Source organism: Fibrobacter sp. UWH6, assembly GCF_900142465.1.
Classification (GTDB): Bacteria; Fibrobacterota; Fibrobacteria; order Fibrobacterales; family Fibrobacteraceae; genus Fibrobacter.
This window is the reverse complement of the sequence record NZ_FRAX01000019.1, coordinates 1-57,671: the sequence shown is the minus strand read 5'-3', so window position 1 is coordinate 57,671 and position 57,671 is coordinate 1. Positions and strand designations below refer to the sequence as shown.

Below are 57,671 nucleotides of genomic sequence, written 5' to 3'. Positions count from 1 at the left end.
TCTTGGAAAGTGTACCAAATGTTGTCGTTTCAAAGATCATCCACGCCGGAGGAGCAATTGAGGAGTCATACTCGCTTTCGTAATGCGTTTTGAAAACCTCACGAGAACGGCTCCAATGTTTTCGGAGTTCTACCAGGTTATCATTAAAAATTTTCTGATTATGACACAGCGATACATCTTCGTACCAACGTGGACCATGAGCAATGGAGAGTTGGTATTCCATCTGACAGCGCACAGCGATTTCAATAAAGCCGAGCGCTTCTACGATGAGATTTCGAAGAGCGGAGTCAAACAGGTAATCATTCTTAATGCTGGACCAACTTGCCGTGGGAAGAAATTCCGAATTAGACGAGGTGTTATCCTGATACGGATAAGTATATCCTCGTAAACGGTAATAGCTAATCCTTGAAAGGACTTCTACGAGTTCATCCTTAGAAACATCTTTAAGCCCTCGGCTAATCAGTAATTGGGCCTGCTGATCCAAAGTCTGGGGAGGTTTACTATAGATTCTAAGAGACATCAAATTCCCCCTAAATAAAAAAAGAACCTCGCTGGGTGCGCATTGTGAAGAGGCGTGCAAGGTTTTCTTGCACATAATATACAATTACACAAACCAAATGTCAAGGCCTCCCTCGTTTCCATTTTACTACCCCCCGAATTTCAGGCTGACCAGTTGCTTGTTGATTTCCTCTTCCAGCTTGTGGCTTTCTTCGAACATTTTCTGGAGTTCGGTGGCGTCGGCTGCCATCTGGGCGTTGAATTCCTCTTCGGAAATATCCACGTAGTCAATCTTGATGTCGAAATACTGGCCTGCGCTTAGGCTGTAGCCCTTTTCCTTGACTTCGCTGTAACTGACTACCACGCTAAAGTCTTCGACGGCCTCGGCGTTGCGGAAGGTATTAACAATCTTTTCGATTTCGTCATCTTCCAGGCGGACTTTCTTAAGGCCGTTGGCATCCTTGTATTCCTGGCCAAGCTTACTTGCATCTACAAGGGTAATCTTGTCGTTGTCAGACTTTGCGCCGGTCTTGTCAAAGAACAGTAAGCGGCTCCAAGATGACAGTGAAACTGTCCGACACTTTTGCTGGCGTTGGCTACATTACCTTTACCCTGAAGGACAATGCCGGCGATACCTATTCCCGCAAGATCGGCGTTACCCAGAAATTGGCTGCAGTATCCGCACAGGATCCGGAACCCGGCGTAGCCACCATTGCTAAGTGTGGCGCAGGAAGTTCCAAGCAAACTGTAGAAAAAGGTGCCGCCATTGTCGACTTTTGCTACACCTGGGAAAATGCGAAAACCGTTGAAGTGACTGGACTTCCCGAAGGATTACTTGTTGACACAGACAACATAAACAAGAAAGTTTCGATTAGCGGCACAGTAAATGACGAGCCTGGTGAGTACGCATTCTTAGTCACTTCTATTGGTGGCGTAGGAGAAGCCTATGTCAAGAGTGGAATCATTACCGTGGTAGGAGAAGAACCCGATGAGGATGGCGATGTCACATCCGTTGCCGCATTGAAACAAAAAGCATTCCATGTCGCCGTCCAGAACAACATCGTCCATCTTTACGGATTGCCCCGCAATGTTTCTATCAGCGTGACGGATTTGAGCGGCAAACACCTAATGACTTCCAAGTCCATCGTTTCCGTAAACGGCTCCGCCATTGTGAACCTGAATGACTATAGCAGAGGCTCCTACCTGTTGAATATCCGTGGCCTTTCCAGTAATGGCTCCCGGGTCAATAGAAGCATGCAAGTGCAGGTGAGATAGAAGAGTACAGCGAAAATAAGTTTATTGTGTTCCTTCGATGCGAACTTGTGCAATTTTTGCACAGGTTGAAGGCTCGTCAAGTTCCTCGGTTTGGTAAATATTTCGAATATGACGCAATATGGATGTTCTATCAGTCACGAACAAGTCTGCCATTTGAGCTTGAGTCAACCAAACGGTTTCATTCTTTTCACCATTATTGGCAGAAACTGCGTTACTCATTCAAGGCGGAACGCGCAATTTTTTTCTTTGCAAAAAATTCCTTCCACCAGTTCCTTGTCAATAAAAGGAAGCTTAGCCACCACGTGGTTTAACCCGCCAATGGTTTCTTGATTTTCAGTTTTTCAAAGACTTGTGCAGTTAAACCATTAGTTCACTCTAGAAAACACTTCATCCAATTTTTTTTGCAAGGTTCCTTCCTTTGCAAAAGGTAACGCATCAAGCTGTCTGAAATTATGCTTCAAATCATCTGTATTATCTGCAAAACCCAAAATGAAGCTAGTTGCGATTTTATAGATGATTTCTGTGGGAGCTAAACCATAGACTTGCTTTTCAAATATATGCCTTAGACGTTCCTTGTCATCTGGGAACAGCATCTTCATTTTCTGACTCTGGTACAGCCTTTTGACAATTTCAGTAATGTAAAGTCCAGATTTCATGTAGAGATCGACAAAAGTTTTGTTCTGATCGTCAAAGCAACCTGGATTTTCCTCCTCCAGCATATCAACCATTCTTTTAACAACATCTTTGGGTGTGAAAATTTGATTGGTCTTCTGAGGCGGAATATAATCGAAAATATCTTCAACACTCTTTTCGTCAAAGTAGTCTGCAAGTTTTTTCTTTAAAGCAAGAAATTCCTTCACAGAATCATTAAAGACCACGGAGTCAAAGAGCTGTCCCTTAAATTCTTTTTTTTCTCCAGTTTTAGAGTCTATATACGCTCCCCCATCTCTCAAGAAGCGGAACTGGTCCAAAGTAATGCTAGTAACCTCAGTAAAGACATTATCAGGAATATTTTGATCAAAAGTCGCCAAAGTGACAGTTTCATCACCATAGGCCATAAGGAACGAAGGAATCGTACGGGAGAATCCTCTTAAATGGTCTCTAACACCATCTTGAATAGAGTCTCGTTCGCGCTCCTTGATTTTGGTTTCCACGGTCTTGACTGTTTCTTTAATGGAATCCTGAGTAAATTCATTGATTGCTGAATCCATTTCGTTTTTGAACTTGGCAAAAGCATCTTCCTGCTTTTTCTTGAATTCAGTTTCAATTTCAGCCGTTGTTTTTCCCGTCACGTTACGCTGTTGCATAGCAACAACGCGTTCTTGCTCAATAACATTTGATTCTATTTTAAATTGTCCAACAGTTTTGTCAATAATGGTATCTACTTTTGAATTAAGAGTATTTTCCACCTGTCGAGCGACTGATTTCGGCATATCCGTATCGCCATAGCTTCCCTTGGCCGTTTGAACCACATTTTGCACAACAGTATTTTTAACCAATTCCTTCAGTTTATCATTTAACGAATCAGTTTTTTCAGATTCCTTAACTTCTGTAATCGCCTCATCAACTCGCTCTTTAACATCGTAAAGTTTGGGTCCAAAAATATCAGAGGCTACTCCAATAACATAATCATCAGTCAAGTTGACTTCACCATTTTCATCTAAGGACAAATCCTTCTTGACCTCATTAGACAATACAACGGGTGTTTTTGACTTTGGTTCTTCAACCGCTTCAAACTGATTGATTAAATCAACAACTTCCTTTGGTGCGGAAAAAATATTGCCGATGTTTTGGAACAAGAAATTGCTCATGAATCCACGACGAACAACTTCAACAGACTTAATCTTACGAGGAATGGTAAGAACTTTTTCTGCATCCAGTTCAATCAGTTCTCCATTTTCATCTTCTCCAATAACCGGGAAGAAATTCAGCAGTTCCCGAACATTATTCTTTCTTGATTCAATATCGCCCTTTCCCGAAGAAGTGTTCGGAGAAAGATCGTTTGCAAATTCTTCGAAAATAATCAGAGTTCGTGCAGGATCGAAGTCAAATACATAGGCATTTTCTTTACGCTTGTATTCGGAGCCTACATGGAAAAGACAAGGATTTTGAGCTCTAAACGCGGCCTGCATGTAAAGAGACGGAGATTTCACATTACTAAGCATTAGCACTGCTGTCCACTCAGGAATGGTAATGCCAGTAGTCAACTGACCAACAGACAAAGTGATAGTCTTTTCATGTTCAGCAATCGCCTTCTTGACCTTATCGAAAGATTTCTTATTTTCTTCGGCATCGTCAACACGTCCATCACCAGCTGCAAGGACAATTTCATAATCCTTGAATACAGGATGTTCATGAAGTTTTTTAGCCATGAGTTTTGCGCTTTCCACTCTATCCAAAAGCCAGAAAGTATGCTTAAGTTCATTGCGCAATTCTTCTGTAGAAAACGGAAATTTGGTTTGCTTGGTAAGAGCGTCTAAAAACTTATCAACCGACGAATTATGAACGAATTTTCCATTTTCAACCTTGAAAAATTCATTAAGATCAAAGGCGTATTCTTCCGTTTCACCATTTATCTCTATTCCCTGAGAAAGTTCATCACGAACAATTTCGGACATTTGGTAAGTGTAAAGATTTAAGGTCGGAAGCGTTGCATAGGGATTTTCCGTTTCAGAAGCATCATCCCAGCCATGTTTACTTTTCTGCTCATCAGCATAAGTATAGTTGAAGATTGCATCATCGGCAAACTTGTTATTTGCTAGAGCTTTAAAGGGAGTACCAGAAAGATGAAGTGTAAAATCACGTTTTATTTGATCAAATGCCACATCAGTTTTGTATGTGTCAACGCCTTCGTGAGCTTCATCTATTACAAGTAAGTCCCAGGAAGTCTTCTTGAGTTCTTCTAGTTTGTTGAATTTACCACCGAAGTAGATTGAGCCTTTCAAATCTTGCAAAGAGGCAAAATAAATAAGCCCCATCGCCTTTTTATTCTTAAGTACACGGGATTTTTTATCAAGAGCGTATTCCTTGTAAGGAATCACCAGGTTTTTATTCTTGATTCCGTCCACATCACTTACAAAGAAATAACCGGATTGGCGTCCAATAAACTTTGCATAATCTGCATACCAGCTATTTGCAATTGCAGGTCTATTCGTTACGATAAGGACATTCATCGCGCCCATACGCTTCATCAAATCATATACAGCGAGAGTCTTGCCGAATCGCGGCTTCGCATTCCAAAGGAATTCCGCCTTGTTATGAGCATTCCTGTAAGCCAAGGCCATAGAAACAGCAGACTCCTGCTCTGCACGAAGATTGTAGGGAACAATATCTTCCGTTAAATCTACGATACCTCGACTTGAACGAAATTCGTAGAACATTGAGCGGGAATCATTGGGTGAAATGAAAAACCATTCGTTTCGATCATCTTTGCTAAAGTATTCATTCCCCAAGTCCATGGGTTGTTTGACATCTTTTTTGCGCAAGTAGGCGTGGAACAGTTTGTCATTAAAAATCACTCCAGAACCATCGTCAAAAATGGCGTTACCTTGCCACTCCACCTGGGCTTTGACTCCTGCAGTATGTGTTTGCTGATAGACACGCTCTTCAACTGTTTGTTCTGTATAGCCAATCTTGATATAGCCATCATGATAGGAAATACCCGGAGTGGTATAGGCGTAAATCATCGGAACAACAGGTTTTGTTGTCTTAATGTTCGGATTTTGCATAGCCATATTATTCCATCTCCTTTACATGGGTTTCAATAAAGGTTCTTTCTTCAGGAGATAATTCGTACTTGTCGTAAAGTTGCTGATCGATGTCTGCAATAGATTTTGACCAGTCAATATCGGAATTAGAAGAGAAATCTTGGAGAGGGATTTTTTCCCATGTTGGTTTTGCATAATTTTGAGTAACCTTTAAGGCTCCCAACATAGTACGTAAAAATTTCGTTTTAATATACTTTTCTACAGCCTTTGCCTCGGCTTCACTCTCAAAAGATCCAATAGCAATATAGGTTTCTGTGGACGCAACTTCTGGCGAGACCACAAAAGGTTTTCCGCATATTCTTGCGGGGATGGGGTTTCCTAATTGTCCCGCAGCTCCATCTGCTTTTGAAATAAACACTTTATATTTGTCAAGATTTTCTACCTTTTTCACATAGTCTTTACGAAACCAACGAACAACTTTGTCTCGTCCATAAATTTTGACATATTGCAAATTATCATTGGGTTTTGTTTCAGTAAAGTAATCTGGTAAGTTTTCAAATGACTTTGGAGCAATTCTAGGATCCGCCGTAAGCTTTGTCAAATTAGGGATTTTATCATAAGCTAAATCAGAGTAACGATACAAACCCCTATTGTAGATGATATCGGCAAAACTCTGTTTTGACTTCTTTTCAACCTTTTGAACAATAGTATTTACATCATCAAAAGGAGAGAAAAAATTTATTGAACCATATATTTCTTTTTCATCCCTGTAAACAATAGTCACCCCTCCCGTAATGCTCGTGCCAGAAAATACGTTACTCGATTTAGGTTCATACATCTTAACTTTTAGATGTTCATCTTCAAGCATCTTTTTATTCCATTCTACAGGAGTATCCCCCGCATTAAATAGAAACCGAGCGGGCGTTATCAGCTCTACCTTTTCCGCAACAGAGAATGCGGACTCGTAAAAATGATGATATACAGAAGGATCATTTGGATTTGCACCAACGCCGCTTTCCTGATACGGAGGATTTCCAATTGCAAAATCAAACTTCATTTTTACGACCTCCCTTTATGCTTCTATAGGTCAAAGATTTCTGCCTTGTCCAATCAAAAATTCGGCATTCTATTTCTTCGGATTTTTTTGCGTTTTCTCCGACAGCAAAATCAAACATGCCGGTCTGTTCATTTTCTTTTGTATGGTTCCCATACGGTACTGTTCCTGTGATGCCATCCATCTGCCAAAAATTCCAGACGATGATATTGGCTACTTTTCTAAGCTCAGCATCCGTCGGTTCGCGATTCCATCGATTTTTCATATAGTCCACAAAGGTCACCAGTAGGTTAATGCGTGCTATAAGCAAGTTGTCGCCTTGATATTCGTATCCATAAACGCTTTGGAATGCCCTATAAGTCCATTTGAGCCAATCTTCTTCATTGTCCGTATTTTCGTTGACGACTCGCAATTTGCGATCGAGAATTCCTATACGCTTTTTAATGGGAATAATCTCCGCAGTTGTGGAGTCGTATCTGGAAACTATGTAAGGTGCTTCGCCGCAAGTAATTTCAATGCGCTTTGAATCCACATATTTTTGCCAATCGCCTTCATTTGCAAATTTCACTTTTGTCGTTGTAGGCTTCCAAGATTGGTCATCTTCTACATTGAACACATTCTCACGACCAAACCACTCTGCATCACAATGGTTGTTCATCTTGTTGCAAATCCAGGACGGAGTGAACACTTCCGCTTTTCCGCGAGTTCGTTCCGCCTGTGCTTCTTGTGACTTTGCAACTCTGGGCTGAATCAGATTTGGTCCTAAATTCCGCAACATGGCTTCGGTAATTTGTTCAGCCTTGCCATATACAATTCCACTCTTTGTAGTGATTGTTGAAGCGAATACGATATTTCTTCCCGTTGTCTTATCTTTGACAAGGGACTTTAGCACGACAGAAACGGGATAGTTATTTATATCAATAAGCTTCTTCATTTGACTCCGCATCACCCCGTTTACGGAGATTTGAAGAAGTCAAAGAATTCAGCTAACAAAAAAAGGCGTGGAGTCGCTGAAGCTATTACTGCTTTCTGGGGCTCGCCAAAGCCTTTGTAACCAATAACAGCAAACGACCCACGCCCCAATTGGGACGTGAGCAGTTCACTCTATTCTCGTTACAATGGAAATTTGGCGATTTCAGAAAGGAGACTAGAGCAAATAACTCAATAAAACGGGCGCTCAACCCACGCACCGCAGGCTCAAGGGCCCTTGGTCGCAGAAGGAGCTATGTATAGAGGAATATAGGTATTTTTTGAAAAAACGAAGCGAGATTTTTAAGCGTACTAGGCCATTTTTTTGCAAATTATTTCTCTGTTCACAGTTCCTGTTTCCGTTCGAATTCTTCACGAACCTGCTTTACCTCCGCAATCAACCGCTCCTTACTCGGCATGTAAAGTTTGAATTCGCTGGCAAGGATTGTCTCGTTGTCTTCGGGGAGCGTCATCTTTACGACGGTATCGTTCTTTTCGGCACAAAGAAGAATGCCGATAGTCTTGCGTTCGTCGGGCAATTTTTCCACACGGTCAAAATAATTCACGTACATCTGCAACTGTCCCAAATCCTGGTGCGTCACTTTTTCGGTCTTGATTTCAACAACCACAAAGCAGCGCAACAAACGATTATAAAGAACCAGATCTACAAAGAACTCGTCGTCTTCAAGAAGGATCCTTCTTTGCCTTGCGATAAAGGCAAAGCCGTTGCCAAGCTCCAGCAAAAAGCGCTGCAAATGATTGATAATCGCGGTTTCAAGATCGCGTTCGTAATATTCGGGATTACGTTCCAAGCCCAAGAATTCCAAGACCATCGGGTCCTTAATGACCTCCTGGGGAGTCTCGGGAATCCTTTGCTTGCGGGCTACCGCCAGAACCTTTTCCTTGTCGGAGCTCATAAGAAGGCGCTCATAAAGCTGGGAATGAATTTGACGTTCAAGTTCGCGACTAGTCCATGCGTTATTCACTGTTTCCAATTCGTAATATTCACGCTTGTCGGGATCATCAATAGCAATCAAGTCCCTATATTGAGTCCAATTCAATTGTGAACGCACTGCGTTCACAATTGGGTAAAGCGTGTAAAATTTACGGCAGAACGCCAATTGTCGATAAGAAAAACCGCTTCCGTACTCCGGTTCCAGTTCCTTGGAAAGATTTTTCAAGAGAAACGAGCCGTAATCAGCCCGTTTTTTACCTTTCTGCTCTTCTACCTGAATACGCCGCCCGATATTCCAGTACATCTGTACACGGCAAAAATCAACACTGCGCACCGCATTCCGGCGGGACTGTTCAATAATTCCGCGAATATCAGTTACAAAATTTTTGTTGAGTGATTCTATTTCTTTTTTAGCCATACAGCCTCCTTCGTTCATTTCTTGTTACCAGAGGCGTCTTTGAATACGGCAAGCAGAATCCGCAAAGCCATATAACAAAAAGACGCACTTCTCCATTCGATAGAGAAGCGCGTCGGGCAGTAATGTAGGTGATTTTTAGAAAGTTGGCAAGGTGCTTGCGAAAATTTTACAAACTACAGAGCAAACTTTCTTCAGGCTTCCGCATGGTTACATTTCCCCCTCTTTTATCTAATTCTTCATCATGGATTCCGGCAGGAACCCCTGCTGATACAGCGTATAGATCAGGCTCACCATCAGCGGGCTTCCTGCGAATTTCAGGTAGTATTTTCGGGCACCCTCGGATACGGGGGCAATAAGGCCTGCATCCAGCATGGCGCGGATGTTTCTGGACCTCGCAAAAGTATTTGCCCACACGCCAGCTAAGTCTGAAGCCTGGAAGATTGGTTTTTCGAGGGCAACTTGCAGCGCTAAAAGCGTATCCTTGTCGATGATTCCCTTGCGCGATGCATCCCGAAGAACAGGCTCCAGAATATTTTGCCTAACGTAGTTTACGTCTGTCAGTTTTTCGGTTTTTTGCAATTCGTCTAGCAGCCCCTGCAGCACAAACTGGCACCACTGTACCTGCGCCTCGTTGTTCTTGGAGTCTGCCACCTTCAACATTTCGTAGTACTTGTTGTGATTGGAGCAGAACACCGCCGTAGGGTTAAACAGCCTAGACTGTCGAACATCAAAAAGTCGCACAATCATGGCGTAGGTCAAGAGCCTTGCCGTTCTTCCGTTGCCATTGCGGAACGGATGAATCCAGACAAACTGATGATGGACCACAGAAACCTTCAGCAGATCATATTGCTGTTCGCAATCCCTATTGATGAACTTTACAAGTTCGCGCATCAGCGTCGGAACATCGTCGGCATCGGGAGGCTCATGACTCGAACCCGCAATGGAAATGGAAACGTCGCGGTAGCTGCCTGCGTTAGGGTCGCCTTCGTGAACCAGCCCCTCTACGGCCATTTTTTGCAAAAAGATTAACAAACATTTGTACTAAAACAAGTCTTACAATTGCGAGATTCAATAAATTTTATCAAATTTCGCCAATTTTTTTATTTTCTTCAACAAGTTCATTAAGTTTTTGAATACTCAATTGAAGGTTTAAATGTGTTCCATCACTATTTTCGCCTTTGATGGTTTGGTAAAGGGTACAAAGACTGATGGACGTTTTGTTGTTGATTAAGCCCGAATTCGCAAATAAGATTTTTGACTTTGCTATTCAGGTCGGAAGCGTTAAGCGATTCAAGAAGGCGAAAACATTGCAGGACTACAACATAAAATTTGCGCCGCAATCTTACGTCTATATTGAGAATTAAGATATTGGTGCACCTTTAGGCTCCAGCGAAGAAATCGAAAAGTTTTGGAGCTAAATTCCAGACGATGAGGTTTTCTCTACAGAATTCCACTCTCATAACAAAAATTTTTTCTAAATCAACGCAAATAAGGTATTTTACCATTTGTTATGGGATTGGATTATGGCAGCAAGTAAAGTAGTTGAGCATCTTCTTGAATACGATGATTACCGCAAATTTCTTCAGGATTACTTCGAAGAACAGAAGATTTTAAGTGCGGCATTTTCTCATCGTTTCTTTGCAGCAAAAGCGGGTTTCAAGACATCTTCCTATTGCTTGAATGTCATTCGCGGCAGATTCAAGCTGACCCAAAAATCTGCAGAAAAGATTGCAGCTGCCATTGGCCTCACCGCCCTTCGTGAAGCTTACTTTCTGACCCTTGTGGAATTTAATCAGGCGGAACAAATCAACAAGAGGGACGCCGCCTGGGATCAAATCGTTCAAATCAGGCGACAGGCAGAATTTAAGCACCTGACAAATCGGGAACAGTCCTATTTTTCCAAATGGTACAACCCCATTATTCGCGAACTTGCCGTAAGTTCCGAATGGGAGGGCGATTACAAAGCATTAGCCAAAATGGTGGTGCCGCCTATAACAGCCAGCGAAGCCCGCGACGCCGTAAAGAACCTGACCGAGCTTGGACTCATCCAGAAAATTGGCGACCATTACGAGGAAACCTCCCTGATGGTAGACGCATCCGATGTATCGCCCATTGCGCTGAAGCAAATCCGTCGGGATTATATCCAGCATGCCTTGCGTGCGGTGGAATGCATTCCCCGAGATGAGCAATACGCCGCATTTACAACGCTTGCCATGAGCGAAAGTTCCTTCAACTATGTGGTTGAAGTCATGAGGGACGCCCGAAAAAAAATCATGGCCAAGATTGCCAATGACGAGAACGTTGAACGGGTTTACGAGATGATGTTCATGACATTCCCCATGAGCACAAAGATTTCGGGGGAAAAATGAGAAAATTCTACTCAACATTCGGAATTGCGATTTCCCTATCCGCCTCCATTCTCGTTTGTGCCTGCTCCGATAAAAAGAACGATGTGGCCGGCGGTATAACTGACATTGACCATTCCATGGCCTATACGGGAAAGATCCTGGACGCAAACGGCAAGGGAGTTGCTTCTGCCAGAGTGGTGGCCTATATCGACAATTCCATTTCCGTTGAAGACTCTGTAGAAACAACTTCTGACAGTACTGGAAATTACGAGCTGATTTTTGACCGAAATACCGACGCAGACACCGTTATTCTCTATGCAGAATATAACGCTCTTTGCGCCTTGATAAATGCCGCAGGTCTTGAAAATAACGATCTGCAGATTTCTGAAAGAAAAATGCTGACAGGTCGCATCGACGGCGCAAATGATGGATTCGTCCGAATCAAGGGAACCTCCATCAAGGCTGAAATTTCCGAAGATGGAACGTTCTCCATCAACAACGCGCCTGTAGGAGAAATCCTCTTGCAATATGTGGAGAATAAAGCCCCCGTGGCAGTATTCCCCGTGTCTACCGCAGGAACATCTGACACAATTGCCCTCCCTCCATTGACAGAAAAGTACCTCCCTATGGAAGGGGCCGAAACCGTTTTCGATAACGATTCCACCTTGGCAACAAGTGTCAATTATGTGGATGGAATTTCTGGAAAGGCCATCCAGCTGGAGCCGGGACAGTTTATTGAAATTGACTCCCTGGACCCTACCGACGGTGACTTCACCATTTCCCTCTGGACAAAGTGGGATGGACCCAATGGCAACCACCAGATTCTTGTAGCGCAGCGCAGTTACTGGAGCGACAGCACGTCAAAATTCCAATGGCACTTTGAAAATACTGAAGGCAAATTCTCCGTCATGAAAAGCGCCCCTGTAAGCCCTGAAGAAATCTCCTTTGGAGATTCTTCCATTGTACCTGTGGGTAAATGGACATTCCTGACGCTGGTTTCCAAGGATCATCAGGTTTCCATGTTCGTTAACGGGGAACAAGTTGGCAAAACCAATACATTCGTTCCCAATACCCTAAATCAGGCTGTTCCATTCCGTGTTGGTGGTAACGAAATCAGTACAGAAACCTGGAACGGTCTCATCGATGAAGTGCGTATAGAAAGTGTGGCTCGCAGCAAGGAATGGATTCTTAACACATTTCAAACACACTTTAACACACTGGAATAATCCAAATTATTGCATAAATAATGCAGGCATAATATCTTTAATATGGGAGTGAGCCGCTTTTGCGGTTCCCTAAGTATGGGATTTGGATTATGAAAAAAATAGTACTGGGTGCAATGCTTGTGGCAAGCACCGCCTCTTTCGCCGCAAATGGCGACGCATACACATGGCCGACATATCGTTCGGATTTGGATTACGACACAAAATCCAACCTTGGCGAAATTGCACCGCCTACTGAGTTCAACAACAATTGCTCTGGTGTTACCGGGAAAAAAGCTGGTAAATGGTGGGCAATCTACTGGGGCAAAGATCGTGATTCCAGAATCACCGACGTGACCATCGATAGCATCCTGAAGAAATACGATACGGATTTCACCTATCTTTACGACACCTTGGGATGGGCACCCGACGCTCAAGCACAGGAAGGCAAATACAGCGCTATTTACTATTACGGTTCCGGCACATGCGCTGGCGGCACAAAGGAAGACACCACCGGCGGCTGGCAAACATACGTGGCGGGCTATACGGCAGTAGCCGCCTCCTTCTACCCTCTTTACAGTTTCAACACAAGCTGCCCCTATCGCGATCGCGTTTCCCAGATGGACGCCATGATTCATGAAGGCATTCACTCCATGACCAACGGCTACCCTGGCGCAAAACAGGCCCACTGGTTCCAGGAAGCAGGCAATACCTGGATTCAGCAGGACATGTTCTCCCATCGCGAAGGCGTTTACAGCGGTATGGGATTTTTGAATGCGGCAACCGTCATTGCGCCCTTCATGCCCATTGAATGCTACTCCGGCTGGCTTGTAGACGGCACCTTCGGAGGTCCCGGCGCACAGGGCGTTACCGGCAAGAATCAGCGTTACCTTCTGGGCGGTTCCCAGTACAGTAACATTTTCCCAACCTTTATGGGAACTTGGCTTGGCACAGGTTCTGTCCGCTGGATTTACGGAAATGCTTACGGCAAAACCACCTACCTACTTGAAACCTACGCATTGGAAAAAGGCCTTGGTCCCGATGCCACTCGCAGGCTCATTACTGAATTCCGCGCAAGGATGGCCTTGCTGGATATGAAGAAATGGTCCAACGAAATCAAGAACCTGCTGAACAACAACTTTGGCGGAACCAGTTACGAAGAGCAGTATTACTGGGATAACGGTCAGTACAGAAACACCTGGAAAATGACTCCCTACCAGACCATGACAGCAAGCGGAGAATATCTCGTTCCCGACGAGGCAACAACTCCGGGCTGGTCCGGCTCCAACGTCATTCCTCTGAAGGTTTCCTCCGGCGCAAAGCAAGTGACCGTATCCTTCTACAATGTTGGCGACAAATCCAACAACACCAACATGAATTATCTGCTTTGCTACCGCGCCACCGATGGAACCCCCGTCTATAGCGAACCCATTACTGGCGAAGGTGCAGTGACACTCCGCTTGGATAAGCCCCCCTCTTCTACCAACGGCACGCAAATGGTTTTCGCAGTTGTTGTCAACACGGATTACCAATACACGGGCAATGAAAACATCCGCACCAACCATTACAATTACAAGATTAAACTTGAAGAAGGCTTGAGTGGCGCAGGTGACGCCAACACGAAATACTACAACAATTTCGTACTGGACTACGAGTGGCCTGAAATCGGTGAAAACACCTTTAGCAGTTCAAGCGAAGCAGTGTCAGGCAGTTCCTCTAGCAGTTCCTCCAACATCATCGCAGCAGACACTGTTGAATTCGAAATTTCAGCAACGGTCCAGATTAGCGAAGATTACGGAACTACAAGCGTTGAATTTGATTCTCAGAAGCTGGCAACCACATTGGGAATTTCTGCAAATGAACTTGCAAGCGCCACATTCTTCGCCATCGATGGAAACACATTCAACACCACTTCGACCGCAAAGGCTCCGGGACACTGGTTTGACAAAAACGGACTTGTCACTGAATGGGGCGAAAACGCATACGTCTTTGCCGAATGGAATTTAACTGACGGGAAAATCGCCATTGGGCATTACCCCAATAGAGTTTCTGCAGGGGAAACCTACAAGTTTGCCCAAGGTTTTAAAACCGGAAACAAGATCGTCATCTATAGATTTACCATAAAAATCGCAAACGATTCCGAACCCGGAGAGCCTTCAGAAGGAACGACCTCCATCGCCTTCAAGAATCAAGGTCCCGCAAAGTACACATCATTAAAGAATCATCACGGAGTTCTTGAGATTCATTACACCATCAACAGACAAGACAACGTGAAGATTAGCCTTTACTCTGCCTATGGCAAACTTCTATATCAAAATATTTCTGGAGTTAAACCTGCCGGACAATACCGAGAAAAAGTTGACCTCGTTAAATCGGGTTTACCGCAAGGAACCTACATCGTGAAAGTGTCCACAGGCTCCTACCGCGAAATTCAATCCATCAACATGATTCAGTAAAGAAAAGGCCCGCGAGAAAAAAAACGCGGGTCTTTTTGTCATTGGAGTGTGGTTATGAAGTTTTATTCAGCCTGCTTCTGCCGCTTACTTTCTGCCTTACAGCCATTTTTCAGATGGCGGTACACAGCAGGGTGACCCGAAATGCTGTGAATAGAAAGCAGGTTAGAGGATTCAGAAACTGCCACGCCGGAAGTTTCCGTTTGTGCGGTAAAGAGAGAATTGATGTAACCCATGATATTCCTCGTTGTAGCTTACACTTTTAAATTTTTTAGATGTTCCGTCAGTTCCATGTTGGCGGCATAATCCACCGGGCATTCGATAATGCTGGGCACGTCCTGTTCAAAGGCTTCACGAAGGGTGGGGATAAGATCCTCCGTCCGTTCAATGCGATAGCCCTTCAGGTGCATGGATTCTGCATACTTCACGAAATCCGGATTGGTAAAGCTGATGGCGTAGCTGTCGCCATAACGTTCTTCCTGCTTCCACTTGATCAAACCATAATTGCCATCAGTAAACACAAGGGTCACAAACGGAATATGTTCGCGGTAAGCCGTTTCCAGTTCCTGGCTGTTCATCATGAAGCCGCCGTCACCTGTAACCGCAAGCACCTTCTTTTCGGGATTCAGGAGCTTTGCCGCAATGGCTCCCGGCACCGCAATTCCCATAGTGGCAAAGCCGTTGGAAATAATGCAGGTGTTAGGATGGTAGCAGTGGTACTGTCGGGCGATCCACATCTTGTGCGCACCCACGTCCGAAAGGAGAATGTCGTCTTCGCCCATGACCAGGCGGATATCGTGAAGCACCTTCTGGGGCTTGGGCGGGAAGCTCTTATCCAAGTCATAGCGGGCATGGTCTGCAGCCATCTTCTCGCGGATGTACAGAGCCCATTCCGGATCCTTGGTGCTGGGGCAAAGACAGCGAAGCGCTTCCAGAGAAGCAGAAATATTTCCAATAACTTCTACTTCGGGCTGATAGAATTTATTGATGTGGTTGGGCGTTTCATCAATATGGATAATTCGCTTATCGCCCTTAGTGTTCCACTTGGCGGGAGCATATTCCACAACATCGTAACCGATGGCGATTACCAAGTCAGACTGTTCCAGAATATAGTTCTGGTAATCCTTCTGAGGAATACCGATACACCACATGGAATATGTATTGTCGCAAGGGATAACACCCTTAGCCATCATGGTGCTCACCACCGGAATCTTCGCAGCCGAAGCAAAAGCCGTCAATGCATCAGATGCGTTATTTCGCACTGCAGAATGCCCCGCCAAAATTACGGGACGCTTGGCGCTTGCAATGGCAGCAGCGGCCGCCTTGATTGCAGTGTCGCTGGCGTACTCGATATTTTCACGATGGTGTTTCAGCGGAGTCTGAGCCACTTCTCCCGCCACTTCCATAGCAGCAATATTGCAAGGCAAGTCAATGTGGCAGGCACCCGGCTTTTCCATCTCGGCGTACTTAAAAGCAATGCGGACAATTTCATTCACCGTATCCGGACGAACCACCTGTTTACTGCGCTTGGTAATAGGCGTAAACATGTTCACCAAATCCAAATACTGGTGGCTAGTCAAATGCATACGTTCCGTACCCACCTGACCCGTAATGGCAATGAGCGGAGCACCATCGGAATTGGCATCGGCCACACCGGTCACCAAGTTGGTAGCCCCCGGTCCCAGAGTCGAAAGACAAACGCCAGCCTTCCCCGTAAGGCGACCATAAACATCCGCCATAAAGGCCGCACCCTGTTCGTGACGAACCGTAATAAAACGAATGGAAGAATTCTTGATGGCCTCCATCAATTCCAAGGTTTCTTCACCGGGAATTCCAAAAATATACTTGACGCCCTCACTTTCCAAGGACTTGATCAAAACTTCTGCGGTATTCATAAGGGAGTGGTTAGTGGTTAGTGATTAGTGGTTAGGGACGCAGAAGATGTACTTCTGTTGCGATTCCAAACCACCTCCATAGTTTTCTGTTGGGACATTTGCAAAAAGCGTGCCATAGCGGATAAAAAAACGTCAAATTTATTCGAACCGGCCGTCTTTTACAAGAAATGAAATAAAAATGTAAATTCTAGGACTTCTTAAACGAAGAAACCATACTTGCCCAGCAACTTTTACAAACAATTTCTGTAATACATTCAAAAAATGTATCTACGAAATTGTTACACGAAAATTATCTAAAACTGCACTCTAGATTCTTTCCTTCGCAATGTTTTAAAATTCTTTAATTCACTGGGTTAGAATGGCAAACCTGTCCTGTAATTAAAACTTTGGCACGGCTTTTGCACTTGATAGGGCGAAACCAACAAGGAGACCCCTATGAATATCGCACGCAAGTTCCTATCCACTATTGCAGCTAGCGCTGTAGTCCTGGGCGCATTTGGCCTCATGGGTTGCAACGAAGAAAAGGCTGCAGAATCCGCAACCGTAAAGGTGGGCTTGCTTCACTCTCTGACCGGCCCTATGGCCATCAGCGAAAAGTCCGTCCGCGACGCAGAAGTCCTGGCTATCGAACAAATTAACAAGGCCGGTGGCGTTCTCGGAAAGCAGATTGTTTTTGTAGAAGAAGATGGCGCATCTGAACCTTCCACTTTTGCAACCAAGGCAGAAAAGCTGATTGACATTGAAAAGGTGGCAACCGTATTTGGATGCTGGACCTCATCTTCTCGCAAGGCTGTAAAGCCCATCTTTGAAGAATACAAGTCCCTGCTCTGGTATCCAGTACAGTACGAAGGTATGGAAATGTCTCCGAACATTGTCTACACCGGTGCCGCTCCTAACCAGCAGATCGTTCCGGCTATTGAATACTTGATTTCCAAGGGCTACAAGAAGTTGTTCCTGCTGGGTTCCGACTATGTGTTCCCCCGCACCGCCAACATGATCATCAACGCACAGGCTAAGGCTGCAGGCATTTCTGTAGTCGGCGAAGAATACGCAGACATGGATCAGACAGACTTCGCAGCAATCATCGCAAAGATCGAAGCCGCAAAGCCCGATGTTATCGTGAACACCTTGAACGGCACCGGCAACGTTTCCTTCTTCAAGCAGATGTCCGAAAAGAACTACTCCAGCAAGGAATACATGACCATGTCCTTCTCCATTGCTGAAGAAGAAGTAGCTACCATCGGCCCCGCCATCTTGAAGGGTCATCTGGTTTCCTGGAACTACTACCAGACCACCTCCACTCCTGAAAACACTGCATTCGTTGCTGCTTACAAGGAAAAGTTCGGTGCAAACCGCGTAACCTCCGACCCGGCAGAAGCTGCTTATGACGCAGTTTATCTGTGGGCAGAAGCTGTGAAGGCAGCAAAGAGCTTTGAAGTGGATGCAGTTCTTGCAGCAATCAAGTCCGGTTCCATTTCTTACAAGGCTCCGGAAGGCGTTGTGGCTATCGACGGCAAGAGCCAGCACCTTGCAAAGCCTGTCCGCGTGGGTGAAGTTTCCGAAGATGGTCTCATCAAGGAAGTTTACGCCACCGCAGCTCCTGTTGCACCGGATCCCTACCTGACTACCTACGATTGGGCAGTGAAGGCAGGCCTCCAGCCGCTGAACTAAAATATACCCATCCTCATAAAGACCGCAGGCTTTTCGCTTGCATTCTATAAAGGGAAGCGGGTCTCTGGGCCCGCCACCTTTTATTTCAACACTTCTTTTAACAATCAAAAAACAAACGCAAACGGACCGAGGACACCTTGGAACAGACCATCAACATCCTTTTTAACGGCTTGAGCCTCAGCTCCATTATTTTGCTGACTTCGCTTGGCCTAGCCATTACCTTTGGCGTCATGCGCGTAATCAATATGGCCCATGGTGAATTCGTCATGATCGGCGCTTACATGACTTTTGTGGTCCAGCAGCTTTTCGCCAAGTTCCTGCCAGAATCTATTGGCGGACTCTATTACTTCGTAGCCATCATCGCCGCATTTGGCGTCGCATTCGGGCTAGGAAGCCTTCTTGAAAAATTCGTGATTTCAAGACTGTACGGTCGTGAAATCGACAGCCTTTTAGCAACATGGGGCATCAGCTTGATTTTACAGCAAGGTGCACGCTCCATTTTTGGATCCCAGGGTGTAAACGTTACGGCTCCTTCCTTTTTAAGTGGCGGCATCACTCTCGGAGAATGCACTTTCTCCTATAACAGAATTTTCATCATCTTGCTGGTAGCTCTTTGCATGGGTGCCGTTTGGCTTGTGATGTACAAGTCCAATTTCGGTCGCCAGATGCGAGCCGTCATGCAGAACCGTCCCATGGCACAGTGCATGGGCATCAACTCCCGCAAGGTGGACAACTTGACTTTCGCAATGGGCTCTGGATTTGCAGGTATCGCAGGATGCTCCGTAGCACTTCTCGGTTCCATTGACTCTACTGTCGGGCAAAGCTATATCGTCAACTCCTTCATGGCAGTCGTACTTGGAGGCGTCGGAAACCTGATTGGAACAGTCATCGGCTCCGGCATCATCGGCATCAGCTCCATCTTTACCGAAAACTACACCTCCTCCACCATCGCCAAGGCAGTGGTATTGCTGATTGTGATTGTATTCCTGCAAAAGAGACCTCAGGGACTGTTCGTTATCAAGAGCAGAAATTTGGATTAAGGTTTAACGAATAAGGATTACTGGTACAAATATGAAAGCATTAAGACTTTTCGAAAGACACGGATCCAACATCACTTTTGGAATTATCGTTTTTATTCTCGCCATGATGCCCGTCCTTTTGATGATGGGCGTCGTTAGCGGCGGTTCCACTATTTTGTTCCTGGGCAAGTGCATTAGCTTTGCTATTGTCGCCATCGGCATCGACTTGATCTGGGGCTATACAGGAATCTTGAGTCTCGGACACGGATTGTATTTCGCCCTGGGTGGATATGCCATGGCCATGTACCTGAAAATGCAGGCCACAGGCGGTCATTTGACCGATTTCATGCACATCGGTGGCCTTACCGAGATGCCTCTGATTTGGGTTCCGTTTACACTTTCTCCGGGAAGTCTGCTACTGGTGATTATCGCCCCCGCCGTAGTCGCCTGGATTGTAGGGTACTTCATTTTCAAGAACCGTGTAAAGGGAGTGTACTTCTCCATTATTTCTCAGGCTCTTACTTGGGCAGCATGCTCCCTGTTCATCGCCATGTCTCCCTATACCAACGGAAACGTAGGCATTACAGAGATCAAGTCTATCTTTGGAAGCATCAAGGGCAGCGCCAATCAGGGAAACATGCTCCTTCTATTCTATGTGTCCCTCATCGCCTTGATTGCTGTTTACGCACTTTCCAAATTCCTTGTAGAACGTAAGTTCGGTAAGGTTCTGATTGCCATTCGCGATGGCGAAAACAGGACTTACTTCTCTGGATATCCTGTAAGTCGCTACAAGACTTTCATCTACGTTCTCTCCGCTATTTTCGCAGGCATTGCAGGCGCAATCTTTGTCAATTTCAACGGTTGCATCACACCTTCCCAAATGACCATCACCTACTCCATCGGCATGGTGATCTGGGTGGCCATCGGTGGACGCGGAACCATTATCGGCGCAGTCATCGGAGCCTTCTTCATTAACATCTGCGAATACAATTTGAGTTCCGGAAGCACTGTAGAAATTTGGCAGTACATCATCGGCGTTCTTTTCTGCGTTACCATCCTGTTCTTCAAGGGCGGCATCGTAGGCTTAGTTCGCGACAAGGTTCCTTCTCTGTTCAAAAAGGTCTAAGGAGTTTTTATGCAAACCGAAATCGTATCAAAAGAAGAACTTCTTGCCAAGAACCCCGCACCTATCAAAATCACACAGCTTTCAGAATCTGTATTGGATATCAACCATGTTTCTGTTTGCTTTGATGGGTTTTATGCTCTAACCGATGTAAACACAAAAGTCAAGAGAAATACAATTCATTTCTTCATTGGCCCCAATGGAGCAGGGAAAACAACATTACTTGACATTATTTGCGCCAAAACAAAACCCACCCAAGGCAATGTGGTTTACCATCCTATGTACAAGGATCCTGTAACCTTGACGGGAATGAAGGAATACAAGATCGTCTGGCTTGGAATCGGCAGAAAATTCCAGGTTCCCTCGGTGTTTGTAAACCTGACTGTGGAAGAAAACATGATTCTCTCCCTGAAAAAAGGGAAGAGAATTATGGACACCATTCTGCGTAAACCAAAAAAGGAAGAGCTGGAAAACATCGAAGCCACCCTGCAAAAAGTGGGCCTGGCCGACAAACGTCAATGGCGCGCAGGGGCCTTGGCTCACGGCGAAAAGCAATGGCTCGAAATCGCAATGCAGCTGGTGCAAAAGCCGGAAGTCATTATGCTAGATGAACCCGCCGCCGGCATGGGCAAGCCAGAAACATTTAAAACCGGAGAAATCCTGAAGGAAATCAAGAAGGATTGTACCGTCATCGTTATTGAACACGACATGGATTTCGTGAAGCAGGTTGCCGACAAGGTGACAGTCCTTCATGAAGGAAAAATTCTGATGGAGGGCAGCGTAACGGAAGTTCTTGCCGATCCTACCGTGCAGAAAGTTTACCTGGGTCGTGGTGGAGAATAATTATGCTTTATTTGAAAAACATGGATTCCTATTATGGCGAAAGCCGCGTCATTGAAGGTTTGAGCCTGGACATCCCCAAGGGAAAAATAGTAAGCCTCATCGGTCGAAACGGCGTTGGAAAAAGCACCACACTAAAGAGCATTATGGGACTAGTAAAGACAGGCCCCGAAACATCTCTCGTTTTTGACGGAAAGGAAATCGCAAAACTTCCCGCCTACGAGCGCGTTCGCTGCGGTATTGGCTACGTCCCGCAAGGTCGAGACATTTTCCCGCAGATGACCGTCCAGGAAAATCTGGAATTGGGCATACAGCCCATTCTTGGCCGTGGAGAAAAGGTGGGTAAGAACAAGATTCCCGAATATCTCTACGACCTGTTTCCTATCCTGCCCAAATTCGCCAAACGCCGCGGTGGCGACCTTTCCGGCGGTCAGCAGCAGCAACTTGCCATCGCACGCGCCCTGGTACAGGACCCAAAGATTTTGATTCTTGACGAACCTACCGAAGGTATCCAGCCATCCATCATTAACGACATTGGTCGCGCCATCCGTAAGATTAACGAATGGAAGGGCATTACCGTATTGCTGGTGGAACAGTATCTGGATTTCGTTATGGAAAACAGCCACTACATCAACATCATGGAAAAGGGAAACATCATTTTCCACAGGGAAACATCCCTTTGTGACAAGGCTGAAGTCCAAAAATTGATGACGGATTAATTATGCATTTAACTCCTAGAGAAACTGAAAAGTTGATGCTGCACTATGCAGGCATTGTTGCAAGCGAAAGACTGCAACGCGGACTGAAACTGAATTATCCGGAAGCCATCGCCTACATTTCCAGCAAGTTATTGGAATTGGCTCGAGATGGCAAGACCGTTGCAGAATTGATGTCCGAGGGTCGAAAGATGCTGACAGCCGAACAGGTGATGGACGGCGTCGCAGAAATGATTCATGAAGTTCAGCTGGAAGCCACATTCCCTGACGGAACAAAGCTAGTTACCGTACACGATCCAATTCCTGCTACCGGGAAATTGATTCCTGGCGAAGTTCTCGTGGAGGAAGGTTTCATCGAACTGAATGCGGGCAAGAGAACACTTACTCTAGATGTTACCAATACGGCAGACCGCCCAGTTCAAGTAGGTTCCCATTTTCACTTCTTTGAAGTCAACAAAAAACTGGATTTCAATCGCATGGCAGCCTATGGCATGCGTCTTGATGTACCCGCGGGAACCGCAGTACGTTTTGAACCCGGCGAAACAAAGACCGTAAACCTGGTTGAAATCGGTGGTAGCCGCGAAGGTCATGGATTGAACGGTCTAGTAGAAGGCCCTATGGATGATGAATTCGTAAAAACGGCTGCATTTGGCAGAGCATCAACCTCTGGTTTTACGGGAGCTTAACATGTACAAGATTTCCAGAAAAGATTACGCTCAAATGTACGGTCCCACCGTAGGCGACCGCATCCGTCTTGCAGATACCTCCCTTATTGTAGAAGTAGAAAAGGATTATTGCGTTTACGGTGACGAAGCCAAATTCGGTGGCGGAAAATCATTGCGAGATGGCATGGGCCAGGCAGTTCCCTTTAAGGATGACGAATGCCTAGACACTGTCATTACAAGCGCGCTTGTCATTGACGCCACTGGTATTTTCAAGGCCGACATAGGCATTAAGGACGGAAAAATTGCTGGCATCGGAAAAGCCGGCAACCCCCACATGATGGATGGCGTTACCCCAGGCATGATCATCGGCAGTTCCACCGAAGCCATTGCTGGCGAAGGCCTGATCTTGACTGCCGGCGGTATCGACACCCACATTCACTTTATCTCTCCCACACAAGTTCGTACAGCTCTTTATAGCGGCGTCACCACCATGATTGGTGGCGGCACAGGCCCTGCTGACGGAACCAACGCTACCACTTGTACGCCCGGCGCATTCAACATTCACAAGATGCTGGAAGCAGCAGAAGATTTACCCGTCAACTTAGCCTTCCTCGGCAAGGGAAATGGATCCTGTGCAGAAACCTTGAGAGAACAGGTGCGTGCAGGAGCTGCAGGCCTGAAGCTTCACGAAGACTGGGGTTCCACTCCCAAGGCTATTGACACTTGCCTAGGCGTCGCGGATGAATTCGACGTCCAGGTTTCCATCCACACGGATACATTAAACGAAGGCGGCTTCGTAGAAGATACCATCTCAGCCTTTAAGGGACGCACCATCCACACCTACCATACGGAAGGTGCTGGCGGTGGACACGCTCCCGACATCATTCGCGCAGCCGCCTTCGAAAACGTCTTGCCATCTTCAACAAATCCGACAATGCCCTTCACGAGAAATACCATTGACGAGCATCTGGACATGTTGATGGTTTGCCACCATCTGGACAAGAACAATAAAGAAGATGTGGCTTTTGCGGATTCAAGAATTCGTCCGGAAACCATCGCCGCCGAAGACATTCTTCACGACATGGGAATTTTCTCCATGATGAGTTCTGATTCTCAGGCCATGGGCCGCGTAGGTGAAGTGATCACCCGTACTTGGCAAACCGCAGACAAAATGAAAAAACAACGCGGTACTCTCGACACCGACTGCGAACGCAACGACAACAATCGCATCAAGCGTTACATTGCCAAGTATACCATCAACCCGGCCATTACCCACGGCATTTCAAAGTACGTTGGTTCCGTAGAGGTTGGCAAAATCGCAGACCTTGTCCTTTGGCGCCCCGACATGTTCGGAGCCAAGCCCGAAATGATCCTGAAGAATGGTTTTATTTGCGCATCCAAAATGGGCGATGCCAATGCCAGCATTCCCACCCCAGAGCCAGTTGTGTATACCGATATGTTCGGTGCCCACGGCAAGGCTTTAGCAAAAACCTGCATCACCTTCGTTTCGGAATACGCTTTTGCAAATGGCATCAAGGAAGAACTGGGCCTCGAAAGAATGGTCCTCCCCGTAAGCAACTGTCGAAACATCGGCAAGAAGGACATGGTTCACAACGACCGCATCGCAAAGCTGGAAGTAGATCCTGAAACCTACACTGTAAAGGTGGATGGCGAAAGAATCACCTGCGAAGCCGCCACAGAGCTTTCTCTTGCAAGAAGGTACTTCCTTTTCTAAAAGCAATCTGCAAGGAGTCAAAAAATGATTGCCGATAAAATTCTCGGAAACATCCATCACGGAAACGAAGTTCCTTCAAAAACAGTTGTGTTCGTTCCATTCGAATGGTTTGAACTGGACAAGCATCGTATTTTTAAAGTTGCCGATGACGGAACCGAATTGGGAATTCAGATTGAGGAATCCCTTTCTGATGGCGATGTTCTCGCCGTCAGTCCCGATAAAATTTACGCTGTAAAGATCAACAAGACAAAACTGGTTCGCATTCCCGTCAAGACTATGGAAGAAATGGGACGCCTTGGATTTGAATTGGGTAACAGGCATCTTTCCCTGCAAATTACAGAAAAGGATGTCACCATTCCTTATGACGAGCCCACCTTCGAATACCTAGTCCGTTTGGGATTTCTCCCTCAGATTGTAGAAGATGTTTTTTCTGACTACATCGTCTGCAAGGCACACGGTGCAAGTAACGGTCACTCCCATAGCCACGACCATGACCATCATGAGCATGGCCATCATCACGAGCACCATCATTAGAACTGAATATGCTAGCCACTCTCCGGATGATTCAAGTTTGCGATAGCCTCTTTCCCATTGGAGCGTTCACACTCTCCAATGGTCTTGAAACTTTGATTGCTAACAAGACCATCACAAACGGAGAAACCCTTCAAGAATACGTTTCTAGCTTTTTGAATGTACTCCCCTACAATGATTTAGGGGTCATGATTCTCAGCTTCGACCACGCCGATGACATAAGTTTCATTAAAAATCTAGACAGCCTTTCCATGGCCCTAAAGGCTCCAGAAGAAGTTCGCACAGGTTCCAAAAAACTCTGCAGCAGATTTTTAAAAATCTATGGCGAATTTGAAGGTGCAAAAAACAACTGCTTTCCATCTCTGGACTTTTATCGAGATGAAGTTTTAAAAAATGGCTCTTGCATCGGAAACCACGCCATTGCAATCGGTCTCTTCGCAAACGACATCGGTTTAAACAAGGAAGAAGCCGCAAGCATTTACACCTACAGCTTGCTAAACGCCATTGTCACAAACGGCGTCAAGATGATCCCTCTAAGTCAGATGGTCGGCCAAAGGATTTTAAGCAATTCCCAAAAGAAAATCATCCAAGCCGTTCAGCGAGCCTGCACGCTGGACATGGATGACTTGGGCGTAGGCGGAACTGGCATGGATATTGCAGGAATGAAACACGAAGAACTTTATTCCCGACTTTATATGAGTTAATGAGCAAAATATGAGTTATGTAAAAATTGGCGTAGGCGGTCCCGTTGGATCCGGAAAAACCGCATTGATTGAAAGACTTACCCGCAAGATGAGTAAGGAATACAGCATCTGCGTAGTAACCAACGATATTTACACCAAGGAAGATGCCGAATTTTTGATCAAGAATTCAGCCCTGCCTCCCGAAAGAATTGTCGGCGTAGAAACTGGAGGATGCCCCCATACCGCCATTCGTGAAGACTGTTCCATGAACCTGGAAGCCGTAGACGAAATGGTCCGCAAGTTTCCAGACGTCCAGATTATTTTTATTGAAAGTGGCGGAGACAACCTGTCGGCCACCTTCAGCCCCGACCTGGCCGACGCAAGCATTTATGTTATCGACGTCGCCCAAGGCGAAAAGATTCCCCGTAAGGGTGGCCCCGGCGTTATGCGTTCCGACCTGCTGGTCATCAATAAGACCGACTTGGCACCTCTCGTAGGCGCAAGCCTGGAAGTCATGGCCCGAGATTCCGAACGGATGCGAGAAGGTCGCAAGTACTTATTCACAAATCTCATGAGCATGGATGGTGTAGATGACGTCATCGCATGGATCAAGAAAGCCGTACTTTTTGAAGGTATTTAGCCCGTCGAAACATTTACCATTTTTTAAAGGAGTCACTTATGGCATGTTTTATTGTTCCTGCCGCAGAGGCGTTAATCACCACAGCAGTCACTTTGGTGGTTGAAAAAAAATTCCCCGATAAAGCCCCGTTGCAGGCTCCCCGCCGTTTATCAAAATTGCTGTGGGGCGGTTCCGCTCTGCTTGCTTTTGAGCACTTCTGGCACGGAGAAATTCAACCTTTCTACCCTTTCTTGACTGCAGCACAGAATCCCGAATCCTCGCAAGTCATGATTCATGAAATGTCCACTGTGGGCGTTGGGATGGCTTGCATGGTCACATTGGCGTGGGCGGCCTCCTTGATATTCCTAAAGGTTCGGAAACCATCAAGCAGCCACGCAACAGTCAACCATTCCAAGGGGGCTTAAAATGACTTTACTCATTACCGTTTTCGCAGCTATCATTGCAAGCCTTCTCTGGTTCAACCAGATGAAAAAACACGGCAAGGACACCATGAAGTATTCAACCCTTTGCTACATGTTCTGGGGCGCATCCCTCATGTGGCTGGTAGACGCTATCGCTGAATACGCAGAACTTGGTGCAGAATACTTTACCCCTGCAGCAGCTGATATGCTGAACGACGCCTTCCTGGGTGTTTCTGTAGTGGCACTTGCACTCGTTATTTGGTTAGCACGTCTCCTCTGGTCCGCAAGAGACCTATGCAGAGCACACTCCGCATAAAGACTTGTCTGCGGAACGGCATGACCGAGATCGAGGACGCATTCTACACGTCCCCTTACAAGGTTATGCACCCGTTCCACAACGGAAAACATTCCGACATCATGATGATGGCGGCCTCTGCCGGACTTCTCGGCGGAGACCATTTTTCGTTGCAGCTAGATTTCAAAGAAGGTTGCGACGTCACTTTCCTTTCTCAAAGCTACGAGAAGGTTTTCAATACCGATGGAAAAATTGCATCCAAGGATATCGACATCAACGTCGGGGCCGACGCCCGCGTCAGTTACATGCCCTATCCGGCAATCCCTTTTGCCGGCAGCAATTATCAAAGTAACGCCAGAGTCCAGATTCATCCTTCCGCAACATTTTATTACACCGACATTTTCACTTGTGGCCGTACAGGCATGGGCGAATTTTTCGCCATGGAAAAATTCCAGAGCAAGAGCCGCTTTTATGTAGGCGAACACTTAGCCTTTGCCGACCACACCCTAATTGATCCTAAAAAATTCGATTACACGAAAATCGGCTTTTGGGGCAATTACACCCATAACGGAATGTTTTTTGCGTACAGTCCCGAAAAAGAAATGCTTATCCAACTCAAAGAAAAAGTTCGAGAAATGGGCAAAAGCTTTGACGGCGTCATTGGAACATCTTTTGCGGAAAAAGGGTTAATCATCCGCGCGTTAGCCATGCGTGGCGAAACTATCTGGGATTTTTTCCAAAACATACAAGGTTAAAACAGATCTTTCTTTCACGCCTTTACAAACAAGAAATGTAAAACAATCAAGAATTGTATCTACATAATTCTTACGATAAAATTACCAGCTCGTCAAAAACGAAAAATTTGTCGGAAAATGTCTTAAAAGCAATTTGTTCAGCAAGCTTGGGGCGTTTAGGCTAGGCTTTTTTTCGATTTCATCGAAACATCACAGACTTTGGCACGGCTTTTGCACTTGTTAGTGCATGAACTGTGTGGAATCAGAAAACTCATTTATCAAATCCCTTTCGGCATTGTCGAAGGAGGAGTTCGAGCACCGTTGTAGGCGCTTGCATAACGTTCTGGACGAGAACGATCTTTCGTCCAGTTCCAGCGGCAGCCACAAGGGTACCGACCCCATCCCCTTGGTGATTTCGTCTGAGGAATGGAGCATCCTGGAAGCAGGCGTTGCTCAGAGAGCCAGGCTTTTTAACGCCTTGGCCCATGACATTTACGGCGATCAGACTTTGTGGAAAAAGGGCAAGTTGCCAGCCGCATTGTTGTTCGCCAATCCGGACTTTATGCAAGTGGCCTGGAAGGTAAAACCCGCCGGCGGCATCTTCGTGAATCTATCCTCAACAGATGTGGCCCGCCTCGAAGACGGCTCCTTCGTCGCCATCGCAGACCATTTGCAAGTGCCCGAAGGTTTAGGCCGCGCCCTGGAAAACCGCATTGGCGTCAGCCGCGCATTCCCGGAATTATTCCGCAGCATGCGTACGGAACGTCTGGCAGGTTTCTTCAAGAAGTTGCTGGATGGTTTAGACGCCATGCACGAGGATATTAACGCCCAAGATCCTCGAGGCGACAGCGGAAAGGTTGTGCTTCTGGCCTCGGGGCCGGACAATCCCCGTCGTGCCGAAGATGCCATGCTGGCCCGCTACTTGGGAATCCCCCTGGTCGAAAACGACGACTTGGCCGTACGAAATTTGCAAGTCTACATGAAGACCTTGATGGGGCTGAAAAAAATCGGTACCATTTTCCGTCGTGTCGAAGATGGCATGTGCGATCCGCTGGAACTTCGCATTGATAGTGGCGAAGGGGCAGTGGGCCTGATCAGCACCGTACGCGCAGGGAACGTGGCCATCGGAAACTTCCTTGGAACAGGTGTTTTAGAAACGCCTATGTTCAAGCCCTTCCTCCCGGAGATTTGCAAGGAACTTCTCGGAGAAGAATTGCTCCTGAAGGATGTGGAAACCGTCTGGCTTGGAAACGCTAACGATATAGATCGTGTTCTTGCAGAACCCGAAAAGTGGATTTTCAAGAAAGCCTTTAGGGACGCTGGAAATTTCAAGGAGCCGGAGCCCAAGGCATACGCTTCCATGACCACAACGGCGCAGCTTGCGCTGTTGCAGGCTATCGAAAATTCGCCGGAACAATGGGTCGCCGAAAAGTCCGTAGACTTGGCAACAGTTCTAGCACACCGTCCAGGCGATGTCAGCAGTTCCGCAAGCATTGAACCGGCCGTTTCGCTGATGAGGTTCTTTGCCGTAAACACAGCAAAGGAAACTTCCGTAATGCCCGGCGGACTGGGGATCTTCCAGTTCATCGACAAGAACTTGGCAAACAGCGCCGCAGCAAGCATTTCAAAGGCCCACATCCTTGAACGCGATGTTGGAGAAAAGGACATCTGGGTGCTTTCCGAAAGACCTGTTGCCCACTTCTCTCTCCTGGCCCCGGCCGACCAGGCCATTACACCTTCTCGAGCAGGCGGTGATTTGCCCAGCCGCGCTGCTGAGAATTTGTATCGCCTCGGCCGGGACCTGTCCGCTTCCAACATGATGGCTCGTATTGCAAGAGGAATTGCAGTGCGACTGTCTGATGAATCCTGGACAGAAATGCCGGAACTTCCCTGGATCCTGAAAGCAGGCCTTTCCGATGAATCCCTGGCGAGAATGGCGCAGGATCCGGAAAACGCATTGCGCTACTTCATCCTGAGAAAGGATAACCGTAACGGGATGCAATGTGTACTGACAGAAATTCGCGATCTGGCTGTTCAGTTGCGAGACAGAATTTCTGAAGATCTATGGCTTTACCTGAACGGATTCGGTGTTGCAGAAATGCCGGCGGGGGCAGGTGCAGCATCACTGTTGCCTTACCTAAAGGCAGTCTTATCAGACAGTGCTGCCGTGGCCGGGCTCGCAGCGGACTCCATGACGCGCGGCCACGAATGGCGATTCCTAGAAATCGGTCGACAGATAGAATGCGCCATTCGCACCTTACAGCTGATTAAAAGTCTGCTGTCTACGGCCCCCGCCGAAGAAATTGCAAACCTGCGTCTGTTGCAGGCCGTACTTGAAATTGGTGACGGTCTCATGACTTACCACCGTCGCTACGGCGGCCGTTTGCAAGTGGTGCCGGTATTGGACTTGCTGTTGTCTGACGAATCAAATCCGCGAAGCGTCGCCTATCAGATTGCACGCCTGCGTGAAGAAACGGAACACCTGCCAGGAAACCTCCAGGGAGAAGCCGCCTTCTCGCCTCTGGATCTTGAATTGATGCGAGTCCTTACGGATCTTCGTCTGGCGAACATCGAATCGTTAGCAGGAACTATCGGATATCAAAGGGAGAACTTAACAAGACTAGTTGACGAACAAATAAAGAATGTAGAACATATCGCAGAAATCATAAGCAGGCTCTACTTGAACCACGCTCCTCGCGCAGGAGTTATTCACGCCACAACCACAGAAGTGTCGGAGGTTTAAGATGCCTGTATATCAGATCGATCACGAAACAGTTTACGATTACCATCTGCCCGTTCTCTACAGCAATCACCTGGCCCATATGCTCCCCCGCATGGTCAGCCGGCAGAATTGGATTAGCCACAATATCGAAGTGGAACCCAATCCTACGGCACGCCAGGAAAGGTTGGACATTTTCGGAAACCGCGTTCTCGCCTTTAGCGTTGAAGAAGAACACACTCATTTCAGATTCAACACCACAGGCGTTGTAGAAGTCCGTGAAGAGGAACCGCCCAAAGCCGGAGAAACCATGCCCTGGGAAGAAGTGGCAAAAATTCTGGAACGTCCAAACAACGATGAAATTCTGGACGCGGCCATGTACGCCTACACTTCGCCCTTCGCCAACTTCGACGAATCTGTCAAGAACTACGCGCTGGAAAGTTTTGAACCGGGCCGCCCAATTTTTGACGCCGCCAAGGAACTGATGACCCGCATCTATACGGATTGCAAGTACACTCCCGGTGCCACAAGAATCGGCGCACAACCCCAAGAAATTCTTCGCGGGCGCAAAGGCGTCTGTCAGGATTTCGCCCACTTGATGATTGGTTGCCTAAGGTCACTGCATTTGCCGTGCCGCTATGTAAGCGGTTACCTGCGAACCCACCCGCCCGAGGGTCAGCCAAAACTTGTAGGTGCCGACGCCACACATGCCTGGGCAAGCACCTACATTCCCGGCCACGGTTGGGTGGAACTGGATCCCACCAACAATGTGCTGGGCGGCGAGGAACACATCATCCTCGCCTGGGGAAGAGACTTCGGTGACGTAAGCCCCCTAAAGGGCGTCATTACGGGCGGCGGCGATCACACATTGAAAGTAGCCGTAAACGTAGATGAGAAATAAACCTCGTACCTGGAACCAGAAGCCTCGTACCTAAAAAACACACAAGGAAAACAGAACATGAAATTTGGAAACTACAATACCGAGGGCTTTTACGATGAGCTCTGCCTTCCCGATGGAACTCCCCGTCCGGCGGCAGAACCGTTGATCAGCCGCATCAACGAACTCCCCAAAGGAGAACTGCAGCGTCGTCAGAAAGTTGCAGAATCAGCCTTCTACGACAACGGCATCACTTTCGCCGTGTATGGCAACAAGGATGGTAAGGACAAGATCATCCCCTTCGATGTCATCCCCCGTATCGTCAGTGCCGCCGACTGGAAACATCTGGAAGCAGGTCTTAAGCAGCGTACCGAAGCGTTGAACTGCTTTTTGACAGACATCTACAACGACCGCAAGATTTTGCGCGACAAGGTTGTCCCCGAAAGCCTCATCAACACATGCACCGCTTACCGCCCCCAGATGGAAGGCTTCGTGCCGCCCAAGGGAATCTGGGCCCACATTACCGGTACCGACCTGGTTCGCGATACCGACGGCACCTTCTATGTTCTGGAAGATAACATGCGCTGCCCCAGCGGCGTGTCCTACGTGCTGCAGAACCGCCAGATTCTGAAGCGCACCTTCCCCCAGGTTTTCACTCACTGTTCCATCCGCCCGGTAGACGAATACTGCACGCGTCTCCGCCATGCCCTGGAATACCTGGCCGAAGGCGTTGAAACCCCGAAGGTTGTGGTGCTGACCCCCGGCATCTACAATTCCGCCTACTACGAACATTCCTTCCTGGCACAGCAAATGGGTGTGGACTTGGTGACCGGCGATGACTTGGTGGTACAGGACAAAAAAGTGTTTGCACGCACCACTCGCGGCCTAAAACAAGTTCATGTAATTTATCGTCGTGTTGATGATGAATTCCTGGACCCGCAAGTTTTCCGCCCCGATTCCTGCCTGGGTGTTCCCGGTTTGATGGAAGCCTACAAGGCGGGTAACGTGGCACTGGCCAATGCGCCGGGTTGCGGTGTTGCCGATGACAAGGCTATATATACTTATGTACCGCAGATTATCAAGTACTACCTGGGAGAAGAAGCCATTATCCCCAACGTACCTACTTTCGTCTGCGAAAACCCCAAGCATATGCAGCACGTCATCGACCATATCGAAAACATGGTGGTGAAGGCCGCCAGCGAATCCGGCGGTTACGGCATGCTTGTAGGCCCTAAGTCCACTAAGGAAGAGTGCGAAGCTTTCAAGGAAAAGATTAAGGCCAATCCCCGTAACTATATCGCACAGCCCATGATTTCACTCAGTCGCGTCCCCTGCATTGTGGACGGCGGTTTTGAAGGTCGCCATGTGGATTTGCGCCCCTACATCGTGCAAGGCAAGGACACCTACATTCTCCCCGGTGGCCTTACCCGCGTGGCACTCCGCAAAGGTTCCATCGTGGTGAACAGCTCACAAGGTGGCGGCTGCAAGGACACCTGGGTCATCGCCGAAAACGAAAAGGCCCCAGAGTTGGGACAAGCCAGACAATGGATGGAACAACAACAACAGCAGTGAGCGCGCCTTACTGCGTAAGGCTTTCAGCTATGAGGTCGGGGCTTACGCCCCTAGAGCTAGACAAAGGCGGCGTAGCCGCGATTCTCTAACCCCAAAGCACCAGAATGGTGCGACCCAAAAGCGAAACAAAGCTGAGCGACCTCAAACCTCAAACCTTTTAGGAAAATTTATGCTTAGTAGAGTTGCAAATTCCATTTATTGGCTTGCCCGCTATATTGAACGTGCCGAAAATGTGGCCCGAAGTATCGATGTCAATCTCCAGCTTCAGCTGGACTTGCCCGGCGAAGAACGCCCCTGGGAACCTGTAATCCAGACCGCAGGAAACGCTGACGATTTTTTCAAGAAGTACGCCCACGTTTCCATTGAAAACGCCCTGACGTTCCTTACCTTCGACAAGGAAAATCCCAGCAGCATTATTTCCTGCGTGGCTGCCGCCCGCGAAAATGCCCGCTGCGTCCGCGAAAGAATTTCTTCGGAACTATGGATTGCCATCAATCAGTTCTACCTGAAACTGAACGATCCTGAAATGTCCCAGCAGGCATTGGCTTCCCCCCATGCCTTTTACAGCAGCGTGAAGGAATTCAGCCAGCTGACGGTAGGTATCATTCAGGGCACCATGAGCCACGATGTCGCCTGGAATTTCGCCCGCCTGGGAACCATGTTGGAACGAGCCGACCAGACTTCCCGAATTCTGGATGTAAAATACTACATCCTCCTTCCGGATGTGAGCATGGTGGGCATGGCCATGGATACGGTGCAGTGGAATGCCGTTCTAAAAAGTGTCGGTGCATACGAAATGTTCCACCGTCGTAATTCCAATGTAACGCCATACAACGTAACGGAATTCCTGCTTTTGACAGAAGACTTCCCACGTTCCCTGCGCTATTGTCTGGAACAGGCTGAAATCTGTCTGAAGAACATCGCCTTCCCCGTAAAGAGCAACGCAGAATCCATTCGCCTTTTAGGAAAGCTCCGCTCCGATGTGGCCTTCACCACCATCGAGGAAATTATCCGGAAGGGTCTTCACGAAGAAATCGAACGGACTCAAATCAGACTTAGCGAATTAGGCACTCAGATCTGGAAGGATTTTTTCTGCTGATCCACACAGCAAAATGGGCGAAGGCCCGCGGCAGGGATTTGGTAACGCATGTCCCTGCCGTTTTTTATTTTTTGAACATCACCACGAAACTTTTGCCTTTGACGATTTCCTTTACGGTCACCTTTTCAAAGTTAGCATTGCTCCCCAGCGAAATCAAATCTTCAGGTTCAAATTTCTTGAACCCTTTTTTTGTGTAGGAAAGTTTGTCCAGCCATTCCTTGGTGTAAACCACATTGTAAAAAATGCCCCCCGGTTTCAGCACGTGGCGAATTTCAGAAAGGCCCTTTGCCGTATCATTCCAAAAATAGATGGTATTGATAGATGTAACCGCCGCAAATATTCCTTCGTCAAAAGGCAAGTCGCAGCAATCACCGATTTGCAAGTGAAGTTTTCCATCATCGGCAGCCACCTTGTTTCGCTCCATGGCGGCATTCACCATGTCTTCGGAAATATCAATGCCGTACAAGTCGCACTTGAACTTTCCATAGAGTCGCTGCAGCAAGCAACCGTTACCGAAACCGATGTCCAGAATTTTGTCGTCGGATTTCACATCCACAAGAGCCACCGTATTCTTGTACATGGCCCTGTTAATGACATTCATGATGACGCAACAAATCGCCCCCACGACACCGCGGGGATTCCCAAACTGACTACCGATATATTCAGAAAACTTGGACATAGGTTCAAACTTAATTTAAAGCGCTGTGTCCAGAACCATCATCAGGGAGAATCCTAAGGCAAAAAGCAAGGTCACACCGTCAAAGTGAACGCCTTCGTTAGCCTCGGGTAAAAGTTCTTCCACCACCACATAGATCATGGCGCCAGCAGCCAAGCTCAGCAAATAGGGCATCGCCGGCAAAACAAAACCAGCCAGAAGAATGGTAATCACCGCAGCACCTGCTTCCGCCACCGCAGAAATAAAGCCAAGTCCAAATGACTTCAGGCGAGTCTCGCCCTCCGCACGCAAAGGCAGCGAAATGATCGCGCCTTCCGGAAAGTTCTGCAAGGCCATACCCACAGAAACCGCCACCGCCGACGCCAAGGAAATTCCTCCCGCAGCACCCGCACTTGCCACATCGCCAGCACCAACTGCCCCGCTGATACCAGCAAGCCAACCCGCAAACACCACACCAATAGCCATTCCTTCGGGAATGTTATGGATCGTCACCGCCAACGCAAGCATTGTCGTGCGTTTCATTTTCACCCGCGGGCCTTCCGGCGAATCGCTACCCAAATGCAAATGGGGAGTAATCTTGTCAATCAAGAAAAGCAGAAGAATGCCCGCCCAAAATCCAGCCACCGGCGGAACAAAAGCAAGTTTGCCGTAATCACCCGACGACTCAATGGAAGGTAGCAACAAGCTCCACACAGAAGCCGCCACCATCACGCCCGCAGCAAATGCCATCATGCCACGCTGCACCTTGGGGCGCAAATTTCCCTTCATAAAGAACACGCAGGCCGCACCAAGAACCGTCCCCAAGAAGGGAACCCCGATTCCATAAATCACAGGCAGGTAATGAGAAATGTCCATAGAGAGTCCTACAAGATATAAGTTCCAAAACGGACCTCAAATTTGAAGCCCACAAAATTTGCGTAGTTCATCCAGATTTCAGCACCCCATCAGTTCCTTTTCTTTGACAACAAAAGGAGAAACAAGGGCCACACCCAAATAACCACTTTTCGAGGCGCGGTCATTGTCCATGCGTCTTTGTTGAATTTCCTTGGTCTTTTCAGCCGAACAAAACATCCAACACAGACGAAATATCCCCAATTTTTTTTCATAATATCTAAATTAGCAAAATACAATTCCATAGTACCAACTAAAGCAAATTCCAGAAGTCACAGCCAGCATCAGGACACCCCTTTAACAGCTTTTCTTTTTTCAATCTTTGCCTACATGAGGTGTTTGGAATTCTATATAGCTGCAGTTACCGCTGCTCTACTTTTTGCGTCCTGCGACGATTCCACCAGCGTCAATTCTGCCACCGATTCTGAACAAAAAGAATTCACCAGAATCGACACGGTCTATGTCCGCGATACAGTAAACATCCGCGACACCATTTCTTCGAGCGACACGGTCACAGTCAAGGACACAGTCACTGTCAACGACACCATCATTGACTGCACTTCCAAAGACAACGGAGATGGTTCAGTCACCCTTACCTGCGGTGATTCTTCTCAGGTTCTTTATCCTGCTATTTGCAACGGCAGATCCTATGACGCCAACACTCAGATCTGCGACGAGGGAGAAATCAAGGACGTGTGCGCAGGCATCGTCTACGACAAGGAAGTTCAGCTTTGCGAAAACGGCAAACTTTACGACTATTTCACCGATCCCCGCGATAGGCAAGTTTATAAGATGGTCACCATCGGAGAACAAACCTGGATGGCCCAGAATCTGAATTTTAGAGTTGACTCCAGTTGGTGCGGCGGCGGAATCCACAAGTTCCCTATGACGTCCAGATGAAATCAGACTCTCTTTGGGAAAATAAAATTCACCCGGATACAAAACTGCCTGCAGGAATTCGCTTCAAAACATTATCAAATTCCAATAGTTCAAAAAACAACGGTCTGTTTAGAAACGACCCACACAACGCAATCTTCATTACTACGATGGATTTTGGCACAACACATTTCAACTACCAAGCCTTTTATGGTTACCACGTTGATGAGTTTGCTTACTACGTCCCAATCATGAATAGGGGTCATTTAAAGACGTCTGGAGAATCCGTCCGCTGTCTCAAGGACGAATCCAACTAGTTTGACTTTAATCCTCCGACAACACCCTCCTATTTTTTTATAATACAAATAAAGAATGGAGGTATTTACGGACAAAAGATTCGCATTCGTACTAGCGTCAGCCTTGACCGCAGTCCAGGCATTTGGTGCAACCTATTATGTAGCCGTTGACGGTAATGACAAAAGCAAGGGAACGAAGGAAAAGCCTTTCGCCACACTGAAACAGGCTAACTCCGTGGTAACTCCCGGCGATACCGTATGGATTCGCGGCGGCGTCTACGAAATGCGAGACACATCCTATTGCGAACGCGCCAGAATGTCTGCAGGAGTTTTGTTAACCACCAGCGGTGAAAGCGACGACAAGCGCATTCACTATTTCGCTTACCCTGGAGAACGTCCTATTTTCGACGGCACCAACCTTCCCATTGGCCAGGCTCTTGACAAAACCACTTCATCTACGGATCTGGAATACACTGCAGGCATTTTGATTTACGCCAGCTACTTGCACCTGAAGGGAATCGAAGTTCGCAACGTTCCCATGAAGCATAATTCCAATTCGGGCGTTTACGTTACCCGATGCAAACATGTGATTTTGGAACAGATGGAAAGCCATCACAATGCGGGTCCGGGATTCTTCGTGAACGAAGGCGGAAGAGGGCTCAACGGCGGTGGCCATCTATTCTTGAATTGTGATGCCCATGACAATTACGACCCAACAGGTCGTCAGGGCGATGGTGAAAATGCCGACGGCTTTGGCGTACATTATCAGTATGACGGCGACACCACAAAATTTTTCGGTTGCCGTTCCTGGTGGAACAGCGACGACGCCTACGACTTTATCAATCAGGAATTTCCTGTTGTTGTAGAAAACAGCTACGCCATGGGAAGCGGTTACAGTGACTATGGTACAAAGATGCCGAAAAACGGAAACGGTTCCGGATTCAAGATGGGCGAAAGCACATTTGGCGGCGGACACCATATCATTCGAAATAGCGTTGCCTGGAAAAACGAAACCTTCGGTTTTTACGCAAACTACACAGGCGCAGGAACTCAGTGGATCAACAACACGTCATTCAAAAATGAACAACGTGCTTTCAACATGGCATCTACCACATTCGATGCAGAAGGTCACCGTCTCGCCGATGTTGCCGTATTGACGGGCGATAACGCTCATGTACTGAAAAACAACATTGCTTTCCCAAATTTGAATTCCCAAGTTGGTGTATGCTGGGTAAAAATCGATGACAGCGACAAGGGGCATGACGAAGATTGTGCCGCAGGCGAAAATAATACCTGGAACTTAAAACTGGATTTAGACGAATCTGATTTCGAAAGTCTCGACGACCCCAGCATGACTGTAACAGGCGAAGACCTTTCCAAGATTCCTGGAATTTTAGGACCTAGAAATGCTGACGGAAGCATTCCCTACGTGGGCTTCTTGAGGTTGAAAAAAGGCAGCCGCGCTATTGACAAGGGCGAAGATGTGGGATTGGAATTTACAGGTAAAGCTCCAGATTTGGGTGCTTATGAATACGGTCTCAGTTCCACTAGCAGCATAAAGCCCATTGCAAAGAGCATCGCCAAGTCTCCGCGTATATGGGGGAACGTCACGGTCTTCGACCTGCAAGGCCGCTACCAGGGTAAATTTCAAGCAGAGCAACTGCACGGAAGATCCATCGCAGAAACTCTAAAGAGAAATTCACAATACCTAATCGCGAAATAAAATCGAGTAGCGTCAAAAAGGCGGTGGAAACAGGCAAAAACAAGCCTTTTCCACCGCCTTTTCATTACGTTACACTAAATCAAGCGGATAAAAAAAGGTTTTTCAAAGGCCCAAAGCCTCCTAAAACACATTTTCCGTTCCCATCAAGGGCTAAAAACACAAACAAAATAACAAAAAGGCAGTGGAAATTAGAAAAAATCTCCGTTTACACCGCCTTTTTTCCCACACAGCCCAATCATCACTCTACAAACCGGCACCAGATATAAAAAGCAAGCGCAAAGAACAGCGCTATTGGGTGCCTGTACCGCATTCAACACGATGACCGTGGCTACAGACCAAGGCACCAACGCAATCACAGTAACAGCCGTATCATAAAGGTTCAGCGCCTGATTTTTGGCACCTAGATTTTCTGTCATCTGGTTTGTCAAAATGATGGTGAGGGTCTGATTGCAGACTACGCAGGACACCAGAGACGCACAAGCCAAAGTAGCCACAAAGGGATTGGTATTTTGGGACATTTTTTCGATTCTTGATTTGACAGGTTGAAGCAACGACGTACCTTTAAATATGCCGCCACAACAACCTGCGATTACAACAATCAAGAAAACATTTACCATGGAGAGAAGACCTCCCCCATTTACCATCTTGGCAATTTCGGGAACAGTTGTTTTATAACCAAAAATGATTGATTTAAGCAAATCAATAAAAGTCTGATTTTCAATTACAAGCGCTAAAACAAAAGCCGAAGCAGAACTCCACAGCAGCACAAGACTAGTACGTACACGGGCTACAGAAAGCACGACAATCACCGCAGCCGGCATAAGGCTCCACAATGACAGCGAAAAATCCTTGGCAAAAAGTTCAGCAACATTCGGGACCCCGGAAGTCCCTACAACACCCGAAGCACCCGCAACACCGGCTGTAACATCAACATTCATCCCAGCCGCAAAATAAACCACACAGCTCATCAAGAACGGCAACCAAGTGGTCCTTACCATATCACGGATGTTCTGGTAAATATCCGTCTTCGTAATTCCCGCAGTCAAAAGCGCCATGGATGAAATGGGAGAAATTCTATTACCGAAATAGACGCCTGCCAAAACAGCGCCGCCGATCCACGCCGAATCCGAAACGCCATCCATCCCCATGGATCGTCCGATAGTCGCACAAATCACGCCCATGGTGGCCGCAGTTCCGAGAGCCGTCCCCGTCAAGAGGGACATGGCGGAATTCAACACGAAAGTCAGCAGCACAAAAATTTCAGGACGAATCAATTCCACCGCAAAACTGACCACCGTAGGGATCGTTCCCGCAGCACGCCACATAGAAGTCAAGAGTCCCAGCAGAACAAACAACAGCAGAATGCCGCGGGCCGTCTTCACGCCATTCCAGCACATTTTCAAAGTTTCGCGAAGGCCGCAACAACGCACACCGTAGCCCGCAAAAAGTACCAGCCCAAAGGCCAGCGCGTACAGCAAAGGAGCGCCCGTCAAAAGGGACGCAAACAACGCTACGCAGAAAACAGCAAGAATAATTAATTCAACCAAATCAACAGCCCTCAAAAAGGACTATCAATTTAGAAAATCGCTAGCCCTTGAATTTTTTCAGAACCAAGGCGCCGTTGTGTCCGCCAAAGCCAAGCGAAGCAGAAACCGCACAATCGATATTCCCAGCAAAACCCTTACCATCCACCAGGTTGATATCGCAGGCCTCATCCTGGTTATCGCAATTGATATTCGCAGGATAGAAGGAATCATGAATGGCCATGGTCGAAATCACCGCTTCCAAAGCGCCAGCGGCACCAATGCAATGGCCCGTCATCCCCTTGGTGCTGGAAATTTTCATTTTCATTTTAGCATGATTACCAAAAACATTCAGCAGCATTTGAGATTCCGTCGAGTCATTCATCACGGTAGAAGTTCCGTGAGCATTGTAGTAATCGACATCCTCGGCGAGAACACCCGCATCACGCAAGGCATGGCGTACAGCCCTGGCGCACATATCACCATTGGGCCTTGGTGAAGTAATATGATAGGCATCGGCGCTTGCACCATAGCCGGCCAACTCCGCATAAATTTTTGCCCCGCGGGCCTTGGCATGTTCAAGTTCTTCTAGAACCAGAACTGCACCACCTTCCCCCATTACAAATCCAGAGCGAGCCTTATCAAAGGGGCGGGAAGCCTTTTGCGGACAATCGTTAAAACGGGTCGTCAGGGCCCGCATACTGGCAAAGCCCTTAATAGCATAATCCGTAACGCAGCTTTCTGCACCACCGGCAAGACAGACATCCAGATCGCCATAGCGGATTGCCTTGAGAGCGGTTCCCACCGCGTCCGTCCCCGAAGCACAGGCAGACGAAACCACCCAGGCGCAACCTGTAATCCCCAGCTCCATAGAAACGTTGGCGACACATTCATTGGGAATAAGTCTCGCCACATCAAACGGAGAAATTTTTCTTTTTCCGGATTCCACATACAGATTGAAGGACTGGTCAATTACATCCATGCCGCCAATCGCACTTCCCGCAATGACACCCGTCTTTTCATCTTCAAGAATTTCACGGCAAAGATTCGCATCCCTCACAGCCTCATGGGAAGCCGCCAGAAGGAACTGAGTAAAGCGTCCCATGCGAGAAGCCTTCTTCGGAGAAATTCCATGGTCAGCAGGATTAAAATTTTTCACCTCGGCCGCAATCTGCACCGGGTTAGAAGTCGGATCAAAAAGAGTTATCCTTTCAACACCACATTTACAATTCTTAATGGCATTCCACAATTCGCCTACATTGTGACCGAGAGGTGAAACGGCACCCATACCTGTAATAACAACTCTTCTTTTTTCCATTTAAAGAAAGATACTACAGATTTACCATTTTCAACACCTTGTTGATTTCAACTTTTTTTCTTTAAATCAACACTTGGGTATTGCTTTGTTGGTTTTCCGGCAATGAAACTAATTATATAACTGGACATCGTGGGAAGAGATATTTTCGCACCTTCTTCAAGCCAGTGAATAATCATGTAAATAATTCCCGACACCTTGAACACAATGCGATAATAAACGTAGTCATTCAAGGCAGCCCCTTTTTCCTTATACCAGTGACAGTTCTGCTTCCAGATAGTTTCAATCATCAGCTTTACAAAAGTACCGCCATAATCCGTCTTCATCAAGGTTAAGAAAAATCCGTCATTGTCGCGATAGTATTGAAGCATGCGCGTCATGGCGAGGCCAGGATTGTTCTTTTCTAAAAAGGCCTTCATAAAATCACAGGAGGCGTCAACCGTGTCAAGCACCATTTCTTCAAGCAGAGAATCTTTATCCTGATAGTGATTATAAAAAGTCGTGCGGTTAACTTTTGCCCTCTCACAAATAGAGCAGACGTTGATCAAGGAAGCATCACCTTCCTTAAGCAAGTCGACAACCGCTCCTTTCAGGACTTTCTTCGTCTTTAGAACCCGTGAATTTTCTTTCATTTTTTGCATCTGTATAATTATAATCTCTTCGTCCGTCCTTTGTCAACAAAACTTCAAAATACCACGCCGAGAGTTTTCTAAATTCATCAAACAAAAACGTTGGCTTAAGGTAAAACATGTCAATTCTTAACGATTTTACAGATGATGTTTTGCAGGGTATGCAAGAGGCTCACACCTACCGAACCATGCGACTTTTAGAAAGTCCCGAAGCCAGTCACGTTCAAATTGCTGCAGGCGCGCAAAACGCGTCCGATACAGTAAAGAGCACTCTTCTTCTCGCCTCCAATTCCTATCTGGATTTATGCAACGAGCCTTCTCTTAAGAAGGCCGCAGCCGACGCCGTTTTGAAATGGGGCACAGGTAGCGGCGGCGCACGCCTTACCACAGGAAACAAGACTCCCCACGAAGAACTGGAAAGCGCCCTGGCCGACTTTAAGGGCGAAGAAGCAGCCATTACGTTTGGCACCGGCTACATGGCAAATGTCGGAGTAATCTCGGCACTATGCAGCAAACAGGTTTATGAACGTCAAGACGAAAACGGCATCCCGTCAAAAATAATCAGCGAATGTATCGTCTTTAGTGACGAACTGAATCACGCCAGCATCATCGATGGCATCCGACTTTCAAAAGCCAAATGTATTGTCTATAAGCACAATGACATGGCAGACCTACAACGAGTCATTAGCGAAGCCCGCGCAGCACAGCCCTACGAAAAAGTAGCAACCCGCCTCCTCATCGTAACCGACGCTGTTTTCAGCATGGATGGCGATTTAGCAAATCTTCCGAAATTGCAAAAAATCGCAAAAGAAAACAATTGCCTCCTGATGATCGACGAAGCCCATGCCACAGGTGTTATCGGAAAAACAGGCCGCGGCCTTGCAGAACATTTTAACGACATGGGCATCCCCTGCGAGCACGCCGATGTTACCGTAGGCACCTTGAGCAAAGCCATTGGATGCGAAGGCGGTTTCGTTGTGGGCAAGCAGAAACTCATAGACTTTTTACGCAACAAGGCTCGCAGTTTTATTTTCACCACTGCCATGTCCCCAGCCATGGCACAAGCCGCCGCAAACAATCTGAAGTTCATCGAAAACCATCCGGAACGCGTTTTGCAACTTCAAGAAAATGTGAAAATTTTCTGGGACGCTCTTCAGAAGGCCGGAGCGATTCCCGACAGCAACCAATCTGCAATCGCCCCGCAATCCGCCATCATCCCCATTATCATTGGTGACGAAGCCGCAGCCCTCCGCGCCTCCGCAGAACTTCTGGAAAAGGGAATCTTGATTCCCGCCATCCGCTACCCCACCGTAGCCAAGGGCCAGGCTCGTTTGCGCGCCAGCCTCATGGCCACTCACACGAAAGAAGAATTACAAGACGCAGCAACGGCAATCGCTGCAGTCCTAACCCGCCCCCACTAAAACTACCAACTTTCTACCGTCTACTTCTTACTAACTATGAATGGTTATTTCGTAACAGCAACAGGAACCGACGTCGGCAAAACTTTTGTAACCGCCCTTCTCGTAAAAAAATGGCGTAACTCAGGAATTGATGCAGGCTACTATAAGGCAGCCCTCAGCGGAGCTGAACTACGCGACGGCAAATGGATCGCCGGCGACGCCGACTACGTAAAACGAATCGCCAACCTCCCCGACACTCAGGAAGAATTGGTCAGCTACGTCTACAAGGAACCCGTTTCCCCGCATCTCGCCACCCGCATGGAAGGTAATCCCGTAGAACTCCCGCAAGTCCGTGCCGACTTTGACAAAGCCTCCCACCGACATGATTTCATTTTCGCCGAGGGAAGCGGTGGCATCATCTGTCCCATCCGTTACGATACCCCCAACGCAGACGCAACTAGCGGCAAATCCAGCGAGCCTCAAAAGCTGTTCCTGACCGACATCATGAAGGAACTGAATCTTCCTCTGCTGATTGTCACCACGGCAGCCCTAGGCAGTATCAATTCCTGCGTTCTGACAGTGGAATACGCAAGAGCCCGCGGTCTTCAAATCCGAGGCATCATCGTAAACCGTTACGGTATCAGCGGCAACATGCAAATGGAAGACGACAACATCTTCATGATGCAGGAACTGACTGGACTTCCCATTCTTGCAAAAATAAAAGAAGGCGATACCGACCTAGGCACCACCCCCTTTTAATTAAAAGTCAGCTGTACTAGTCTAATATGTTTCTATTTTCATCAAACCATTCCAGGAAGGAATGCTGCTCCCCGTTGGCTTTATAGCCCGGGAATGTTTCAATGCAAACCGCATGGATGCTGTTGAAGATGCTCTTTTCGATATTGGGGTTGATCTTCTTCAGATTCTTCAGCAGTTCCTTGATTTCCTTGCGCTTGCTGTTGCTGGAACCATCGTCGTTCACCACCGTGTTTAAAGTAAGGCGGCAGGCACACTGGATAAATTCAAGTTCGTTATAGTTACGCCAGGCAATAATATCCTGCTCGTGAATACAGTACATGGGGCGAATGAGTTCCATGCCCTCAAAATTCTGACTACGAAGTTTCGGCATCATACCCTGCAATTGCGAGCCATAAAACATGCCCAAAACCGTAGTTTCGATAACATCCGAAAAATGATGGCCCAAGGCAATCTTGTTGCAGCCCGCATCCATAGCCATGCGATACAAATGACCACGGCGCATCTTGGCGCACAAATAGCAAGGCGACTTTTCGGTCTTGTAGGTCACATCAAAAATATTGGTATCAAAAATCTGGATGGGGATTTCCAGAAGAGCGGCATTCTTCACAATCTGGGCGCGGTTTTCGGCATTGTATCCGGGATCCATCACCAAAAACTGAATTTCAAAATTGCAATCGCTATGACGCTGCAGCATCTGCATCAGTTTCGCCAGCAGCATGGAATCCTTGCCGCCAGAAATGCAGACTGCAATGCGGTCCCCTTCCTCAATCAGCTTGTAGGTTTTAATGGCATTAATGAAGGGCGTCCACAGACGTTCACGATAAGTGGTCGAAATGCTCCGTTCCACTTTCTGCACATACGTAAGTTCACGCTTAGCCATTCCGCTGCCTCCCGCAAATATCCTGCATCACCAAGCCGGCAATGGTAAAACCGAAAATAGCCACGGCGTGGGCCATGGTCCCGTTATAGGCCACCTTGTGAAACTCTGCAGGAGCGCCATCATTTTCGGGAATGCCACCTAAATTTTTCAGCAGTTCCTCGCTGTACACGCACTTGATTTTTTTAGACGGGCGCAATTGTTTTTTCTTGAACTTGTCGCGAAGGGCGCGGGCCAACGGGCACCCCTTTACATCCCAGAATTCCGCCACATGGATTTTTGTAGGATCCATCTTGAGGGCAGCCCCCATGGAAGCGTAGACCTTGGCCTTTGTTTTAGAAGCCGCAAGCATCAAGTGCATCTTGTTTTCGAGACTGTCGATGGCATCGATAATGACATCATAATCTTCAAGATGAAAAGAGGCGGCCGTTTCTTCGCTATACAGTTCCGCACGAGTCTCAATTTGAGCATCTGGATTAATTTCAAGCAGACGCTGTTTTAAAACTTCAACCTTTACCTGGCCAACCGTCTTCGTGGTTGCCATAAGTTGGCGATTCACATTGGTAACGCTCACGTTATCGGAGTCCACCATGGTCAAGTGATGAATACCTGAACGCACCAAGCTTTCGGCGCACCAACTTCCCACGCCGCCAACACCAAAAATAATCACACGCTTTTGCGCAATGACATTCATGGTTTCATCGCCCACAAGGCGAATAGTGCGATTGAAAATATCGGTATTCAGAGGCATGACGTAAATTTAAAAAATACGTCCGTTATTCCTGAACAGCCTTCCCAGAAGTATATGTCTGCAGATACTCTTCCAATTCGCGAATATAGATTCGGCAAATGGTGCTGAGCATAAAGTTCTTCTTGGTAATGTAGCCGATTTCCATGGTACGGTCATCTTCGCCCTTGGCATCCTTAAAGGGAACAGCTACATAATCGGATCCGTTGATTTCTTCGCTGATAATGCCGGAGCAGAGAGTGTAACCATTCAGGCCCACCATCAAGTTCAGCATGGTGGCACGGTCATTGGCCTTGATGGTCTTATGATATTCATTTGTACTTAAAATTTCTTCAGCGAAATAATAGTTACCGCTTTCGCTCTGCTCAAAAGAAAGGCAGGGGTATAGGGAAAGATCATCCAGGTTCACCGACTTCTTATTTGCCAGCGGATGATTTTTCCACATGTAGGCAAAGGCATGGCAATCAATAAGCTTATGGAATTCCAGGTCGTGTTCCTTCAACAGATAGTTGATGTACTTGCGATTAAAATCGCTAAGGTACAAAATACCGATTTCGCTGCGCAGGCCGGTAACGTCATCGATGACATCCTTGGTCTTGGTTTCGCGAAGGGCAAATTCGTAATCATCAATGTTGAACTTTTTCACCATTTCCACAAAAGACTTCACGGCAAAGGAATAATGCTGGGTAGAAACAGCAAACTTTTTCTTCTTCTGTTCTTCCTTGCTGTAACGTTCCTGGATGGTTTCGTAATGGTGGTAAAGCTCGTTGGCGTGGGCAATGAATTCTTCACCCTCGGGAGTGAGGGTCACACCGCGACTGGAGCGATTAAAAATCATGATGCCAATTTCATCTTCCAGGTCGTGGATAGCCGCAGTCAAAGAAGGCTGGGAAATAAACAGGGCTTCAGCGGCCTTGTTGAAGGAGCCAACTTTTGCGATCCCAATGGCGTAGCGAAGTTGTTGAAGGGTCATGATTTCTCCAGATAACAAATTCAAACTACAATAAATATAGTTAAATAGATTTAATTTCCCTATAGTTTCAATAGGAATATTTTAAAAACACACTTATTTTCGACGTTTCAAACCAGCCAAGGCGAACAAAAGCGACACAAAAATTCCAATATGAGGCAAATATGCAGGCGTCACAAAATTCACAGCCGAAGAAAGTATGGCAGGGATCAGCCCAAACAAACCGCCAAGGCAAACTCCAGTGTACCACAGAGGCTTACGGATTTCAAACTTCTTATGGGATATGACAGCCACCGCCAAGGGAGCCACAATTCCCGGCGTGTAGACAGAATAAGCCATGGTCAAAAGGCCGATAATATCCTTTCCACCTAAAGCCAAAACCATGGCAACCAAACCAATGACCACCACAAGAATTCTCACCACGGCGATGCGGCGGGTATTCAAAATGTCGCTTCCGAAAATAGCCGCAGAATTTATAAGGCAAGTATCTGCAGAAGACAACAACGCCGAAAGAAGCCCCACCGACAAAAGCGCAGCCAAGGGCAAAGGCAAAACGCCAGAAGCCAAACGGAACAAGGCATTGGTCTTTGAGCCCGCCACATCAGGAGCATACTGTGCCGCCCACATTCCCAGCAATACAATAATCACGCTAAAAATCAGAATGGCGAAACTTCCCGCCACCACAGCCTTTCGGGCCGCCCCCGCATCTTTCGCCACCAAGTTTCTTGAAATTACGTCAGGTCCCAAGAAGTAGGCCCCGCCCACAGTAAAAAGCATCATGGCAAGATCAGCAGCACCAAACTTTTCATTCAATAACGAAAAATCGAAATTTGAAATTCCAGAAGCGGTCGCATTTAAAGCGGTCGCAGCAGAAACATCCGCAAATCCACCAAGCAAATAAATCGCGGAAGCAGCAAAACCCAGCGTCAAAATCCCAAACTGCAAGGCATCAGTACGCACAACAGAAAGTTGCCCGCCCAGCAAGGTGTACACAATAACGATGGCCGCCGTTACAACCACCGACAAAGCACCTGCATCATGACCTAACACCAGTCCAATAAATCCAGCTACCGCAGCAAACTGAGCCGCAATAATTCCAACCCAGGAAACAGCAATAATCAGGCCTACCAATTTTCGGCCAGTCCTATCTACTGTTTTTTCCGCAAGTTCCGGAAGGGTACGCACATCAAGATCGTGAATTGGCTTGCTTAAAAAAGCAGCCTGAAACCAGAAGCCGACGGCACCTACACCAAGCCACCAGGACGCCGCAAAGCCGATGGATTCCGCACGGGCAGCAATACCGATTGTGGCGCTAGCCCCAAGGACCGTGGCCATCAAGCTCGTAAACACAAAAGGGGCGGTCTGACGTCGACCCGCCACCACATAATCATCAAAATTCTTCACCTTGAATAAATCGCGAATGCAGATAAATCCAAGGACGAAGAAATATATTAGAAGAAGCTTCACAGCGAAATTCCCTTACAATTCCACGACGAAATATAGGTTATTCCCCAAGGCACATATCCACGAAGTACTGGTGAATACGAGTGTCCTCGTTCAGCTCCGGATGGAAAGAAATTCCAAGCTGGTTCTTGTAGCGGGCAGCAACGATTTCGCCTTTTACCTCGGCAAGGATTTCCACACCATCCCCAACTTTTTCGATCAAGGGCGCACGAATGAAAGTCATGGGAACCGTAGCTTCATCCGTAATTCCACGGAAGGCTCGCTCCGCGAAGAAACTTCCCAGCTGACGGCCGTAGGCATTACGCCGAACAGTCACAGGCAAGGTACCGAAATACACATTGCCGTCATTGCTCAAACGTTCCGCCAAGAGAATGAGACCGGCGCAGGTTCCAAAAACAGGAAGCCCATCCTGAATCAATCTCAACAGCGGTTCGAACATATCCAAATCCCGCAACAGCTTGCCCTGCACGGTGCTTTCGCCACCGGGGAGAATCAGACCGTCGAAAGGACGATTCGAAGGTCGGTTTGATCCTGCGGGAGCTTCCAGGTCTGACTTCTGCCGGATTTCAAAGGTCTCTACGCCAAGCTTTGTGAGAATCTGTTCGTGTTCAATAAACGCACCTTGTACCGCCAGCACACCGATACGCAGGGGACGAGCCGCTGCCGGGTTCTGTACAGTTTTGGTATCGCTCATTATTTACCTCTTTCAGCCATGAGGAGTGCGATTTCCTGTTCGTTGATGCCCACCATGGCTTCGCCCAGGTCTTCGGAAAGTTCAGCAATGAGCTTTGCATCCTTATAGTTGGCCACGGCCTTCACGATGGCCTGAGCGCGCTTCACCGGATTGCCAGACTTGAAAATACCAGAACCTACGAACACGCCTTCGGCACCCAGCTGCATCATGAGCGCAGCGTCTGCGGGAGTTGCCACGCCACCAGCGGCGAAGTTCACAACAGGCAGTTTACCGTTATCGTGAACGTACTTTACCAGAGCGTAAGATACCTGAAGTTCCTTGGCGCGGTTGTACAGTTCGTCTTCACGCATAGAAGTGAGGCGAGCGATTTCCTGCTGCATCAAGCGCATGTGGCGAACAGCCTGGACAACGTCACCCGTACCCGGTTCACCCTTGGTACGAATCATGGAAGCACCTTCTTCGATACGGCGGAGAGCTTCACCCAAGTCCTTGGCTCCGCAAACGAAGGGAACCTTGAAATCGCGCTTGTTGATGTGGTAAATATCATCGGCCGGAGAAAGAACTTCGCTTTCGTCGATGTAGTCAATTTCAATAGCCTCAAGAATCTGAGCTTCGGCAAAATGACCGATACGGCACTTAGCCATCACCGGAATAGAAACAGCTTCCTGGATACCCTTGATCATCTTCGGGTCACTCATACGGCTCACGCCACCGGCAGCACGGATATCAGCCGGAATACGTTCCAGGGCCATCACGGCGCAAGCACCTGCAGCTTCTGCAATCTTTGCCTGTTCCGGAGTGGTTACGTCCATAATCACACCACCCTTCAGCATCTGAGCAAGATTCTTGTTCAATTCGTAACGTTCTGCAATGTAATTCTGTTCAGACATTTTTTACCTCACTTTTAAAAACAGCACAAAAATACCCTAAAAACTGACCTCTTTAAATATTCAATTTTCTATTATTTTAACAAGACCAGAATAAGACCAGTTTAGGACCAGATAAAAATGCTTAGCTACAACATCGAAAACGTGGGCAGCGATACCCTCTACCACTTCCTTTATAAGAGTATCAAGAATGATGTTCTGAACGGCAAGTTGGAAGCCGAAGAGAAATTACCGTCTAAACGTTCTCTGGCAAAGCAAATGGGCATCAGCCTCATTACCGTAGAAACCGCCTACAACCAATTGCTGGCCGAAGGTTACATCTACACGGAACCTCGCAAAGGCTATTTCGTATCCAAACTGAAAATCGCCCAGACTGAGATCAAGCACGACTTCAAGGAATCCCGCGAAGCTCGCAACACTCAGAAATTTGATTCCCTGGTTCAAAAATCCCGCAGTGCAAAACAATCCAAGAAACACTTCGTGGACTTCTCCAACAATTTGGGAAATCCCGAAATGTTCCCCTTCAGCACCTGGGCAAAAATCACGCGTCAGGTCCTTTGCGAAAATCAGATGGAACTTCTGGAACGCGCTCCCTACGGAGGCGTATACCCATTGCGTAAGGCTATCGCCGACATGCTCAATGGTTTCCGCAATATGAACGTGGATCCGGAGCAGATTATCGTTGGCGCAGGAACAGACTATCTGTACGGTCTCATCGTCCAGATTCTGGGATTTAACAAGAAGTACGGCGTAGAAGATCCCGGCTACAGCAAGATTTCAAAAATCTACCGCAAGATGAATGTCACTTGCAATTTCATTCCGCTGGACGACTCCGGAGTCATCATCGACCAGTTGGAAGAAACCTGCACCGACGTCATTCACATCTCCCCCAGTCATCATTATCCCACAGGTATTGTGATGCCTGTAAGCCGCCGTTACGAACTGCTGAGCTGGGCCGCCAAATCCAGCAACCGCTACATCGTAGAAGACGACTACGATAGCGAATTCCGCATGACCGGTCGCCCTATCTCCACGCTGCAAAACATTGACGTATCCGATAAGGTCATCTACATCAACACATTCTCCAAGACTCTTACATCTTCTGCGCGAATCAGCTACATGGTGCTGCCCAAGAGCCTTGCCCAAAAGTACAAGGAGGAATTTTCCTTCTACACCTGCACCGTTTCTACCTTGGAACAGCTGGTGCTTGCAAAGTACATCAGCGACGGCTCCTTTGAAAAGCACATCAACCGCATGCGCAACGCCTACCGCGGCCGCCGCGACACATTGCTCCAAGCCATCCGCAAAAGCAAACTGACCGCCATCTCCACCATCGCTGAAGAAGACGCCGGCCTCCATTTCATCTTGAAAATCGACACCGCCCTTTCCGACGAAGAATTCTGCAAGCAGGCAAACGAAAAAGGCGTTCGCATCGGCGCCCTCTCCGATTACTACACAGAGGCCACCCCCAGCGAGCACCAGTTCATCATCAACTACTCCGACCTCCCCGAAAACAAAATCGCAAAAGCATTGAATATTTTGTACGAAGTTGCCATGGGGATGTAGGAACAAGAACGTAAAAAAAAGAACTCCCAGGCGGATTTCATTACCCGGGAGTTCCCTTTGTTGTACGGATTTTTAATTTTCAGAGATTATTTCAGGAACAGGTATTCCAACGTTTCCGTCTTAATCTTGATATTCTTTTCGTGGGCGTAAAGGTACAGGAGTGCAGATCCCACGCCAGCTGCGCCATCGTAAAGGCCGGTGTAAGTTTCCACAAAGCCTGGAATCTTACGGGTCCATGCGGCGTACCAGCGACGGCCCTTGTCATCGTTATAGGAATCGCCCAGCAGCTTATCGGCAGTAACCTTCGCCTGTTCGATGTAGGAATCCTTTCCAAGAACTTCAGCAGTCTTTACGAAGTGAGCCAAAACGCCCGGGGCACCGCAGCAGAGGCAGTAACTGTTCCAGTACCCCGGAGTATGTTTCAGCGGAGCACCAGCCTTCAGAATCCCCTTAGTCAGAAGGTCAACCCACTGGAGATTTTCCTTATCGCCGGTCACGTCGTAAAGTTTGCGGAACAGGATCGAGGTTCCCACAGGGCCATGGCAAGTGGAAAGGTAATAGAAGTCATGGAAACGTCCTAATTCAGGATTGTAGAGGTACGGGATTAACGCTCCATTTTCGTCACCTTCTGCAATAGCAGCCAGGAATTTCACAACTTCGTTCGCCTTTTCAAGATAAGCAGGATCCTTGGTTTCTTCGTAAAGAAGAACATTCAAGAAAGCCGTTCCTGCAGCACCGTGACTGAAGTTGGGGAATGCAGATTCCTTGGACTTCCAGCCAACCAACGTGAGGTCAACATTCTTGTAGTAAATGCCGCCTTCCTTGGCGTAAGTGATGCGAGTGTCCGTAAAGGCGACTACGCGCTTTGCAGCTTCCAGATATTTTTCGTCACCGGTCTTGCGGTAAACATACAGGAAGAAGAAAGCGTAGGAACCGTCAGCCATCAAGTCCGCTTCCGTGGACCAGTGAAGAATCTTTCCGTCATCATGACCTGCAGCGATCGCATCATCGGCAGACTGAATCAGGAACTTGCGGTAGCGTTCATCCTTCACATGTGCGTAAAGCTGATCCAAAAAGATGGCCTGACCCGCCGGAGACGCATAGACGCTGGTACCCCAGCCTTTTACAGGCCAGATGCCGCCTTCGGCACCTTCCAAAACATCCTTGAAGAACTTTACACCTTCGTAGGTATTCAGAATGTATTCCGCGGCATCTTTCGCTTCCTGCAAATACTGTTCATCTTTCGTCACTTCGAAAAGCTGCAAGAAAAACTGGCCGATACCAGCCGAGCCTGCGTAAAGGCCCTTGGGGGTAATCATCAGATCACCAGCGTATTCGTTACCCGGTTCCGGACTTACCTTCCAGTACTTTCCCTGCGGCGTTACCACTTCGTTATTCTTCAGATACTTCACAATCTGGAGAACGGATTCCAAATAATCTTCAGTAGACTTCGCAGTCTTCAACGCAATATTCTGTACAAAATTCAATTTCATTTGATTAATTCTCCCATTAATAAGTAAGCAGTATTTAGTGGTTAGTACACAAAAATCAAACCAACCACTAGCCACTAATCACTAACCACTATTTCTGCTTCTTGTACAGTTCCGTAGAAAGGTACTTGTAACCGTTATCGGGGTAAATCACCACGATGTTCTTGCCGGCAGCTTCAGGGCGCTTTGCAATCTGGATTGCAGCGGTAAGGGCGGCGGCAGCAGAAGTTCCCAGGAAGAGGCCATCGGTCTTTGCAGTTTCCTGTGCAGTTGCGTAAGCGTCTTCCGCCTTGATGTCGATGACTTCGTCGAACTGGAAACCGTTATCGCGATTGGTCTTGATGAGGGTAGGCACAAGAGGTTCAGCCACACCATGCAAAGGCAAGGTTCCATCTACGATATGGCCAGTAAAGTCGGGGCTATCCGGGCGGGAGCTCTTTGCAGCCTGCACACCCACAATTTTTACGCCAGGATTCTTTTCGCGAAGATAGCGGCCAGTGCCCACGATGGTGCCGGCAGTACCGCCCATTGCAACAAAGTAATCCACCTTGCCATCCGTGTCTTCCCAAATTTCTGGGCCGGTAGTCTTGAAATGGAATTCCTGGTTGGCTTCGTTTACAGTCTGACCAGTATAATAGAACCCCTTTTCCTTGGCGATGCGCTTGATACCATCAATCAAATCATCAAGCACCAGGCCCGTCTTTTCGAAATCCTTGACTTCTTCGATATCGTAGAAAGACTTTACGTTCAAGCCGTAGCCTTCAAAAATCTGGACGCGTTCGATAGTCGTGCCCGGTTCCAGATAAGGTTCGAATTCGTAACCAAGAGCGTGACCGATACCGGCAAGGCCAATGCCCGTGTTACCGCTAGTCACGTCAATAAGAGTGTCGCCCTTCTTAATCAGGCCGCGACGTTCACCATCCTGGATCAAGGCCAGAGCCAAGCGGTCCTTCACGGAGCCGGTGGGGTTCAAGTATTCCAGCTTACCAATGATGTGAGCCTTAAGACCATACTTTTCTTCGTAATTGGAAAGTTCAACAAGAGGAGTGTGGCCAACGAGTTCTGCAATAGACTTATGAATCTTAGACATGTTTGAAATCCTTTTTTTTGATTTGGCAATACTCAGAAACCGGTTTGTTCAACCTTTTTTTGCCGACATCATTCGGCCCGATTTTCTGATTTTGATTTTCGCCCGGCACCGCGCCAGGTCTTTCGTCCTTAAGTTTTTCCACTTGATTAACTACTTGCTTTGACCAAACCATCAAGGACTTTTGATATTTGAGCGAAGCAGTTATCTATCCTTCTGCATGCCTTTCGGCATTCGACAGTCACTACACATAATGAACCCCTTCGAATGCTTAGGTGAACTTGAAAACATTTTCTAATTCCCTATCAATCTTGTAGGAATAAAAATAGAAAACCCCTGCCATCTGGCAAGGGATAGTTATAATACTATTTTTCTAGGGTTGGGTATAGGGTTTGACTATATCGCAGTCAGTAGATTCTTTATTACTGCAACAATATCGTTATAACCGATATTTGCAGCATACGAATTGCTTTTAGCATAGCGTTCCCAAAATTGTTTGAGACTACCGCTATTTTCAATGTCCACAAAATGTTCTACCGCATTTTTAACTTGGTCCCAGGATTTCCTGTGTTCGCAAGTCTTTTTTAAAGCTAAAGAGAATCTTTTCCCATTGAACTTTTTAAGCTTACTGAGCATATACACATCGTAAAAATCACGAGGACGAGTGTTCAAAACGCCTTTACTTAAAATGGATTCAATTTTCTCTGCGACTATTGTTTCTAGCGTATAAGTCCACAATTCAAAACTTTCCTGTGCATTACATAGATTAACCCAGGATCGTTTTTGGGGTTCGGGAGTCACGACATCTCCGGTGGTAATGTCAATCGCAAAAGGGACTACTAAAATTTTTGATTCGTAGAAGCCGTCAATAAAAACTCGGAATCCACCATAAGCATCGTCTTCTCGAATTGGTTCGCATTTCTTTATTTCGAAAAAAAAATCATCTTGCAAATCAATCAGACTAATATCTTGGATAATACCTTGTACGTTTTTTTCGTTAAAGGAAAAACCTCGGGATGTCATATCAATATCCATCGTGGTTCTATTTTCTATTCCAAGGATAACCGAAATTAAGGAACCGCCCTTGATAATGAAGCAGTCCTTGTAACTAGAAGTCGCAATTCGATTGAGAAAGCGCTCCATCATGAAATTTTGCAAAATCAATTGTGGAGCAACTCTTTTCTCTTTTGCAATGTTCTTGATTTTAGCTTTTAAGCTAGTCGCCTTTGCGCCTCTTTGTTTCACAGCAATACCTCCAGCGCATCGCGAACCTTCTCCACAATCCCAAGTTTTTGGGCATATTCAGAAAGATGTTGAAGATTTTTTGTCTGCATCTTTGCGTACATTTTCAACGATGCAATGTAGGTTTCTGGATCGAACTTTTTTTTGTACTTGATAAGATCACAAATAGTTCTTTCCGCATCAAAGCAGGGAACCAAATTTCCCATAGGCGTTTTGATTTCGGTTTTGCCGATGTTCCACGACTCCCTTTCAGCATAATGAATTGTGCATTCCTTTGAAAACGCGGAAGAAAGCCTTTTGTCCCTTGGAAGAGTGAAGGTATGAATCACCGGCGTTCGTTCAGTAATGCCATTTAAAAACAGAGCCGTTTCATGTGAAAACACAATGTTTGGAGAACACAAACTGAGAATGAACAGCTCATCAGGAAGCTCGGTGGGCAATACATAGAATCCCTTTGCGACGCGGTCCAAGTCACCATTTGCAGCCATCTGGGAAAGAACGGCCCTGGAAACGCCCTGTTTTTCAGCGTTGGCGGTAGAAACCACGCCACCGTTAGCCTTGGCGATACTTTCGATAGTTTCTACAATTGCGTTATGACTCTTCTTTACTTTCACTACAATAATATAAAATTTATTGTAGCAAAAGTCAATATCTATATTTTCAAGCAAGCGACTCTCCTTTGTGTTACAATCACTCAAACCACATTTTAAACCCCTCGAATTCAATGGGTTTAACGTGATTTTAGAACGCGTCAAGAATTTGTTAATATAACGGAAATCAGTAACATTGCGATAAATCTTCATAAAGTTGTCAAATTCGACCACTTTAAAACTTTAGCCGTTCTTTTTTCCTGACGCCTGCGACACCATTTCTAACAATTGCTGCTTTGAAATGAAATTCAATATGGAGAATGCGGTCAGTTTTTTCCCGAGTTCGTTGAGGGATGAACCGATGTGATAAACGGTCTCGTCCACGATGATGAACCTGTCATGAACATTCTGCATGCCTTCGAGTTTTACGGTTGGGAATTGACGATTCAGTCGTTCTTCTTCCTCTCGCAGATGTCGGTTTACATGCCCGGAATAGACGAACGCATTTACAACCGCAGACTTCTTGGCAACAAGTGAGAGTGCGACATCGTCTGCAAAAGGATCGATGACGATGATTTCTTCCTTTGCGGAACGCACCAGCTGGCAAGCGAATTCGTACCCACTCCACCAGGATTTTGCGTTCAGAATGCCCTCACTGGGAGGCAGGTTTGCCTTGACGAAAAAGTCCACCTGCTTTTCGAGAGTGGCTAGGCGAGTGCTCGTTTCCATGCCTTTTGAGTCGAGCTCGTCCAAACGTTTTTCGTGATTAATCAGTTGCCTGTCAACTCGCTCTTCAGTCAGCATAAAGCGTTGGTTTACGCTTGCTCCGCGCAGAAGATGATCTTTTAGAACCTGATTGGCCCAGCGACGGAACTGTGTGCCACGAACGGATTTAACCCTATAGCCAACGGAAATAATTACATCTAAATTGTAAATGTTCGTGGGCTTGGTAGAAAAATCGGAATTTCCGATTTTTCTCATAACTTCGCTTTTGTCTAATTCTTTTTCCTTGAATGCGTTTAGAATATGTTCATTAATCGTTGATCGTGACTTTAAAAACAGGTCGCTCATCTGATCTATTGTCAGCCAAACTGTCTCATCTTCAAGATATACTTGAAGTTTAGATTCGCCCTCGGGTTGGTAAAAAATGATTTCACCAGCCGCCTGCATATTTTTCTCTTCCATATTTACTCCTTTGTGTTACAGGCTGGAAAAAAACACAAATTTAATGCACAAATGTTCTAGTGAACAAAATATAACCAATTTTATAAAAATGGGCAATAGGTGCGCTGAAAAAATTTGAGTGACACCTACTGACATGCAGGATTATCTATATTCCCCGTGTACATAAAGAGTTTTGCTCTTGTCCACGCTTGAAACTTCGACACTTTCATGGTTCTTGGATAAGGCGACGCTCACGCTTGCTATTGGGCTTTGCCTAATGGCATCGTTTTGCTACATGCATTTTGTTATATCTGCCTGTGCGCAATGCGACCCTTTTGGTGCTTTATGCACTAGCTGCCGTGTTTACGGCACGCTTTTGGGGCGTGGGTTGTTTGCGTTTATTTGAACCAGGCAGTCGAAGGCCCCAAGCGAGTAGATGCATTCAACCTCACGCCTTTTTTCGTTTAAATCGTGTGGAAGTTTTGCGACAAGAACAGCTCTTGCTGGGTTTGCTCTTGTTGTTGCTTGAAACTTCGACACTTTCACGGTTCTACAATAAAGCAAACGTTCGTTGACCTATGGTTGCATAGGCCATGCTGTACCCTGGGCGTACTGTATCCATTCGGTGCCCGGGGAATTCGTGCGTGTATCCACACGTGCGTTTGCGAGCGTTTTCTTTGCTTGTTTTGACATCGCAGTTTCTTGCTCCC

At 47.0% G+C, this 57,671-nt stretch carries 52 protein-coding genes and 1 pseudogene (1 of these 53 running past the window's edge); 26 read left to right on the top strand and 27 right to left on the bottom strand.

The window, feature by feature from the left end; all coding sequences use genetic code 11:
- Together BUB73_RS14055 and BUB73_RS14050 are read right to left on the bottom strand one after the other, a co-directional pair.
- Nucleotides 1-520, bottom strand: the 5' portion of a protein-coding gene (locus BUB73_RS14055) for an Abi family protein (protein WP_170932342.1). Its footprint begins 392 nt before the window's first position; 520 of the gene's 912 nt are visible here — the first part of the coding sequence; it begins with the start codon at nucleotides 518-520; its stop codon lies beyond the left edge, outside the window.
- Between the two features lie 126 nt (nucleotides 521-646).
- Nucleotides 647-1,045 (bottom strand): annotated as a pseudogene (locus BUB73_RS14050) (N-6 DNA methylase); the annotation flags it as partial.
- An 11-nt stretch (nucleotides 1,046-1,056) separates the two neighbouring features.
- Between BUB73_RS14050 and BUB73_RS14045 the strand changes: the two are divergent.
- Nucleotides 1,057-1,773: a T9SS type A sorting domain-containing protein gene (locus tag BUB73_RS14045; protein ID WP_073286781.1), complete on the top strand. Its 717-nt coding sequence runs from the start codon at nucleotides 1,057-1,059 to the stop codon at nucleotides 1,771-1,773.
- Nucleotides 1,774-1,794: 21 nt separating this feature from the next.
- On the opposite strand, the gene BUB73_RS14040 is transcribed toward BUB73_RS14045, so the two are convergent.
- From BUB73_RS14040 to BUB73_RS14020, 6 genes are all read right to left on the bottom strand, one after another.
- Nucleotides 1,795-1,992, bottom strand: a complete 198-nt coding sequence (locus tag BUB73_RS14040) for a hypothetical protein (protein ID WP_212668374.1) — start codon at nucleotides 1,990-1,992, stop codon at nucleotides 1,795-1,797.
- A gap of 146 nt (nucleotides 1,993-2,138) precedes the next feature.
- Nucleotides 2,139-5,501 (bottom strand): DEAD/DEAH box helicase family protein, encoded by a 3,363-nt coding sequence (locus BUB73_RS14035; RefSeq protein WP_073286800.1) that lies wholly within the window; start codon nucleotides 5,499-5,501, stop codon nucleotides 2,139-2,141.
- A 7-nt stretch (nucleotides 5,502-5,508) separates the two neighbouring features.
- The gene (locus tag BUB73_RS16720) at nucleotides 5,509-6,537 is read right to left on the bottom strand and encodes an Eco57I restriction-modification methylase domain-containing protein (RefSeq protein ID WP_083539798.1); all 1,029 of its coding nucleotides are present in this window, start codon (nucleotides 6,535-6,537) and stop codon (nucleotides 5,509-5,511) included.
- A complete protein-coding gene (locus BUB73_RS16715) occupies nucleotides 6,527-7,468 on the bottom strand; it encodes a restriction endonuclease subunit M (protein ID WP_083539797.1) in 942 nt (313 codons plus the stop codon). The genes BUB73_RS16720 and BUB73_RS16715 overlap by 11 nt, the downstream gene beginning before the upstream one ends.
- Nucleotides 7,469-7,847: 379 nt before the next feature.
- Nucleotides 7,848-8,876: a PDDEXK nuclease domain-containing protein gene (locus tag BUB73_RS14025; RefSeq protein WP_073160199.1), complete on the bottom strand. Its 1,029-nt coding sequence runs from the start codon at nucleotides 8,874-8,876 to the stop codon at nucleotides 7,848-7,850.
- Between the two features lie 228 nt (nucleotides 8,877-9,104).
- Nucleotides 9,105-9,887 carry a Fic family protein gene (locus BUB73_RS14020; protein ID WP_073286778.1) on the bottom strand — a complete coding sequence of 261 codons (783 nt, stop codon included), beginning with the start codon at nucleotides 9,885-9,887 and terminating at the stop codon, nucleotides 9,105-9,107.
- A gap of 512 nt (nucleotides 9,888-10,399) precedes the next feature.
- Here BUB73_RS14020 and BUB73_RS14015 point away from each other — a divergent pair.
- The 3 genes from BUB73_RS14015 (at nucleotide 10,400) to BUB73_RS14005 (ending at nucleotide 14,882) form a co-directional block, all read left to right on the top strand.
- The gene (locus BUB73_RS14015) at nucleotides 10,400-11,245 is read left to right on the top strand and encodes a TIGR02147 family protein (protein WP_073236989.1); all 846 of its coding nucleotides are present in this window, start codon (nucleotides 10,400-10,402) and stop codon (nucleotides 11,243-11,245) included.
- Entirely contained in the window at nucleotides 11,242-12,450 is a 1,209-nt protein-coding gene (locus BUB73_RS14010) for a LamG domain-containing protein (RefSeq protein ID WP_073160193.1), read from the top strand. Before BUB73_RS14015 ends, BUB73_RS14010 begins: the two co-directional genes overlap by 4 nt.
- Nucleotides 12,451-12,539: 89 nt before the next feature.
- A complete protein-coding gene (locus BUB73_RS14005) occupies nucleotides 12,540-14,882 on the top strand; it encodes a DUF4859 domain-containing protein (protein WP_073286776.1) in 2,343 nt (780 codons plus the stop codon).
- Between the two features lie 62 nt (nucleotides 14,883-14,944).
- Here BUB73_RS14005 and BUB73_RS17410 read toward each other — a convergent pair whose 3' ends face one another.
- Nucleotides 14,945-15,115: a hypothetical protein gene (locus BUB73_RS17410; protein WP_158236723.1), complete on the bottom strand. Its 171-nt coding sequence runs from the start codon at nucleotides 15,113-15,115 to the stop codon at nucleotides 14,945-14,947.
- A gap of 18 nt (nucleotides 15,116-15,133) precedes the next feature.
- Complete coding sequence (locus BUB73_RS14000) at nucleotides 15,134-16,774, bottom strand: acetolactate synthase large subunit (protein WP_073286773.1); 1,641 nt, start codon at nucleotides 16,772-16,774, stop codon at nucleotides 15,134-15,136.
- A gap of 504 nt (nucleotides 16,775-17,278) precedes the next feature.
- On the opposite strand from BUB73_RS14000, the gene urtA reads away from it, so the two are divergent.
- From urtA to BUB73_RS13915, 17 genes are all read left to right on the top strand, one after another.
- Nucleotides 17,279-18,445: an urea ABC transporter substrate-binding protein gene (urtA, locus tag BUB73_RS13995; RefSeq protein ID WP_346348701.1), complete on the top strand. Its 1,167-nt coding sequence runs from the start codon at nucleotides 17,279-17,281 to the stop codon at nucleotides 18,443-18,445.
- A 137-nt stretch (nucleotides 18,446-18,582) separates the two neighbouring features.
- Complete coding sequence (urtB, locus tag BUB73_RS13990) at nucleotides 18,583-19,485, top strand: urea ABC transporter permease subunit UrtB (protein WP_073160186.1); 903 nt, start codon at nucleotides 18,583-18,585, stop codon at nucleotides 19,483-19,485.
- Nucleotides 19,486-19,516: 31 nt separating this feature from the next.
- Nucleotides 19,517-20,590 (top strand): urea ABC transporter permease subunit UrtC, encoded by a 1,074-nt coding sequence (gene urtC / locus BUB73_RS13985; RefSeq protein WP_073286770.1) that lies wholly within the window; start codon nucleotides 19,517-19,519, stop codon nucleotides 20,588-20,590.
- Between the two features lie 9 nt (nucleotides 20,591-20,599).
- A complete protein-coding gene (gene urtD, locus BUB73_RS13980) occupies nucleotides 20,600-21,430 on the top strand; it encodes an urea ABC transporter ATP-binding protein UrtD (RefSeq protein WP_083538243.1) in 831 nt (276 codons plus the stop codon).
- Nucleotides 21,431-21,432: 2 nt separating this feature from the next.
- Nucleotides 21,433-22,146: an urea ABC transporter ATP-binding subunit UrtE gene (urtE, locus tag BUB73_RS13975; protein ID WP_073160182.1), complete on the top strand. Its 714-nt coding sequence runs from the start codon at nucleotides 21,433-21,435 to the stop codon at nucleotides 22,144-22,146.
- 2 nt (nucleotides 22,147-22,148) lie between these two features.
- Nucleotides 22,149-22,829: an urease subunit gamma gene (gene ureA / locus BUB73_RS13970; protein WP_073160180.1), complete on the top strand. Its 681-nt coding sequence runs from the start codon at nucleotides 22,149-22,151 to the stop codon at nucleotides 22,827-22,829.
- Between the two features lies 1 nt (nucleotide 22,830).
- Complete coding sequence (gene ureC, locus BUB73_RS13965; RefSeq protein WP_073286767.1) at nucleotides 22,831-24,543, top strand: urease subunit alpha; 1,713 nt, start codon at nucleotides 22,831-22,833, stop codon at nucleotides 24,541-24,543.
- Between the two features lie 24 nt (nucleotides 24,544-24,567).
- Complete coding sequence (locus BUB73_RS13960) at nucleotides 24,568-25,077, top strand: urease accessory protein UreE (protein ID WP_073286764.1); 510 nt, start codon at nucleotides 24,568-24,570, stop codon at nucleotides 25,075-25,077.
- A gap of 8 nt (nucleotides 25,078-25,085) precedes the next feature.
- Nucleotides 25,086-25,778, top strand: coding sequence for an urease accessory protein UreF (locus tag BUB73_RS13955; RefSeq protein WP_083539796.1), 693 nt, complete (start codon nucleotides 25,086-25,088; stop codon nucleotides 25,776-25,778).
- A gap of 10 nt (nucleotides 25,779-25,788) precedes the next feature.
- Nucleotides 25,789-26,397, top strand: a complete 609-nt coding sequence (gene ureG / locus BUB73_RS13950; protein ID WP_073286758.1) for an urease accessory protein UreG — start codon at nucleotides 25,789-25,791, stop codon at nucleotides 26,395-26,397.
- A 38-nt stretch (nucleotides 26,398-26,435) separates the two neighbouring features.
- A complete protein-coding gene (locus BUB73_RS13945; RefSeq protein WP_073286755.1) occupies nucleotides 26,436-26,801 on the top strand; it encodes a hypothetical protein in 366 nt (121 codons plus the stop codon).
- Between the two features lies 1 nt (nucleotide 26,802).
- Nucleotides 26,803-27,114 (top strand): hypothetical protein, encoded by a 312-nt coding sequence (locus BUB73_RS13940; RefSeq protein ID WP_073286753.1) that lies wholly within the window; start codon nucleotides 26,803-26,805, stop codon nucleotides 27,112-27,114.
- A gap of 101 nt (nucleotides 27,115-27,215) precedes the next feature.
- Nucleotides 27,216-27,848: an urease accessory protein UreD gene (locus BUB73_RS13935; RefSeq protein WP_170932344.1), complete on the top strand. Its 633-nt coding sequence runs from the start codon at nucleotides 27,216-27,218 to the stop codon at nucleotides 27,846-27,848.
- Nucleotides 27,849-28,158: 310 nt separating this feature from the next.
- Nucleotides 28,159-30,570 carry a circularly permuted type 2 ATP-grasp protein gene (locus tag BUB73_RS13930; protein WP_249269429.1) on the top strand — a complete coding sequence of 804 codons (2,412 nt, stop codon included), beginning with the start codon at nucleotides 28,159-28,161 and terminating at the stop codon, nucleotides 30,568-30,570.
- A 1-nt stretch (nucleotide 30,571) separates the two neighbouring features.
- Nucleotides 30,572-31,447: a transglutaminase family protein gene (locus BUB73_RS13925; RefSeq protein WP_073160144.1), complete on the top strand. Its 876-nt coding sequence runs from the start codon at nucleotides 30,572-30,574 to the stop codon at nucleotides 31,445-31,447.
- Nucleotides 31,448-31,504: 57 nt separating this feature from the next.
- The gene (locus BUB73_RS13920; protein ID WP_073286746.1) at nucleotides 31,505-32,995 is read left to right on the top strand and encodes a circularly permuted type 2 ATP-grasp protein; all 1,491 of its coding nucleotides are present in this window, start codon (nucleotides 31,505-31,507) and stop codon (nucleotides 32,993-32,995) included.
- A 169-nt stretch (nucleotides 32,996-33,164) separates the two neighbouring features.
- Nucleotides 33,165-34,094, top strand: coding sequence for an alpha-E domain-containing protein (locus BUB73_RS13915; protein WP_073160140.1), 930 nt, complete (start codon nucleotides 33,165-33,167; stop codon nucleotides 34,092-34,094).
- A gap of 64 nt (nucleotides 34,095-34,158) precedes the next feature.
- On the opposite strand, the gene BUB73_RS13910 is transcribed toward BUB73_RS13915, so the two are convergent.
- Nucleotides 34,159-34,773 carry a class I SAM-dependent methyltransferase gene (locus BUB73_RS13910; protein WP_073237018.1) on the bottom strand — a complete coding sequence of 205 codons (615 nt, stop codon included), beginning with the start codon at nucleotides 34,771-34,773 and terminating at the stop codon, nucleotides 34,159-34,161.
- 15 nt (nucleotides 34,774-34,788) lie between these two features.
- Complete coding sequence (locus BUB73_RS13905; RefSeq protein ID WP_073160137.1) at nucleotides 34,789-35,625, bottom strand: ZIP family metal transporter; 837 nt, start codon at nucleotides 35,623-35,625, stop codon at nucleotides 34,789-34,791.
- A 375-nt stretch (nucleotides 35,626-36,000) separates the two neighbouring features.
- On the opposite strand from BUB73_RS13905, the gene BUB73_RS13900 reads away from it, so the two are divergent.
- Both BUB73_RS13900 and BUB73_RS13890 read left to right on the top strand, forming a co-directional pair.
- The gene (locus tag BUB73_RS13900; protein ID WP_073237021.1) at nucleotides 36,001-36,561 is read left to right on the top strand and encodes an FISUMP domain-containing protein; all 561 of its coding nucleotides are present in this window, start codon (nucleotides 36,001-36,003) and stop codon (nucleotides 36,559-36,561) included.
- Between the two features lie 396 nt (nucleotides 36,562-36,957).
- A complete protein-coding gene (locus BUB73_RS13890; RefSeq protein ID WP_073286743.1) occupies nucleotides 36,958-38,556 on the top strand; it encodes a right-handed parallel beta-helix repeat-containing protein in 1,599 nt (532 codons plus the stop codon).
- A 188-nt stretch (nucleotides 38,557-38,744) separates the two neighbouring features.
- On the opposite strand, the gene BUB73_RS13885 is transcribed toward BUB73_RS13890, so the two are convergent.
- Genes BUB73_RS13885 through BUB73_RS13875 form a run of 3 tightly spaced genes read right to left on the bottom strand, consistent with a single transcriptional unit; the run spans nucleotide 38,745 to nucleotide 42,026 of the window.
- Entirely contained in the window at nucleotides 38,745-40,103 is a 1,359-nt protein-coding gene (locus BUB73_RS13885; protein ID WP_073286740.1) for a Na+/H+ antiporter NhaC family protein, read from the bottom strand.
- A 40-nt stretch (nucleotides 40,104-40,143) separates the two neighbouring features.
- The gene (gene fabF, locus BUB73_RS13880; RefSeq protein WP_073286737.1) at nucleotides 40,144-41,397 is read right to left on the bottom strand and encodes a beta-ketoacyl-ACP synthase II; all 1,254 of its coding nucleotides are present in this window, start codon (nucleotides 41,395-41,397) and stop codon (nucleotides 40,144-40,146) included.
- A 47-nt stretch (nucleotides 41,398-41,444) separates the two neighbouring features.
- Nucleotides 41,445-42,026, bottom strand: coding sequence for a TetR/AcrR family transcriptional regulator (locus BUB73_RS13875; protein WP_073237032.1), 582 nt, complete (start codon nucleotides 42,024-42,026; stop codon nucleotides 41,445-41,447).
- A 116-nt stretch (nucleotides 42,027-42,142) separates the two neighbouring features.
- Here BUB73_RS13875 and BUB73_RS13870 point away from each other — a divergent pair, with 116 nt between their 5' ends.
- Nucleotides 42,143-43,444, top strand: coding sequence for an aminotransferase class I/II-fold pyridoxal phosphate-dependent enzyme (locus BUB73_RS13870; protein WP_073160125.1), 1,302 nt, complete (start codon nucleotides 42,143-42,145; stop codon nucleotides 43,442-43,444).
- Between the two features lie 36 nt (nucleotides 43,445-43,480).
- A complete protein-coding gene (gene bioD / locus BUB73_RS13865; RefSeq protein WP_073286734.1) occupies nucleotides 43,481-44,182 on the top strand; it encodes a dethiobiotin synthase in 702 nt (233 codons plus the stop codon).
- A 16-nt stretch (nucleotides 44,183-44,198) separates the two neighbouring features.
- Here bioD and BUB73_RS13860 read toward each other — a convergent pair whose 3' ends face one another.
- From BUB73_RS13860 to pdxS, 6 genes are all read right to left on the bottom strand, one after another.
- Nucleotides 44,199-45,062, bottom strand: coding sequence for a tRNA lysidine(34) synthetase (locus BUB73_RS13860; RefSeq protein ID WP_073237041.1), 864 nt, complete (start codon nucleotides 45,060-45,062; stop codon nucleotides 44,199-44,201).
- Nucleotides 45,055-45,810: a tRNA threonylcarbamoyladenosine dehydratase gene (locus BUB73_RS13855; RefSeq protein ID WP_073237043.1), complete on the bottom strand. Its 756-nt coding sequence runs from the start codon at nucleotides 45,808-45,810 to the stop codon at nucleotides 45,055-45,057. The genes BUB73_RS13860 and BUB73_RS13855 overlap by 8 nt, the downstream gene beginning before the upstream one ends.
- Nucleotides 45,811-45,835: 25 nt before the next feature.
- Nucleotides 45,836-46,780, bottom strand: coding sequence for a LysR family transcriptional regulator (locus tag BUB73_RS13850; protein WP_073286730.1), 945 nt, complete (start codon nucleotides 46,778-46,780; stop codon nucleotides 45,836-45,838).
- A gap of 93 nt (nucleotides 46,781-46,873) precedes the next feature.
- A complete protein-coding gene (locus BUB73_RS13845; RefSeq protein ID WP_073286728.1) occupies nucleotides 46,874-48,244 on the bottom strand; it encodes a sodium:solute symporter family protein in 1,371 nt (456 codons plus the stop codon).
- Nucleotides 48,245-48,281: 37 nt separating this feature from the next.
- Nucleotides 48,282-48,890, bottom strand: coding sequence for a pyridoxal 5'-phosphate synthase glutaminase subunit PdxT (gene pdxT / locus BUB73_RS13840; RefSeq protein ID WP_073160215.1), 609 nt, complete (start codon nucleotides 48,888-48,890; stop codon nucleotides 48,282-48,284).
- A 44-nt stretch (nucleotides 48,891-48,934) separates the two neighbouring features.
- Nucleotides 48,935-49,825, bottom strand: a complete 891-nt coding sequence (gene pdxS, locus BUB73_RS13835; RefSeq protein ID WP_073237052.1) for a pyridoxal 5'-phosphate synthase lyase subunit PdxS — start codon at nucleotides 49,823-49,825, stop codon at nucleotides 48,935-48,937.
- A 117-nt stretch (nucleotides 49,826-49,942) separates the two neighbouring features.
- On the opposite strand from pdxS, the gene BUB73_RS13830 reads away from it, so the two are divergent.
- The gene (locus BUB73_RS13830; RefSeq protein ID WP_073286726.1) at nucleotides 49,943-51,388 is read left to right on the top strand and encodes a MocR-like pyridoxine biosynthesis transcription factor PdxR; all 1,446 of its coding nucleotides are present in this window, start codon (nucleotides 49,943-49,945) and stop codon (nucleotides 51,386-51,388) included.
- An 86-nt stretch (nucleotides 51,389-51,474) separates the two neighbouring features.
- Here BUB73_RS13830 and BUB73_RS13825 read toward each other — a convergent pair whose 3' ends face one another.
- The 6 genes from BUB73_RS13825 to rhuM all read right to left on the bottom strand — a co-directional run bounded on the left by BUB73_RS13825 (nucleotide 51,475) and on the right by rhuM (nucleotide 56,982).
- On the bottom strand, nucleotides 51,475-52,881 hold the full coding sequence (locus tag BUB73_RS13825; protein ID WP_073286723.1) for a lanthionine synthetase LanC family protein: 1,407 nt from the start codon (nucleotides 52,879-52,881) through the stop codon (nucleotides 51,475-51,477).
- An 88-nt stretch (nucleotides 52,882-52,969) separates the two neighbouring features.
- Complete coding sequence (locus BUB73_RS13820; protein ID WP_073160105.1) at nucleotides 52,970-53,968, bottom strand: PLP-dependent cysteine synthase family protein; 999 nt, start codon at nucleotides 53,966-53,968, stop codon at nucleotides 52,970-52,972.
- Nucleotides 53,961-54,110 carry a hypothetical protein gene (locus BUB73_RS17405; RefSeq protein ID WP_170932345.1) on the bottom strand — a complete coding sequence of 50 codons (150 nt, stop codon included), beginning with the start codon at nucleotides 54,108-54,110 and terminating at the stop codon, nucleotides 53,961-53,963. The genes BUB73_RS13820 and BUB73_RS17405 overlap by 8 nt, the downstream gene beginning before the upstream one ends.
- Nucleotides 54,111-54,361: 251 nt before the next feature.
- Nucleotides 54,362-55,210 carry a nucleotidyl transferase AbiEii/AbiGii toxin family protein gene (locus BUB73_RS13810; RefSeq protein WP_073286717.1) on the bottom strand — a complete coding sequence of 283 codons (849 nt, stop codon included), beginning with the start codon at nucleotides 55,208-55,210 and terminating at the stop codon, nucleotides 54,362-54,364.
- The gene (locus tag BUB73_RS13805; RefSeq protein ID WP_175552223.1) at nucleotides 55,207-55,875 is read right to left on the bottom strand and encodes a type IV toxin-antitoxin system AbiEi family antitoxin domain-containing protein; all 669 of its coding nucleotides are present in this window, start codon (nucleotides 55,873-55,875) and stop codon (nucleotides 55,207-55,209) included. Before BUB73_RS13805 ends, BUB73_RS13810 begins: the two co-directional genes overlap by 4 nt.
- A gap of 165 nt (nucleotides 55,876-56,040) precedes the next feature.
- Nucleotides 56,041-56,982, bottom strand: coding sequence for a virulence RhuM family protein (gene rhuM, locus BUB73_RS13800; protein ID WP_249269431.1), 942 nt, complete (start codon nucleotides 56,980-56,982; stop codon nucleotides 56,041-56,043).
- Nucleotides 56,983-57,671: the final 689 nt, after the last annotated feature.

Excerpts from the sequence above, each read along its gene's own strand:
- BUB73_RS14045 (WP_073286781.1), top strand. The coding sequence starts at position 1,057 with ATGACAGTGAAACTGTCCGACACTTTTGCTGGCGTTGGCTACATTACC.
- BUB73_RS14040 (WP_212668374.1), bottom strand. The coding sequence starts at position 1,992 with ATGAGTAACGCAGTTTCTGCCAATAATGGTGAAAAGAATGAAACCGTT.
- BUB73_RS14035 (WP_073286800.1), bottom strand. The coding sequence starts at position 5,501 with ATGCAAAATCCGAACATTAAGACAACAAAACCTGTTGTTCCGATGATT.
- BUB73_RS16720 (WP_083539798.1), bottom strand. The coding sequence starts at position 6,537 with ATGAAGTTTGATTTTGCAATTGGAAATCCTCCGTATCAGGAAAGCGGC.
- BUB73_RS16715 (WP_083539797.1), bottom strand. The coding sequence starts at position 7,468 with ATGAAGAAGCTTATTGATATAAATAACTATCCCGTTTCTGTCGTGCTA.
- BUB73_RS14025 (WP_073160199.1), bottom strand. The coding sequence starts at position 8,876 with ATGGCTAAAAAAGAAATAGAATCACTCAACAAAAATTTTGTAACTGAT.
- BUB73_RS14020 (WP_073286778.1), bottom strand. The coding sequence starts at position 9,887 with ATGGCCGTAGAGGGGCTGGTTCACGAAGGCGACCCTAACGCAGGCAGC.
- BUB73_RS14015 (WP_073236989.1), top strand. The coding sequence starts at position 10,400 with ATGGCAGCAAGTAAAGTAGTTGAGCATCTTCTTGAATACGATGATTAC.
- BUB73_RS14010 (WP_073160193.1), top strand. The coding sequence starts at position 11,242 with ATGAGAAAATTCTACTCAACATTCGGAATTGCGATTTCCCTATCCGCC.
- BUB73_RS14005 (WP_073286776.1), top strand. The coding sequence starts at position 12,540 with ATGAAAAAAATAGTACTGGGTGCAATGCTTGTGGCAAGCACCGCCTCT.
- BUB73_RS17410 (WP_158236723.1), bottom strand. The coding sequence starts at position 15,115 with ATGGGTTACATCAATTCTCTCTTTACCGCACAAACGGAAACTTCCGGC.
- BUB73_RS14000 (WP_073286773.1), bottom strand. The coding sequence starts at position 16,774 with ATGAATACCGCAGAAGTTTTGATCAAGTCCTTGGAAAGTGAGGGCGTC.
- urtA (WP_346348701.1), top strand. The coding sequence starts at position 17,279 with ATGGGTTGCAACGAAGAAAAGGCTGCAGAATCCGCAACCGTAAAGGTG.
- urtC (WP_073286770.1), top strand. The coding sequence starts at position 19,517 with ATGAAAGCATTAAGACTTTTCGAAAGACACGGATCCAACATCACTTTT.
- urtD (WP_083538243.1), top strand. The coding sequence starts at position 20,600 with ATGCAAACCGAAATCGTATCAAAAGAAGAACTTCTTGCCAAGAACCCC.
- urtE (WP_073160182.1), top strand. The coding sequence starts at position 21,433 with ATGCTTTATTTGAAAAACATGGATTCCTATTATGGCGAAAGCCGCGTC.
- ureA (WP_073160180.1), top strand. The coding sequence starts at position 22,149 with ATGCATTTAACTCCTAGAGAAACTGAAAAGTTGATGCTGCACTATGCA.
- ureC (WP_073286767.1), top strand. The coding sequence starts at position 22,831 with ATGTACAAGATTTCCAGAAAAGATTACGCTCAAATGTACGGTCCCACC.
- BUB73_RS13960 (WP_073286764.1), top strand. The coding sequence starts at position 24,568 with ATGATTGCCGATAAAATTCTCGGAAACATCCATCACGGAAACGAAGTT.
- BUB73_RS13955 (WP_083539796.1), top strand. The coding sequence starts at position 25,086 with ATGCTAGCCACTCTCCGGATGATTCAAGTTTGCGATAGCCTCTTTCCC.
- ureG (WP_073286758.1), top strand. The coding sequence starts at position 25,789 with ATGAGTTATGTAAAAATTGGCGTAGGCGGTCCCGTTGGATCCGGAAAA.
- BUB73_RS13945 (WP_073286755.1), top strand. The coding sequence starts at position 26,436 with ATGGCATGTTTTATTGTTCCTGCCGCAGAGGCGTTAATCACCACAGCA.
- BUB73_RS13940 (WP_073286753.1), top strand. The coding sequence starts at position 26,803 with ATGACTTTACTCATTACCGTTTTCGCAGCTATCATTGCAAGCCTTCTC.
- BUB73_RS13935 (WP_170932344.1), top strand. The coding sequence starts at position 27,216 with ATGATGATGGCGGCCTCTGCCGGACTTCTCGGCGGAGACCATTTTTCG.
- BUB73_RS13925 (WP_073160144.1), top strand. The coding sequence starts at position 30,572 with ATGCCTGTATATCAGATCGATCACGAAACAGTTTACGATTACCATCTG.
- BUB73_RS13920 (WP_073286746.1), top strand. The coding sequence starts at position 31,505 with ATGAAATTTGGAAACTACAATACCGAGGGCTTTTACGATGAGCTCTGC.
- BUB73_RS13915 (WP_073160140.1), top strand. The coding sequence starts at position 33,165 with ATGCTTAGTAGAGTTGCAAATTCCATTTATTGGCTTGCCCGCTATATT.
- BUB73_RS13910 (WP_073237018.1), bottom strand. The coding sequence starts at position 34,773 with ATGTCCAAGTTTTCTGAATATATCGGTAGTCAGTTTGGGAATCCCCGC.
- BUB73_RS13905 (WP_073160137.1), bottom strand. The coding sequence starts at position 35,625 with ATGGACATTTCTCATTACCTGCCTGTGATTTATGGAATCGGGGTTCCC.
- fabF (WP_073286737.1), bottom strand. The coding sequence starts at position 41,397 with ATGGAAAAAAGAAGAGTTGTTATTACAGGTATGGGTGCCGTTTCACCT.
- BUB73_RS13875 (WP_073237032.1), bottom strand. The coding sequence starts at position 42,026 with ATGAAAGAAAATTCACGGGTTCTAAAGACGAAGAAAGTCCTGAAAGGA.
- BUB73_RS13870 (WP_073160125.1), top strand. The coding sequence starts at position 42,143 with ATGTCAATTCTTAACGATTTTACAGATGATGTTTTGCAGGGTATGCAA.
- bioD (WP_073286734.1), top strand. The coding sequence starts at position 43,481 with ATGAATGGTTATTTCGTAACAGCAACAGGAACCGACGTCGGCAAAACT.
- BUB73_RS13860 (WP_073237041.1), bottom strand. The coding sequence starts at position 45,062 with ATGGCTAAGCGTGAACTTACGTATGTGCAGAAAGTGGAACGGAGCATT.
- BUB73_RS13855 (WP_073237043.1), bottom strand. The coding sequence starts at position 45,810 with ATGCCTCTGAATACCGATATTTTCAATCGCACTATTCGCCTTGTGGGC.
- BUB73_RS13850 (WP_073286730.1), bottom strand. The coding sequence starts at position 46,780 with ATGACCCTTCAACAACTTCGCTACGCCATTGGGATCGCAAAAGTTGGC.
- pdxS (WP_073237052.1), bottom strand. The coding sequence starts at position 49,825 with ATGTCTGAACAGAATTACATTGCAGAACGTTACGAATTGAACAAGAAT.
- BUB73_RS13830 (WP_073286726.1), top strand. The coding sequence starts at position 49,943 with ATGCTTAGCTACAACATCGAAAACGTGGGCAGCGATACCCTCTACCAC.
- BUB73_RS13825 (WP_073286723.1), bottom strand. The coding sequence starts at position 52,881 with ATGAAATTGAATTTTGTACAGAATATTGCGTTGAAGACTGCGAAGTCT.
- BUB73_RS13820 (WP_073160105.1), bottom strand. The coding sequence starts at position 53,968 with ATGTCTAAGATTCATAAGTCTATTGCAGAACTCGTTGGCCACACTCCT.
- rhuM (WP_249269431.1), bottom strand. The coding sequence starts at position 56,982 with ATGGAAGAGAAAAATATGCAGGCGGCTGGTGAAATCATTTTTTACCAA.